Source organism: Streptomyces sp. NPDC050528, from assembly GCF_044457795.1.
Classification (GTDB): Bacteria; Actinomycetota; Actinomycetes; order Streptomycetales; family Streptomycetaceae; genus Streptomyces.
This window is the reverse complement of record NZ_JBITHH010000015.1, coordinates 172,611-228,727: the sequence shown is the minus strand read 5'-3', so window position 1 is coordinate 228,727 and position 56,117 is coordinate 172,611. Positions and strand designations below refer to the sequence as shown.

The following is a 56,117-nucleotide window of genomic DNA, read 5'->3' as shown; positions in this document are numbered from 1 at the left end:
GACGGGGGTGAGCGCGGCCCCGGCGGCCACCACGACCAGGACGGTCACGAAGCGCAGCACGGCGCGCGGTACGGCCGTGACGGACCCCTTCGACTCGATGCACGACCTGGGGGTGCAGGGCGCGCTGGGCAGCCAGACGCTCATCACGCCGGGACGAGCGAGAGGAAGTGCCGCAGATAGCGCGGGTTGACCCGGCGCATCGACAGCAGCACGTACAGGTCGGCGACCCCGAAGTCCGGGTCGTGGGCGGGCTCGCCGCAGACCCAGGCGCCGAGGCGGACGTATCCGCGCAGCAGCGGCGGGAGTTCGACGCGGTCGGCCGGGCGGGTCACGCCTTCCGCGCTCCAGGGCAGCAGCGGGCGGACCCGGAACTCCTCGGGGGCGAGGTGCTTGGCGCCGACCCGGTCCCAAGCGCCGGCGGCGAGGGCGCCGCCGTCGGCGAGCGGGATGGAGCAGCAGCCGGCGAGCCACTCGTGGCCGCGGTCGACCATGTAGCGGGCTATGCCGGCCCAGATGAGGCCGATGACGGCGCCGTCGCGGTGGTCGGGGTGGACGCAGGAGCGGCCGACCTCGACGAGGCCCGGGCGGATCGAGTCGAGAGGCGCGAGGTCGAACTCGCTCTCCGAATAGAGCCGTCCGGCGACGGCGGCACGCTCGGGCGGCAGCAGCCGGTAGGTGCCGACCACCTGCCCGGTGACCGTGTCGCGGACGAGGAGGTGGTCGCAGTAGGCGTCGAAGGCGTCGACGTCCAGGCCGGGCTGCGGGCTGGACAGGTGGGCGCCCATCTCCCCGGCGAAGACGTCGTGCCGCAGCCGCTGCGCGGCACGCACATCGTCCTCGTCGCGGGCGAGCGTGACGGTGTAGCGGGTCGGCGCGGCGGGCTGCGAGGGACGGTCGAGGGTGGAAACGCCGGTCATGGCTCTCCCTGATCACGGGCCGGGTTCGGCGGGGGGGGAACTGGCTGGCCGATTCCGTAAGTCCAGCCGCAACAGTTCTTCCTACGCCGGGCGTCCTGCGCGTGACCTGTGCCCGATGCCGGGATGTGAGCTTGCTGAACGGCGTCCGCATGCCCCGCTGCTTGGAGATACCCCGTTGCTTGGCGGGACCGGGGATGAGCACCACTCCCGGTCCCGCCCGTCCGCACCTTGTCGGCGAACGATCAGGGCAACCCCCAAGGGGCGCGGGGAACTGCGCGACCAGCCACAGCGCACCCGCACCCGTCGACGGCGCTACCTCCTCGTGACCTTGCGCGTCGCCCGCAGCCACTCCTTGTTCATGCCGGTGATGGACACCAGCGGGATGCCCTTCGGGCAGGCGGTGGCGCATTCGCCGGCCAGGGTGCAGCCACCGAAGCCCTCCTCGTCCATCTGCGCGACCATGTCGAGCACGCGGGTCTCGCGCTCGGGGGCGCCCTGCGGGAGGACGTTGAGGTGGTTGACCTTGGCGGAGGTGAAGAGCATCGCCGCGCCGTTCGGGCAGGCGGCCACGCACGCGCCGCAGCCGATGCACTCGGCGTGCTCGAAGGCGAAGTCGGCGTCCGGTTTGGGTACGGCGGTGGCGTGGGCCTCGGGGGCGGCGCCGGTCGGGGCCGTGATGTAACCGCCCGCCTGGATGATCCGGTCGAAGGCCGAGCGGTCGACGACGAGGTCCTTGACGACCGGGAAGGCCGAGGCGCGCCACGGTTCGATGTCGATCGTGTCGCCGTCCTCGAAGGACCGCATGTGGAGCTGGCAGGTGGTGGTGCGCTCCGGCCCGTGTGCGTCGCCGTTGATGACCAGGCTGCACGCGCCGCAGATGCCCTCGCGGCAGTCGTGGTCGAAGGCGACCGGGTCGTCGCCCTTGAGGATGAGTTCCTCGTTGAGGGTGTCGAGCATCTCCAGGAACGACATGTCCGTGGAGATTCCGTCCACTTGGTAGGTGGACATGGCGCCTTCGGCATCGGCGTTCTTCTGCCGCCAGACGCGCAGGGTGAGCTTCATGCGTAGCTCCGCTGAGTGGGGTGGACGTACTCGAAGACCAGGTCTTCCTTGTGCAGTACGGGAGATGAGCCGGTGCCGGTGAACTCCCAGGCGGCCGCGTAGCTGAACTCCTCGTCCCTGCGCTCCGCTTCGCCGTCCGGGGTCTGCGACTCCTCGCGGAAGTGGCCGCCGCAGGACTCGGCGCGGTTGAGTGCGTCGAGGCACATCAGCTCGGCGAGCTCCAGGTAGTCGACGATCCGGTTCGCCTTCTCCAGCGACTGGTTGAACTCCTCTCCGGTACCCGGGACTTTGATCCGCCGCCAGAACTCCTCGCGGATCTGCGGGATGCGTTCCAGCGCCTTGCGCAGTCCGCTGTCGGTGCGGGCCATGCCGCAGAACTCCCACATGAGTTCGCCGAGTTCGCGGTGGAAGGAGTCGGGGGTGCGGTCGCCGTCCACCGCGAGGAGGAGGTTGAGCCGGTCCTCGGTCTCCGCCAACACCTCCTGTACGGCGGGGTGTTGGACGCCGATCTCCTCGTGTCCGGGGTGCCGGGCGAGGTAGTCGTTGATGGTCGCCGGGAGGACGAAGTAGCCGTCGGCGAGGCCCTGCATCAGGGCGGAGGCACCGAGGCGGTTGGCGCCGTGGTCGGAGAAGTTGGCCTCGCCGATCGCGAACAGGCCCGGGATCGTGGTCTGGAGGTCGTAGTCGACCCAGAGTCCGCCCATCGTGTAGTGCACGGCCGGGTAGATCCGCATCGGGACCGTGTACGGGTCCTCGGCGGTGATCCGGGCGTACATGTCGAAGAGGTTGCCGTACTTCTCCTCGACGGCCTTCCGCCCCAACCGCCCGATGGCGTCGGCGAAGTCGAGGTAGACGCCCTGCCCGCCGGGGCCGACTCCCCTGCCCTCGTCGCACACGTTCTTCGCGGCGCGGGAGGCGATGTCGCGGGGCACGAGGTTGCCGAAGGCCGGGTAGATGCGCTCCAGGTAGTAGTCGCGCTCGTCCTCGGGGATCTGGTTCGCGGGACGTGTGTCGCCCTTGGCCTTCGGCACCCAGATCCGGCCGTCGTTGCGCAACGACTCGCTCATCAGCGTGAGTTTGGACTGATGGTCGCCGGTGCGCGGGATGCAGGTGGGGTGGATCTGCGTGAAGCACGGATTGGCGAACAGGGCTCCCCGCCGGTGAGCTCGCCAGACGGCGGTGGCATTGGAGTTCATGGCGTTCGTCGACAGGTAGAAGACGTTGCCGTAGCCACCGCTGGCTAGGACGACGGCGTCCGCGAAGTACGTGTCGATACGGCCGCTGCTGAGATCGCGCGCCACGATCCCCCGCGCCTTCCCGTCCACGACGATCAGGTCGAGCATCTCGGTGCGCGGGTGCATCTCGATGTTCCCGGCGGCGATCTGCCGGGACAGGGCCTGGTAGGCGCCGAGGAGGAGTTGCTGCCCTGTCTGGCCCCGGGCGTAGAAGGTCCGCGAGACCTGCACGCCGCCGAAGGAGCGGGTGTCGAGGAGTCCGCCGTACTCGCGCGCGAACGGGACGCCCTGCGCCACGCACTGGTCGATGATCTCCACCGAAATCTGGGCCAGGCGGTGGACGTTGGACTCGCGCGCCCTGAAGTCGCCGCCCTTGACGGTGTCGTAGAAGAGGCGGTGGACGGAATCGCCGTCGTTGCGGTAGTTCTTCGCGGCGTTGATGCCGCCCTGGGCGGCGATCGAGTGGGCGCGGCGCGGGGAGTCCTGGTAGCAGAACTGGACGACGTGGTAGCCCTGTTCGGCGAGGGTGGCGCCCGCGGAGCCGCCCGCGAGGCCGGTGCCGACGACGATCACCGTGTGTTTGCGTCGGTTGGCGGGGTTGACGAGTTTGGCCTCGAAACGGCGGGTGTCCCAGCGCTCGTTGATGGGGCCGGTGGGCGACTTGGTGTCGGTGACGGGTTCCCCGGTCGTGAAGTCGGTGTATTCAAGGGCCATTTCAGCTCACCACTCCGGTCATGACGCCCACGGGGACGGCGATGAAGCCGGCGGTGAGCAGCAGCGCGAGGACATTGGCGATCGTCTTCAGGGCACGGTCGCGGCTGCGGCTGCCCGCGCCGAGGGTTTGGGCCGCACTCCAGAAGCCGTGCCGGACGTGCAGGCCGAGGGCGAGCATCGCGACGATGTAGATGGTGTCGCCGTACCAGGTGGAGAAGGTGTCCACGACGTTCTGGTACGGGTGGCCCTCCTGGAAACCGCCGGAGTGCACGGTGCCGGTCGTCAGGTCGAGGATGTGCCAGACGATGAACAGGGCAAGGATGATCCCGCCCCAGCGCATGGTGCGCGTGGCGTAGCTCGCCCGGCGTTTCTTGTGCACGTACTTGCTGGGGCGCGCCTTGATGTCGCGGCGGCTGAGCTGGTACGCGGAGACGGCATGCGCGATCACGGCGACGACGAGGACGATCCGGATCAGCCAGAGCGTCCACTCGTAGTGCATGAAGGGTTCGCCGACGGTGCGCAGCCAGTGGGCGTAGTGGTTGAACTCGCCCGCGCCGAAGAAGATCTTCAGGTTGCCGATCATGTGGACGACCAGGTACAGCAGCATGATCAGGCCGCTGACGGCCATCACCGTCTTCTTGCCGACGGAGCTGTCCCACACCGTGCGCGCCATCGACGGCCGTCGGTCCGTCCGCGTTGCCAGAGCCATGAAAGGCACGCTAAGTGTCAAGGGGCCGATCGGTCCAAGACATGGCATGCCTGGTTTCCATAGCCTGCGGCTATCGTGGGTGCATGCAGTTCCAGCAGCTTCAGTATTTCGTGGCCGTCGCCGAGACCCGGCACTTCACCCGGGCCGCCGATCTCGTCCATGTCGCGCAGCCCTCGCTGTCCCAGCAGATCAAGGCGCTGGAGCGGGAGCTGGGCGCCGATCTGTTCCTGCGGGCCCGCGGCAACATCACGCTCACCGACGCGGGCGAGGCGCTGCTGCCGCTCGCCCGGCGCATCCTGGCGGACGCGGACACGGCCCGGCACGAGGTGCTCGAACTGGTCCAACTCCGCAGCGGCCGGATCAGGTTGGGCGCGACGCCGAGCCTGTGCACAGGCTTGCTCCCGGACGTCCTGCGCGCTTTCCACGACCGCTATCCGGGCATCCGGCTGCTGATCGAGGAGGGCGGTTCGCACGATCTCGTACGCGAACTCGCGCGCGGCGCCCTCGACTTGGCGTTGGTGGTCCTGCCGTTGCCCACGCCCTCACCGGCGTTGACGACGGTGGAGCTGCTGCGGGAGGACCTCGTGGTCGTGTCCTCACCGGAGGCACCGGCACCGGGCCGCGGCCGGACGGTGCGGATCTCCGATCTGGAGGGCGAGCGCCTGGTGATGTTCCGGCACGGCTACGACCTGCGCGAACTGACCGTCGCCGCGTGCCGCGCCGAGGGCTTCGAACCGGACTTCGCGGTGGAGGGCGGCGAGATGGACGCGGTCCTCGGTTTCGTCCGGGCGGGGCTCGGCGTGGCCGTCGTACCGCGCATGGTGGCGACGAAGTCCGGGCGGGGGCTGCGGGTGACTCCGCTCGCGCGGCCCGGGCTGCACCGGACGATCGCGCTCGCGCATCGGAGTGATGTGGCTCCGCCTCGGGCGGCGCGGGAGTTGCAGCGGATGTTGTTGGAGCGGTGACAACCGGGCGCCTCGGTACGGGAGTTCATCGCCCCTCGGCGCCCGGGTGGCTCACCAGGTCGGGATGAACCCGCCGTCGATGACCAGGTCGCTGCCGGTCAGGTTCGCCGCTCGGTCGCCGGCGAGGAAGAGGACCACGTCGGCGATCTCGGTGGGCTTGGAGAAGCGGCCGGTGACGGTGGCGGCGGAGGCCTGGGCGACGACCTGTTCGGGGGTGAGGCCCGCGGCGGCCGAGACTGTCGCGGCGACGCCGGTGCCGCCCAGCCACAGTTCCGTCTCGACCGGACCGGGGCTGACCGTGTTGACGCGGATGCCCTGCGAGCCGAATTCCTTGGACAGTGCCTTGGAGAAGGCGACCAGGGCGGCCTTGCCCGCGCTGTAGTCGATGACCAGCGGGTCGGGCAGGGTCGCGTTGACCGAGCCGATCGTGATCACGGAGCCTCGCCCTGCGGCCAGCATCAGGGGGAGGGCGGCCCGGGTGACGCGTACCGCCGTGAGGAGGTTGAGGTCGAGGGTGCGCGCCCAGTCCTCGTCGGTCACGGAGAGGAAGCCGCCGGTGCGCGGCGGTGCCGTACCGACGTTGTTCACGAGGATGTCGACGCGGCCGTCCGCCGCCTCGATCAGCCGCTCGGCCGCAGCCGGTTCCGCGAGGTCCACGGGTACCCAGGTGACCGGGAACTCCTTGACCAGCGCGTCCAGCCCCTCGGTGGTCGTGCGGGACCCGGCGACGACGCTCGCGCCCGCGCCGGCCAGCGCCTTCACGACCGCCAGCCCGATGCCCTTGCTGGCGCCCGTCACCACGGCGGTCCTGCCCTGCAGTTCGGTACTCATCGAGCCCAACTCCTTCGGTGAGACGCGGGAGGCTGTTCGGCCGCCATGAGGGCATCCTCTCCCGCCAACGCCCCTCGCACAGGTCCTACTCGATGTCCGGCGGCACCACAGTCCCCTGGTGGTAGAACAGCCGCCAGCCCGTCGCCTCGTCGCGCTTGCGCCACAGGGAGGTGCGCCGGGCCCGGCGGCCGTCGGAGTCGGTCTCGTACCTGAGCTGGACCAGGCCGGGGGCCAGGAGGGTGCCCGTGACGGCCGGCGGGTCGTGGCGGGGCTCCTCCGGCGCGACGGCGCCCGTGTTGTCGGGGAGCCAGGCCAGCATCTGCTCGTACGTGTAGCGGCGGCCCGAGACGCCGATCTCGACGAACTCGGGGTCCAGCAGCCGGACGGCCTCGCTGCGGGAGGCGCGGACGGCCGGGTCCAGCAGGGCCAGTTCGCCCGCGATCGCTTCGTTCACGTCGTCCGACGCATGTGCTTCTTCATTCACCCGCACATGATCGCCCGCGAACCCGGGCCTCCCGCAAGCGACTTACGCCCTCACCCCGTCGCGTCCACCAGCGCCAGCTCGTGCAGCCGCTCCGGCGGGCCGGGGCGGGCGTAGTACCAGCCCTGGGCCGTGTCGCAGCCGAGTATCCGGAGCTGTTCGGCCTGGGCGCCCGTCTCGACGCCCTCGACCGTCACCGCGAGGTTCAGGCTGTGGGCGAGGGAGACGATGCCCTCGACGATCTTCAGGTCGACGGGGTCGGCCGGGAACTGCTGCATGCTCTGGGTGAAGGAGCGGTCCAGCTTGAGGATGCTCACCGGCAGCCGGCGGAGGTTGGCGAGGTTCGAGTAGCCGGTGCCGAAGTCGTCCAGGGCGATGTCGACGCCCATCTCGGCGAGGCGCCGCAGCGGCTTCAGGAGGTCGTCGTCGGCGCCGATCAGGGCGGACTCCGTGACCTCCAGGCAGAGCGCGTCGGGTGCGACGCCGGTGCGCTCCAGGATGTCGACAGTGTCCTGGACCAGGCCGGGGTGGGTGAGCTGGCAGGGCGAGAGGTTGACGTTGATGCGCAGGGGGACGGCGTCGCCGTACGTCTCGCGCCAGGCGCGGGCCTGCCGTACGGACTGTTCCAGGACCCAGCGGCCCAACGGCACGATCAGGCCCGTGTGTTCGGCGAGCGGGATGAAGCGGTCGGGTCCCAGGACGCCGTGCTGCGGGTGCAGCCAGCGGACGAGGGCCTCGGCGCCGCGCACGCTGCCGTCGCCGAGGTGGACCAGCGGCTGGTACTCGATGAAGAACTCGTTGCGGTCCAGGGCGGCGGGCAGGGCCGTGGTGAGGCCGTGGCGAGTGATCGCTCGGGCATCGGCCTCCGGGTCCGCGAGTTCGAAGCGGTTGCCGCCCGCGGATTTGGCGCGGTACATCGTGATGTCGGCGCTGCGCAGCACCTCCGCCGGGCCGCGTTCACCGGCGGGGCCCTCGACGATGCCGATGGAGCCGCGCACGGTGAGGTCACGGCCGTCGATGCTGACGGGGGTGATCAGGGCATTCATGATGCGGCCGGCGAGTTCGTCGACCTCGCGCTCGGTGTCGGGTCCTGTGGTCAGCGCGACGAACTCGTCGCCGCCGAGCCGGGCGACCATCTCGCCGGGCGCGGTCGCGCACGACTGCAACCGGTCGGCGACCTCGACGAGCAGCCGGTCGCCGGCCGCGTGGCCGAGGCTGTCGTTGATGGTCTTGAAGCCGTCGAGGTCGAGGTAACACAGCCCGAACCGCTGGTTGTTGCCCGCGCCGAGCGCCTTCTCCAGGCGCTCGAAGAACAGAGTGCGGTTCGGGAGGCCGGTGAGGGCGTCGTGGGTCGCCTCGTAGCGCAGCCGCAGGTTGAGCAGCCGGCGCTCGGTGGTGTCCTCCATGAGGGCGAGCTGGTACTGCGGGTTGCCGTCGGCGTCGCGCAGGAGGGAGACGGTGAGGTTGGTCCACAGGACCGTTCCGTCAGGTCGGTAGAACGCCTTCTCGACGTGGTAGTGCTCGCGCTCGCCGCGGACGAGTTCGTCGTAGAGGGTCCAGGTCTGGGGAGCGTCGTCCGGGTGGGTCCACTCGCGGACGTTGCGGCCGCCCATGGTCTGGTCGTTGATGCCGAACATGCGCAGCAGCGCGCCGTTGACCTGGAGGATGTTGCCGTCGAGGTCGGCCATGCCGATTCCTATGGCCGCGCCCTCGAAGACCGCGCGGAAGCGGGCCTCGGTCGCGTGCAGGGCCTGGGCGACGACGCCCTGGGCCTGGAGGGCGGCCACCGAGATGGCCTCCTGCTCGGCCAGCGTGCGCTCGCGCAGTGCCTGGGCGAAGCCGGCGGCCATGGCGTGCTGGAGGCGGGCCGAGCGGATCCGCAGGTCCTCCTGGGAGCCGTCGCCGCCGCAGTAGAGCACCAGGTAGGCGTCGACGCACTCCAGGGTGTGGCTGAGGGCGTCGGGGTCCGTGCAGTGCGCGGAGACGAGGGCGGCGCCGACCGCCTTGCCCTCCTCGGCCTCGAAGGTCCTGGCGCGCAGCGCCTCGCTCAACCGCCGTGCCAGCGGCAGGAGCAGCTCCTCGAACTCGGGCCGGGTCAGCGACGTGGAGGTCGCCGGGAACACCGCCCGGCTCCAGATGGTCGCGAACCTGCGCAGTCTGCCTTCCGGCCCGTCCGGCTCCGCGATCACGCCGTGCGTCCTACGCCGGCGAAGCCCGAGTAGGAGAACGGATCCTCGTCCTCCGCCGTGTCCGGCCGCCAGTCCGGCATCGGCACCAGTCCCGGTTCCACCATGTCGTACCCCTCGAAGAACCGCGCGATCTCGTCGCGCGAGCGCATGATCAGCGGATTGCGAATGTCCTTGTACACGTCCACCGCGCCCTCCGCCCGCTCCGGTGGCAACGGGATTCCCTCGTACGAGGCATGGGTGAGGATCAGCAGGCTGCCGGGCGCGAGTGCCTCGCGCAGCTGTGCCACCGCTCCGTACGGGTCGTCCGCGTCTTCCACGAAGTGCAGTATGGCAACGAGAAGTAAGGCCACTGGCCGATTCACGTCGATCAGCCGCCGCACCTCGGCGCTCGCCAGGATCTCCTGGGGCTTGCGGAGGTCGGCCGCGACGACGTCCGCGGTGGCGTTGCCCGCGAGGACGGCCTGGCTGTGCGCGACCGCCACCGGGTCGTGGTCGACGTACATGACATGGGCGCCGGGGCTGGCCGCCTGGGCGACCTCGTGGACGTTTCCGAAGGTGGGAATTCCGGAGCCGATGTCGAGGAACTGGGTGATGCCCTCGGCGGCCGCGAAGCGTACGGCGCGGCGCATGAACGCCCGGTTCGCCTGCATGATCTTGGGAAGTCCCGGGAGGAACTCCATGGCCTTGCGGGCCGCTTCCCGGTCGACCTCGAAGTTGTGCGAACCGCCCAGGTAGTAGTCGTAGATACGCGAAACGCTCGGCACCGAGATGTCGATGCTTCGTGGTGCCCAGGCGGGACGCTCCATGTATCTCTCCAAGGCGGTAGGCGATCCGGTGTTCGAGCTGAGGCTACTGATCGCCCGCCAAAGGGTCGAGCGGAAACGGAAATTGACCATCCGTTCCCGTTGATTGCCCCTGGCACGTGCCGAATTGATGTGCGGGACATGCGGAGAAGCGCGGAGAATGCCGGAATTGGCGCGCGGAATACGCGAAAGGGGCCCGCCCCCTCCGTGCGGTGCGGAGGGGGCGGACCTGGGGTCGCGCGCGCTGTTGTGTGTTCGGCACTGCTGTCGCTTGCCCGCGTCCCTCCCTTCCGCGTTCCGTTGCCGAGTGGGCGGGGGGCGATCAACCCTGGGGAGGTTCTCGCTACTCCGCGGGCGCGCCGACCGGCTTGCCTTCAGGGGAGACGGCGTACCAAGTACCGCCCACGCCCTGACCGTTGGTCTGTCCGGCGGCCGTGTCACCGGAGAAGGTGTAGATGGGCCAGCAGTTGACGGTCATCTGCTTGACGCCGTCGGGGCGGGTGAAGCCCATGAGGCCCTTCTTCTGCACACCCTTGGTGTCGCTCGCCGAGACGATGCCGACGGCCGGCCACTTGTCCGCGCAGGCGCCGAGGCAGTTCGAGACCGACTTCGGCCATGCCTTGTCCTTGAGGAAGCGGTAGACCGTGTGGCCGTTCTTGTCGACGACGATGTCACCGAGCTTGGCGTCCTTGCGGACGGAGAGGCCGGGCAACGAGGCGAGGGTCGCCTTCTTGCCGTCGGGGGCGAGCGCGTACCACTTGCCGCCCACGCCCTGGCCGTTGACGTCACCGGCGTTGACGTCCTTGGCGTAGCGGTAGGCGGGCCAGCCGGCGATGGTCAGCTGCTTGGTGCCGTCGGTGCGGGTCACCTCGCCGAGCAGGGACTTGTCGATACCGGCACCGGCCGTGGCGTCGTCGGCGGGAACCGGCGGCCACGCGGTGGCGCAGTCGCCGTCGCAGTTGGACTTGGGAGGATTGGCCGTGTCGGCGTCGAAACGGTAGAGGGTGAGACCCGCACCGTCGCTCAACACCTTGCCGAGGTCGGGGTTGTTGGCAACGGTCAGCTGGCCCGCGGGCTCGGCGGCAGCGGCCTGCTGGCCGTCGGCCCCGTAGCCGTTGCCCGCACCGGTGCTGGCGCTCGCGGTGGCACCGACACTGCCGTAACCCCCGGCCGCCGCCGTGGCACCGACGTTCTGTGCCGCGGAGGAAGGCGTGGTCACATTTTCCGAACCGCACGCCGCCGTCAACGCCATGACGGACACGGCCGTCGCCGCGAGTGAGGCGCTCCGCCAGGAGGTCTTCATCGTCAACTCCCCATAATCACCTGGATGTTGCAGCGCCCGTCTGTGCCGCCGCACGGTCCTAGGTACGGGTGGGGACCACGGAAGTGTTCAACCGCCGCACAAATTTCTTTACGACCCCTGTGACCCGGCGGCTCCAACTCGTACACCCGTGCGCATCCGGCCATGTCCGACGGTCGGTTCGTCAAACCGTCGCACCGCGCCTTCCACTCCTTCGGGGCAATCCCTTCGCGCCACGGCGCGCCCCCGCCCGCGAGGCCTCATGATCTCCGTCGTGCATGGACCCGAACCGACCCGAACCGCCCTCACCGCAAGGGTGTTGACCCTGGTGACGCTGACGTGGCTGCTGGCGGGCGCACCGGCGGGCCTGGCAACGGCCGACGCGTGTGCGTACGCCTCGACGGGGCCGGACGGCACGGAGGCGGTGGCGGTGGCCGGCGGCGACTGGCCGACTCCCCCGGCCTGCCCGAAGCCGACCCCGAAACCGCCCTGCCCCTCGCCGACACCCACCCCGCCACCACCCCCGCCGAAGCCGACTCCGCCTCCCCCGCCGAAACCCACCCCGACCCCGACACCCAAGCCGACGCCGAAGCCCCGGCCCACCCCGAAGCCCACCCCGCCACCACCTGCCCCGGCACCCCGCCCGGCGCCCGCGGCTCCGGCGCCCCGGGTGATCCCGACCCCGACGCCCACCCCGACGCCGACACCGACACCGACTCCGAAGCCGTCGCCCAAGCCCACCCCGCATCCCTCGGCGGCCCCGGTGAGTTATCCCAAGTACCGCTCCCAGCCGAGTCAGCGGCCGGCCACCAACCGGACGCCGCCGGTCGTCTACGTCCTGCTCATCACCCTGCCCGCGGTGGTCGCCATCGTCGCGCTGCGTCCACGCTGATCCCCGGAGGAACCTCTTGTCGGAATGGCTTGTTCTCGTCCTCGCGATGGCGGCGGCCTGTGTCGTCGTCGTCATCATCACGTTCCTGCGCGAACGCTCGGCCTCCGAGGACGAGGACCCCAGCGAGACCCCGGACGTCATCGAGTACATGACGATGTGGATCGGCGTGGTGTACGCCATCGTCCTGGGCCTCGCGATCGCCGGTGTCTGGGAGGCCCGCAGTGCCGCCCAGGACCATGTGCAGGCGGAGGCACAGGCGCTGCACGAGATCTCGGAGCGGGTGCGGGTCTACCCGGCGGACGAACGTGACCGGGTCCGGGCCGATGTCGAGGCCTATGTCTCACAGGTCGTCAACGTCGAGTGGAAGACGATGGCCGACCACGAGAAGCTCACCCAGCGCGGCGCCGACCTCCTGGAGCGCATCCGCGCGGACGTCACGGACTACCAGCCGAAGACGGACTTCCAGGCGCAGGCCTACCAGCCACTCGTCGACCAGGTGGGCGCCCTGGACTCGGCACGCAGCGCCCGTTCGGACTCGACGGGGGCGACCATGCCCTCGGTGGTGTGGTTCGGGCTGCTCGCCGGGGCCGTGATCACCATCGGCATGGTCTTCGCGCTGCAGATCCGGCGTACGACACGGGAGCTGGTCCTCGCCGGGCTGTTCTCGGCGCTGATCGCCTTCCTGCTGTTCCTGATCTGGGACTTCGACGCGCCGTACAGCCGTGGCATCACGGCGTCGGCGCAGCCGTTCCTGAACCTCTTCCCGCACATCAAGGACTGACGGCCCCTCACCGGAGCCGGTCACCGGGGGACGTCCGCCACGCCGCGGGCGTCCCCCGGTCGCACGAACGGGGTCCCCTGTGCGGCCCACACCGTTGCCCCATTCGCGCGACTGCGATCGCGGGAGCGCACACATGTTCCTAGCGTTTCGGTCATCGAGGTGCATTTACGGCGCAAGCGGAAAAGGTCCGCTGCTGCTCCTCGGGGACCCGGAGGAACCACCATGCGCGCGATACGCGTCGCTTCGGCCGCACTGCTGGGCATCAGCGCCCTCGCCCTGTCCGCGCCGGTCGCCGTCGCGAAGGGCGACGGCAACCACAACATCACGCCGTTCGGCTTCAGCGTCCAGCCCCAGACGATCGCGGCGGGCGGCCAGGTGACTCTGCGGCTCGACCGGGACCAGGGCGGCTGCAAGGGCTCCGCCACGGTCTCCTCCGGGGTCTTCGACACCGTCCGGATCTCGCCGGGGCAGTCCTCGGCGTCGGCGATGGTCGACTGGGACGCTCGGCCTGGGGCGGTGTACCAGGTGACGTTCACGTGTGACGGCGTGAGCGGCTCCACGGGTCTGACCATCGCGTCGGGCCGCACGAACAACGACATCCAGCCGCTGCAGCCGGCCCAGCAGATTCCGCGCGGGGTGCACGCCGGTGAGGGCGGCAGCATCGCCGGGTTCGACCTCAAGGAGCTCGGCATCGGCGCCGCCCTCATCGCGGGCTCGGTGGGAGCGGCGTACCACTTCTCCCGCCGCCGTACCGGAGAGGACGGCGCCTGACCTCGGCATCACCCGCACAGGCCTTCGCCCCGGTACCCGCAAGGGTCCGGGGCGAAGGCCTGTCACGTGCGCCTGAACTCCGAAGGGGAGGAGGTCAGATCCCGCGCTCGGTGCGGCGGCGCATCCAGAACACCCCGCCGGCCACGACGGCCGCGGCGACCAGGCCGCCGCCGATCGCCATGTCGGTCGGGGTCGCCCCGGCGCTGCTGCTGCCGCCGAGCCCGCCGCGGACACCGCCGATGACGGTGTAGGCGTCGTCACGGGTGAGCGAGGAGCCGTTCGAGCAGCGGACGGTGATGCTGTACGAGCCCGGGGTGGCCGACCGGCTGATCCTGGCCGTACCGCTGGACGTCGTACCGGAGCCGCCGAGCAGGGACAGGTTGGCGGGGCGTTCGAACCCCGGTGAGGTCGCCATGGCGTTGCCGCCGCTGAAGCAGCCGTCGACCGTGACGGTGAGCTGGCCGCCGCGGGCGATCACGCTGGGCAGGGCGACGATGTTGCTGGGGCTGGCGCCCATGCCGTCCGCGACGGCCGCCGGGGCGGCGAGCCCCAGGACGGCCACCGCGGCACCGGCGGCAGCCAGGGCACGAGTTGTACGCATGTCATCCTCCGCGGAAGGCGCCCCGGGACCCGTCCCCGGTCGATCGGCGAGAAAACGCCTCCCAGACGCACCCTCAGATGCCTTGCACGCGCCCGCATTTCGAGAATGGTCCGTCCTGGTGAGCGGACACGCCGGAGGGAAAGCGCACAATCGGATATTGCCGCAGGTCACACACCGTCAGAAAATTCCTGCGACGGCCAACTCGTATGGCGCACATAAGGATGTCCGGGCCACCCGTTCGCGCTTTCCCCGTCGCCGGTTTCCGCTTCGGCACTTAGCGTTCTCGTATGCGCGATTGACGTGGCGACGGCCTCGTCGAGAGGGGATGGCGAATGTCTGCGTCCGAGCTGTCCGAGCTTGCCGAAGAGGAGGAGCGGCAGAAGAAGCGCGCCCCGTGGGGAGTGATAGCGCTTGTTCTGCTGACCGGTCTCGCGCTCATTCGGAATGGTTCGGGGGAGTTCGACGTGGGGCCACCGCAGCCGGCCACGGCGGCCGCCGCCGATGCCCGTACCGGCGTCGGCACCTTCGGCAAGGCCCCGGCCCCGCTGCCGTACTCCGTCGCCGACCGGGTGCGGATCCCCGCGATCCGGGTCGACGCCCCGGTCATGCCGGTGGGCCTGGACGCGGACGGCTGGGTCGGCGCTCCGCCGCCGGAGGACCCGAATCTGGCGGGCTGGTTCACCGGCGCCGTCTCCCCCGGCGAAAAGGGCACGGCGGTCGTCGTCGGCCATGTCGACAACAAAATGGGCCCCGCCGTGTTCTACGGACTCGGGGCCCTCAAGAAGGGAAATCGCGTCGAGGTCGAGCGCAAGGACGGAAAGACCGCCGTGTTCGAGATCTACGGCATCGAGGTCTTCGAGAAGAAGGACTTCCCCGGCGACCGCGTCTACGCCTCCAAGGGAACTCCGGAACTCCGCGTCATCACCTGCGGCGGCGGTTTCTCCAAGCAGAACGGCTACGACGGGAACGTCGTCGTCTTCGCCCGCCTGGTCGAGGTCCGCTGAGCGTTTCCCGACCGGGCGGGCGAAAAGTCCGTCAGGTGGTGGTCCGGCGGCGCGGCAGCGTCATGTGGTAGCCGGAGTCGAGGAGGTGCGGCAGGTATTCGCGCAGCGCCTTCACGCTCTGGGTCCGGTCGCCCCCGGCGTCGTGCGAGAGCACCACGACGCCGGGGGCGGCGCCGTCCTCGACCGCGTTGACGATGTGGGGGACGCCGGGGGTGTCCCAGTCGAGGGTGTCGACGGTCCACGCGAGGGGTTCCATGCCCAGCTCCGAGCCGAGTTGGAAGGCGGCCCGGTTCCAGGCGCCGTAGGGGGCTCTGAACCACTGCGGGCGTTCGCCGTAGGCGTCCTCGATGACGTCGCTGGTGCGTTCCATCTCCGAGCGGATCTGTCCCCGGGTCATCTTGGTGAGCAGCGGGTGGGACCAGGTGTGGTTGCCGACGACGTGGCCCTCGTCGGACATGCGGGCGAGCAGGTCGCGGTTCCAGTCGGCCATCTCGCCGCACACGAAGAACGTGGCGCGGACGTCGTACTCGGCGAGGGTGTCCAGGATGTGCGGGGTGTAGCGGGGGTCGGGTCCGTCGTCGAAGGTCAGGACCATGGTGTTGCCGCGTCCCGACATGCGCAGGAACGGTTCGTGCCGCACCGGGACGCGGGCGGGGGCGGCGTGGGGTGCGCCGTAGCCGGCCACGGGCTGGAGGCGGTAGGAGGAGGGTTTGCGCGCGAGGCGCGGCGGGGGTCCGGCGGCGGGGGCGGCGGTCCGGGCCGGGGCGTCGTCCGAGAGTCCGGAGTACAGCAGACCGGCGGTACCGGCCGCCCCCACGGCAGCGGCGCCGGCGAGCAGAGCCCGTCGGCGCGTGAGCAACTGATCCTTCGTCATGACTCATCAGTCGCCCGCGCGGGACCCGACGCCCCACGGCAACACCGGTGCGGCGGCAGGAAAACACCCGCCCGGCCCATCGATCGCGCGCTCAGCGGCGCCTGACAAGGGGGAACGGCAGCGTCTCACGGATCGTCAGGCCGGTGAGGAACATGACGAGTCGGTCGACGCCGATGCCGAGTCCGCCGGTGGGCGGCATCGCGTATTCGAGCGCGTCGAGGAAGTCCTCGTCCAGCTCCATCGCCTCGGGGTCTCCCCCGGCGGCGAGCAGCGACTGCGCGGTGAGGCGGCGGCGCTGCTCCACCGGGTCGGTCAGCTCGGAGTAGGCGGTGCCGAGTTCGGTGCCGAAGGCGACCAGGTCCCAGCGTTCGGCGAGCCGCGGGTCGGTACGGTGCTGGCGGGTGAGCGGGGAGACGTCGGTCGGGAAGTCCTTGTAGAAGGTGGGCAGCCGGGTCGGCTCCTCCACGAGCCGTTCGTACATCTCCAGTACGACATCCCCGCGCCCGTCGTCGGCGCCGTACGGCACACCGGCGCGGTCGCAGAGCCGGTGCAGTCGGGCGAGTTCGGTGCCGGCGTCGATCTCCTCGCCGAGCGCCTCGGAGATCGCGCCGTGGACGGTCTTCACCGGCCAGGTCCCGGAGATGTCGTACTCCTCGCCGTCCTTGCGGGCGACAGCGGACCCGAAGGCGGCGGTGGCCGCACCCTGAATCAGCTCCCGCACGAGGTCGAGCATCACGTCGTAGTCGGCGTACGCCTGGTAGGCCTCCAGCATCGTGAACTCGGGGTTGTGCTTGTAGGAGACGCCCTCGTTGCGGAAGGTGCGGCCCATCTCGAAGACCTTCTCCATACCGCCGACGCAGAGCCGTTTCAGGTACAGCTCGGGGGCGATGCGCAGATACAGGTCGAGGTCGTAGGCGTTGATGTGGGTGGTGAAGGGGCGGGCGTTGGCGCCGCCGTGGATCTGTTGCAGCATCGGGGTCTCGACCTCCAGGTACCCGCGCTCCAACAGGCCCTGGCGCAGGGCCTGTACGGCGGTGGAGCGGGCGCGGACGACGTCCCGGGCGGCGGGGCTCGCGACGAGGTCGAGGTAGCGCATGCGGACCTTGGCCTCGGGGTCGGTGAGGCCGCGGTGTTTGTCGGGCAGCGGGCGCAGGCACTTGCCGGTGAGCTGCCAGGAGGTGACGAAGACGGTGGGCTCGCCTTTGTCGCTGGTGCCCGCGCGGCCGGTGGCGGTGATGTGGTCGCCGATGTCGGTGTCCGTGACGAAGCGGTCGAGGCCGGGGCCCGACTCGGCCCGGGTGAGGGCGAGTTGGTGGTCGCCGGACCAGTCGCGCAGGGTGAGGAAGACGATGCCGCCGAGGTCGCGCACGAGCATCACCCGCCCGGCGACGGTGACTTGGTCCCCCGTACTGACCTCGGCGAGGGTGTGGGTGCGCTGCGGGACGCCGACCGGGTAGGGGTCGATTCCGGCGGCGCGGAGCCGGTCGAGCTTGTGGTGCCGGACGCGGACCTGTTCGGGCAGGCCGCTGTCCGCGCCGTCGGCCTTCTCTCCGTCGTCGGGATCGAGCGCCGACAGCGGCGGCAGACCTGCCGTGGTCGCGGGTCGCGGTCCGCTCTTCTGGTGCCCCTTTCCCCAGAGTTGGCGCAGCGACGGTACGGAGACGAAGCCCTCGGCGATGCCGGAGGCGAGGCTGATGCGGGCCAGTGAGGCGGTCTCGCCGTAGCAGATGAAGCGGGGGTACCACTCGGGGTGGTACTTGGCGTTGGAGCGGTAAAGGGCCTCCAACTGCCACCACTTGGAGAAGAAGAGCAGGAGGCGGCGCCAGAGGCGGAGGACCGGGCCCGCGCCGATGCGGGCGCCCTCCTCGAAGGCCGAGCGGAAGACGGCGAAGTTGAGGGAGATCCGGTGGACGCCCAACTTCGGGGCGGCGGCGCAGAGTTCGGCGACCATGAACTCCATGACGCCGTTGGGGGCGGTGCGGTCGCGGCGCATCAGGTCGAGCGAGACGCCGTCGCTGCCCCAGGGGACGAGGGAGAGCAGGGCGAGCAACTTGCCGTCCTCGTCGAGTGCTTCGACCAGGAGGCAGTCGCCGTCGGCCGGGTCGCCGAGGCGGTCCAGGGCCATGGAGAAGCCGCGTTCGGTCTCGGTGTCGCGCCAGGCGTCGGCGCGGTCGACGACCTCCTCCATCTCCGTGTCGGTGAGGGTGGCGTGGCGGCGGATGCGGCAGGTGGCACCGGCTCGGCGGACCCGGCCGACCGCCTGGCGGGTGACGCGCATGTCGCGGCCTGCGAGGTTGAAGTCGGCGACGTGCAGGATGGCCTCGTCGCCGAGTTGCAGGGCGCCAAGTCCCGCACGGGCGAAGGCTTTCGCCCCGTCCTCGGAGGCGCCCATCACGGCGGGGGCCCAGCCGTGGCGGCGGGCGAGGTCCAGCCAGGCGGCGATGGCGTGCGGCCATGCCTCGCGGTCGCCGACCGGGTCGCCGCTGGCGAGGCAGACGCCGGCCTCGACGCGGTAGGTGACGGCGGCCTTGCCGCTGGGCGAGAAGACGACGGCCTTGTCGCGCCGGGTGGCGAAGTAGCCGAGGGAGTCGTGGCCGCCGTAGGTCTTCAGGAGGGCGCGGATGCGGTCCTCCTCGTCGCCGTGCAGGGCCGCTTCGAGGCGTTGGGAGCGGAAGAGGACGGTGGCCGCGTTCAGGAGGGCGAGCGCGCCGAAGAGGCCGAGGAGGAAGAACAGGGCGTGGGGCGGGCGTCCGTCGAAGGAGCGCCCGGAGACCAGTCCGCCGCAGACCCGGTCGGCGGCCCAGCCCAGGTGCTGGCTCTCGGGGAGCGTGCCGGGGAACAGGGAGACGAGCCCCCAGCCCGCGAGGATCGCGACGGCGAGTCCGACGAGGAGGACGGCGAGGGCTCGTCGTACCGCCGCGCGGCGGGAGGCGGCGTAGAACTGCCGGCGGGCCACGATCAGCAGGACCAGCAGCAGGACGCACACGATGAGGGACGGGAGGGACTCGGCGTACAGGCCGAGGGCCACGCCCAGGGCGTCCGTGAGGACGAGCAGGCCGAGGTAGACGACGACCAGCCACCAGGCGATCTTCTTGCGGGCGGCGGTCGCGGCGGCGAGCAGGAAGAGGAAGACGGCGTAGGCGAGGTTGGCGCTGACGGGGACGATCAGCAGGTCGAGGAAGCGGACCACCGGGCGCAGGACGCGGCGCAGCGGGGCGATGAAGGCGAGCAGGACGCAGAGCAGGCCGAGGGCGCCGAAGAAGGTCGCGAAACCTTCGGGCACCCGGCTGAGGAACCCGTTGCCGGGCGGCCGTATCGGACCCTTGGTGTCCTTGGGTCTGGCAACCTCCACCGTGGCAGTCATGGTTCCGACTGTAGGAACAGGGCGGTCGGCGCGCCCGTCGAGCGCTCCCGGGCGGGTTCAGGACCTGCGGATTCCGATAACCTCACGGCCGTGACGGAACAGCACTCAACTCAGTTCGAGCGGGGCACGGACGGGCCCAAGGTGATCGTGGCGGGAGTCGACGGCTCCGACTCCTCCCTCCGGGCCGCGTCCTACGCCGCGGGCCTGGCCAGACGCCAGGGCGCGCTGCTCGCCCTCGTGTACGTGCAGCCGGTGCTGGCGGCGGGCGCGGCCATGGGGGCACCGGTCGCCGACACCACCGACGAGATCGCCGAGAACCTCGTCGCCCAGATCCGCCACGAGACCGAGCGTGTCCGGGGGATATTCGACATCCGCTGGGAATTCCACACGTTCCGCGGCGACCCCTACGGCGGCCTGGTCAAGGCGGCCGACGAACTCAAGGCAGACGCGGTCATCGTGGGCGCGTCGGAGCAGGCGGGACACCGGATCATCGGGTCGGTGGCGGTGCGGTTGGTGAAGGCGGGGCGGTGGCCGGTGACGGTCGTCCCGTAGACCCCTGGTCCCCTGGTCCCGTAGACCTACGTCTCCGGACGGTGTTCAGGTGGCTTCCGGCGTCCGACGATGTTCGGGTGACGGCTCACCCTTTCGATGTGGACGCTTTCCTCCGCCGCCCGCTCACGGCACGCCTCGCCACGAACGGGCCGACGGTGCGCCCCGTCTGGTTTCTGTGGGAGGACGGGGCTTTCTGGGTTCTGACGGGGCCGTGGGCCCGGCTGCTCGACCATGTCCGGGCCGATCCGGCGGTCGCCCTCGTGATCGACGAGTGCGACCTGAGGACGGGGCTGGTTCGGCAGGTGATCGCGCGGGGTCGGGCCGAGATCGTCCCCTTCGACGTCGAGCGCGGGCGGCGCAAGCTCGTGCGCTATCTGGGTACGGACGAAGCCCGGTGGGACGAGCGGTTCGTGCGCTATCTGTACGGCGATCCGGCGGATCACGGCACCGTGTGGTTGCGGTTGGAGCCGGAATCGTCCAAGGCCGCGGACCTGAGTTTCGTCACAGTGAGTGGAGAAAGTCCGTGAGGAGTTCGTTGAAGCGTTCCGGATTCTCCATGTTCGGGTAGTGGCCGACGCCCTCGATCGTCACGGAGCGGCCGTTCGGGACCGTGTCGACGAAGCGGTTCGCCATGGCGAGGCTGTCGGGCCAGTCGAGGGCGCCGTGGATGGCGAGGACCGGGACGTCCAGTTTCGGGACTCGGGGCCAGGGGTCGCCCAGGGGGACGTACCAGTCCTTCTCGCCCGGTGTGTGCTTGGCGATCGTGTGGGCGGTCAGTTCGCGCAGGCGCCGGATGACGGACGGGTCGACGTCGTCCACCGTGCGGTGCGGGCCCGCCACTCCCTGGGCGAACAAGTCCAGCCAGCCCGCGATGTCGCCGGTGTTCAGGAGCTGTGCGCTGCGGGGCTGACGCTCCAGCAGCCGTGCGTCCTTGTACTCGAACGCGCTGGTGCCGGCGCCGGAGACGACGACCGCGCGGGTCAGTTCGGGGTGTTCCAGCGCGGTGTCCGTCGCCACGGCCGCGCCCATGCACAGGCCGACCAGGACGGCGGGCCCGAGATCGAGGTGGCGCAGGAGATCCGCGAGGTCGTCGGCCCAGCGGAACGGCTTGCTCGCGTTGGCCGAGAAGCCGTGGCCCCGGATGTCGGGGGCGATGACGCGGAAGTCGGCGGCGAGGGACGGCAGTTGGTCGTCGAAGACGCGGTGGTCGGCGAAGCCGGAGTGGAGGAGGACCACGGGGTCGCCGGTGCCCACGTCGAGGTAGGCGAGGTCCCCGTCGGCAGATGCGAAGAAGCTCAGTTCCGAAGCAGCTGTCATGACAACCAAGGTGTCATCTTGGGGCTGGGTTTGGCAACCCAGGTGTCATGATGAGTCCGTGAACGACTCCACTCCCCCGGCTCCCGCACCCCTCTCCCCCGACGAACTCGGCCACCGCCTCACCGAGGTGTTCGACCTCGTCGGCCCGCTCTACCGGCGCGCGGCGCGCAAGGTGGAGCAGGCAGAACCGGTCGAGGGCGTGTCCGCGGGCGTACGCGCCGTCCTCAACCTGCTGCGCCTGCACGGGCCCATGACGGTCCCTCAGATGGGCCGCGACCAGGCGCTGAGCCGGCAGTTCGTGCAGCGCATGGTCAACGACGCGGCGGCACACGGCTGGGTCGAGAGCGTCCCGAACCCGGCACACCAGCGGTCCTCGCTGATCCGGCTGACCGACACCGGCCGCTCGACCATCACCGATGTGCTGGGCCGCGAGCACTACTTGATGCGCCAGGTCGGCGGCGAACTGACGGAGGCCGACGTACGCGCGTGCGCCCGGGTGCTCACGCAGATGCTGGAGACCTTCGCGCACGTCGACGTCGACTGACCCCCGGAGCTACTTCCCCATCGCCAGCCCGTCCTTCGCCGCGCCCCGGCTCAGCACCACCTCGCGGATGCGGTCGCGGTCGCCGGTCAGGTCGGCGCCCTGGCCGATCGCCTGGTTGACGTCGACGACCCGGCCCGCGTCGATGTCGAACAACTCCGGGACGAACTCCGCCTTCGTCACCTCCCAGCGCCCACCGGGCCGGGCGGGCGGCACGAAGGTGAAACGGCCGAGGGTGCTCAGGTTGCCGCCGGGGTCCTGGGTGCCCGCGTTGTCGTACATCTCGCCGGTGATCTGGTCGCCGAGCCCGTAGACCACCCAGGTGCCGTTGACCTTCTCGTACGGCTGCGGGGCGTGGGCGTCGGTGCCGAGGATCAGGTCGATGTCGGGGCGGCCGCCGGTGCGGGCGGCGGTGAGTTCCCTGGCCAGCGCGACCTGTTGGGGGTCCGGTGTCTGCTGGCCGGCCGTGCCCCAACGCAGGGAGACGACGACCACGTCGGCGCCGGCACGGCGGGCGGCCCGGGCGTCGGCGAGGACGCGGGCGGGGTCGAGGAGGTTGACGGCCCAGGGCTCGGCCGGCGGGAGCGGGACGCCGTTCGTGTCGGCGGTGTAGGCGAGGTGGGCGACCTTCGCCGGACCGGCGCGCAGCAGGGTGACCGTGCGCGCCTCGGCGTCGGTGCGCGCCGTCCCCGTGTGCCGTACGCCCGCGCGGTCGAGGGTGTCGAGGGTGCGCTGGATGCCGTCGGTACCGGCGTCGAGGCTGTGGTCGGACGCGGTGGAGCAGCTGTCGTAGCCGGTCGCGGCGAGGCCCTGGGCCGCCTCGGGCGGGGACATGAGGGGCGCGGCGGCGATCGAGTCGCCGTAGACGTTCTCGATGTGACACAGCGCCAGGTCGGCGTGGGAGACGAGGGGTTGGACCGCGGCGAGCATCGGGCGGAAGTCGTAGCCGGTGCCGCCGGCGTCGAAGCGGGCGCGGTCGACGACGGCGCTGTGCGGGAGGAGGTCGCCGGCGGCGACGAGGGTGAAGCCGCGGGCGGCCGGGGGCGCCGGGCGGCCGGTCGCCCCGGAGTCGTGGTGCTGGGCCTGGCAGGCGGCGGCCGCGGTGAGAACGGCGGCGACGGCGACGGCCACCTGTTGTCTGCGTGCGATCATCAATTCACCCCACTGTGGTCATATTTACCCACCAATAGGTATGAACTTCACCGTCCCCGCAAACGACTTCCGGCCTCTGATGACCCGTCCGGTGTGCGCGTGCGGCGGATCGCCGGGGAGCGTGGACCGTTCGTCGCACCGTTCGTCGACGCGATCGACCGTCCGCCGCAAGCCCCTCGTGCGCCCCCTGTCCCCGGGCGGCCCCCTGCGATGCCATACGGCCATGACGGCCGGACCCACGCTCAGAGACGGAACGACCGCCGAGCACGAGCTCGCCGCACTGCAGCGCGAGCACGGCAGGCCGCTCTTCGCGCTGCTGCTCCGGCTCTGCGACGGCGACCGCCAGCGCGCCGAGGACCTCGTCCAGGAGACCCTCGTACGGGCCTGGCAGCACCCCGAGGCGCTGCGCGCCGACGACTTCGAGTCCGTACGGCCGTGGCTGCTGACGGTGGGCCGGCGGCTCGCCATCGACGCGCGCCGGGCCCGGCAGGCGCGGCCGCCGGAGGTCGGGGACGCGGTGCTGGAGAACGCACGCGTGTGTGCCGATCACGCGGAACGGTCGGCGGCGACGCTCGATGTGCGGGAGGCTGTGAAGACACTCACTCCGGAGCACCGTGAAGTCCTGGTGCTGGTGTATTTCCAGGGGGCGAGTGTGGCGGAGGCCGCGGCCGCCCTCGGTATTCCGCCCGGTACGGTGAAGTCCCGTGCGTACTACGCACTGCGCGCCCTGCGCCGGGTGCTTCCGGGTTATGCGGCCGACCTGCGGTGAAACCAATCGCTTGGTCAAACCTCCGTAAAGCGCCTTGCTCAGAAGCCGGTTGAGTAATCGGCTGTCCTCATCCGTGTTCCGGACTGGGGGGCGCGGGGTTCCTCACGGAGCCCCGCGCCGGGCGACGCGCACGCACCGGAGGAAGGCAGGAAGGGATGCTGCACAGAGGTCAAGAGAGCACGGACGGCACCGGCGGCGGTGAACTCACCGTCCCCATGGCGTGGTTGTACGCCGAGTACATCGCCGACGAGTTGCTGCGGACCGGCGACCTGATGCCGCCGACGTCCTTCGAGTTCCGCGCGGGACGGGACGCGCTGGCGCTGACCATCTTCCTCTCCGACACGGACGGCGAGTTGTCCGGTATCCGAGTGGTGACCCAGTTGGAGACCTGGCTTTCGCTCACGGCGTACGACCAGCCGTGGCAGGACTGGGTCGCGGAACGTATGTCCAAGTTGACGGCCGAGGCCGCCGAATCCGGAGCGGACGCACCGGACTTGGCGCTGGCGGAGGCCGCTTGGCGCTGGCTGGAGGAGACCGAGCTGCTCGCGCCGGATCTGGACGCGGTGCCGGGGCCGGGAGGTGGTCCGGTGACCGGTGAGGACGACGGGCCGAAGGTCTGGACGCCCGCCTGGCAGCTGGGTCTGCCGCTCGGCCATCTCGCCATCCATCTTTTTTGAAATGCGACCAATCCGCGGGGCAGGCCGCTCCGAATCGTTACTCGGGATTCTGTGTGCCTTGAGTGATTCGACTGTCTGGTGCGTACCGATGGGAGCAAGGAGTAACCCCACCCGCACCTAACGGCACGAGGATTCGGCATGAGGTCCCTGGAAAGGCATCGCGACGTCGGCGCGTACGCGCTAGGCGTGCTGGACGAGGCGGACGCCTTCCGCTTCGAGGATCACCTCATGGAGTGCACCAGTTGCGCGGCTCATGTGACCGAATTCGGTCCCGCCTCACGGCAGTTGATGCTGTACCGGCGTGCGACGCCGCGCTCTGTGCACCCCATGGCACAACCCGGTCCACGTCTGCTGGACCGGTTGCTCGGCGAGGTGGCCTCGCGGCACCGGGCCGGACGGCGGCGGTTTCTGTACGCCGTGGCCGCCTCGGTGGTGTTCGCCGTGGGCGGGCCCGCGGTGGCGTCACTCGCCGCGCACGGCGACAGTTCCGTCCAACTCACGGCCACCGACGCCAAGTCGGGCGTGTGGGCGCAGGTCACGGCCGCGAACGAGAACTACGGCAGTGATGTGTCCCTGAAGATCAAGGACGGCGCGGGCCCCCGCTCCTGTCGTCTCGTGGTCGTCGGCCGCGACGGTTCCGAGCAGACCGTGACGAGCTGGATGGTGCCCGAGCACGACGCGACGATGATCACGATGCAGGGGGGCTCGGCGATGCACCCCACCGAGATCGACCACTACGACGTGCGGACGGCCGACGGACAGCAGTTGGTCCGGCTCACCTCGCACTGAAGTCCCGGCCCGCGAGGGCCAGTTGCCGCATGGCCCGTGCGGAGGGGGTCCCCGGGTCCGCGGTGACGAAGACGACCTGCTGGTCGTCGTGCGGGACGGTGAGCACGTCGCAGTTCACGTGGAGCCGGCCCACCTTCGGGTGGGTGAGGGTCTTGGTGCGATGACCCGGGGCGTGCACGGGGCCGGTCTCCCAAATCGCCCTGAACTCCTCGCTCCCGGCACGCAGTTCGGCCAGCAGACGGGCGAGCCCCGGATCGTGGGGATACCGGTCGGCGGAACGCCGCAGCCGGGACACCACGACGTGGCCGAACTCCTCGGCGCTGGAACTCTCCGGCGGCCGCCCCAGGAAGCGCCGCCGCGCCAGGTTCGGCCGCGCGTCGAAATCACCGCCGAAGACCGCACCCGCGAGCGGGTTCCAGGCGATGACGTCGTAGGTCGCGTCGGTGACGACGGCCGCCGTGTCCGGGATACGGCACAGCAGGTCCGCCACATGCGGGCGCACAGTCCGCACCGGCGCGGCGAGCGGCGTCACCTCTGTCCCCGCCAGCCGGAACAGATGGGTCCGCTCGGCCGGGGTCAGCCGGAACACTCCGGCGAGGGCGTCCAGGATGCGGGGCGACGGGCGCGGCCCGCGGCTCTGCTCCAGTCGGGCGTAGTAGTCGACGGACATGTGAGCCAGCTCGGCGACCTCTTCCCGCCGCAGCCCGAGGGTCCGCCGGGACGGCTCACGGGGCAGCCCCACATCGGCGGGCACCAGCAACTCCCGCCGCCCGCGCAGAAATCGGGCGAGCTCCTGTTTCCCGCTCACGGTGCCTCCGTCCGACGGCCTTCCCACCACTCTCCCGCCACCTCTGCCCGCTCTCCGGCTGCCAGGGATCGGCTGTCCCTGGTTCGGCGGCTCCGGCTGCGGAATCGTCGTCCCCATGAACGATTCCAACGATTCCACAGCACTCGTCACGGGTGCCAACAAGGGCATCGGCAAGGAAATTGCCCGCCTGCTGGTCGCCGAGGGATTCACGGTCTACGTCGGCTCGCGCGACGCGGTCCGGGGCGAACGGGCGGTGGCCGAACTGGGCGGCGGCGCAAGGCTGTTGACCCTCGACGTCACGAGCGCGGACAGCATCGCGGCGGCTGCACAACAGCTGAACACCCTGGACGTCCTGGTCAACAACGCGGGCATCATGGCCGGCGGCAGCCCGCCACCGGAAGCGACCCTCGACGACTTCCGCCGCACGTACGAGACGAACGTCTTCGGCGTCCTGGCCGTCACCAACGCCTTCCTCCCGGCCCTGCGCCGCTCCCCGCACCCCCGCATCGTCAACATCTCCAGCGGCACCGGCTCCCTGACCTGGGGCGCCGACCCGGACCGGGAGTTCGCCGCCCACGCCGGCGCGGGCGCCGCGTACCGCTCGTCGAAGTCGGCCCTCAACGCCCTGACCCTCTTCTACGCCCAGTCCCTCGCGGCGGAGGGCTTCAAGGTGAACGCGCTGGCCCCCGGCCTCCGCTCGACCGACCTGAACGAACGTGCTGCGGCGAGCGACGGCGACCCGGCGGAGGCGGCGCGCGGGGCCGTCGACCTGGCGCTGCTGCCGGACGACGGGTTTACGGGGCGGTTCCTGTCGTGGGACGGGACCGCGGTGCCCTGGTAGCTACTTGAGCAGTTTCGACATCCGCCGGTCCGCCAGCGGCTTGCCGCCCGTCTGGCAGGTCGGGCAGTACTGCAACGACGAGTCGCTGAAGGAGACCTCGCGGATGGTGTCGCCGCAGACCGGGCAGGGTTGGCCGGTGCGGCCGTGGACGCGTAGGCCGCTCTTCTTTTCCGCCTTCAGGCGGCCTGCCGCTACGCCTCGGGAGCGTTCGATCGCTTCCGTCAGGGTGGTGCGCAGGGCCGTGTAGAGCGTGTGCGTTTCGGCCGGGGTCAGGGACGACGCCAGTTTGAAGGGGGACATCTTCGCCGCGTGCAGGATCTCGTCGCTGTAGGCGTTGCCCACCCCGGCGATCAGGGTCTGGTCGCGCAGGGCGCCCTTGAGCTGGCGGCGTTCGTCCTTGAGGAGGGCGGCGAAGGCCGATTCGTCGAAGGCATCGGCGAGTGGGTCGGGGCCCAGGCGGGCGACGCCCGGGACCTCCTGCGGGTCGGCGACGACGTACACCGCGAGGCGCTTCTGCGTGCCCGCCTCCGTGAGGTCGAAGCCCTCACCCGTCTCCAGGGCGACGCGGAGTGCGAGGGGGCCCTTGCCGGGGCGGGGCGGGCCGTCCGGGAGGCGGTCCTTCCAGTGCAGCCAGCCCGCGCGGGCGAGGTGGGTCACAAAGTGCGGGCCGCCGTCCGTCTCGACGTCCAGGAACTTGCCGTGGCGATGCACGGCCACCACCTCGTGCCCCTCCAGCGCGCTGAGCGGAGGGTCGTACGTCTTCAGGACGCTGATGGCGACGGGCAGCACCCGTACGATCTCGTGGCCGACGAGGTGTTCGGTCAGGAAGTCCTTCAGCGCTTCGACCTCGGGGAGTTCCGGCATACGTCCAGGGTGCCATCGGAGGCCCGTGAGGTCAGCTCCAGTCGGCTCAGCTGCGGTCCGGGACCAGGAACTCGCACCACACGCACTTGCCGCTGCCGCGCGCTTCCACGCCCCACACGTCCGTGAGCAGGTCGACGAGGAGCAGGCCGCGCCCGGAGACCCCGTCGTCACCCGCCTCACGTCGGCGCGGGAGGGCGCTGGAGGAGTCCTCGACCTCGACACGGAGTCGGCGTTCCGTGCCGTTGAGGACTCTGAGGGTGACGATCGCGGAGCCCTCGGTGTGCATGAGCGCGTTGGTGATCAGCTCGTCGGCGACCAGCTCCACCTCGTCGGAACGCTCACCCGCACCCCACGCACGGACCGCCGCCCGGATCATGTGCCGCGCCTCGGTCAGGGCCTCGGAGTCGCCGGGAGCCACATGCTGCTGGAGCCGCCCGCCGGACTGCGGGGCGTCCAGCCCGCGCCGGCGCAGCAGGAGCAGCGCCACGTCGTCCTCGCCGCCGCGCTCCTCGGCCACGTCGATGAGCAGATCGGCGAGATCGCGCACGTCGTCGGGGCCGGAGGCGATGAGCGCGGCGAGGGTCTGCATGCCGTCGTCGAGGTCGGCCCCGGGCTGTTCGACGAGGCCGTCGGTGCACAGCACCAGGGTCTCGCCGGGGTCGATCTCGATGGTGGAGACGGGGTATTCGAGCCGCCCGAACTCGGCGGACAGACCGAGCGGCAGCCCGCCCACGACGGTCATCCGGCGGGACGTCCCGTCCAACTGCCGCACCAGCGGGTCGATATGACCGGCCCGGACCACCTGCGCCACTCCGGTCGACAGATCGACCTCGGCGTAGAGGCAGGTGGCGAAGCGCTCGGTGTCGAGTTCGTGCAGGAAGACGGACGCGCGCGCCATCACCGTCGCCGGGGTGTGCCCCTCGGCGGCGTACGCCTTGAGGACGATGCGCAGTTGCCCCATGACGGCGGCCGCGTGCGTGTCGTGCCCCTGAACGTCACCGATCACCGCGCCGACCCGCCCGCCCGGCAGCGGGATCAGGTCGTACCAGTCACCGCCGATGTCCCGCCCGAGCTTCGCGGACCGGTAGCGGACGGCGACATCGGCGCCCGGCACACTCGGGATCGCGCGCGGCAACATCGCCTGCTGAAGACCCTGCGCGAGGTCCTTCTCCTGCTCGTAGAACATGGCGCGCTGGAGGCTCTGCGCGATGCTGCTGCCCAGCGCGACGAGCACATTGCGCTCCTCCGCCGAGAACCCGCGGCGGTCGCTGTACAACAGGCCCATCGTGCCGATCGGCCGGCCCTGGGCGATCAGCGGCAGATAGGCGCCCGCGGTGATGTTCAGTTCGGCGATGTGCTGCCACAGCAGCGGGTACCGCTCGGCGAACTCCTCGGGCGACTCGATGAACGCCGGGCTGAGCGTCCGTACGACGTCCGACATCGGGTACGGCTCGTCGATCCGGAGGACCTCCTTGCCGGGTACGACGCTGGCCTCGGCGACCAGCCGGATCCGGCCGGCCTCCACCAGCCCCATGACCAGACTGGTCGCACCGAGGTGGACGAGACCGTGGGTGTCCTTGAGGACGTCGATGACGTCCTGGACGGTACGGGCGTGCGCGAGCGCGGCGGTGGTGAGCTGCACGATGTTCGTCTGCCGACGCAGCGCCGCGTCCTGGGCCGCCTGCTCACGGCGGGCCGCGCTCTCGGCGAGCTCCTGCGTGGCGTCCCGGATGATCCCGATGATCCGGCGCGGGCGGCCCGTCTCGTCGCGCCGGATGTAGCCCTGGGTGTGGGTCCAGCGCAGGCTCCCGTCGCGCAGCCGCATCCGGAAGTAGGCGCCGTAGTTCTCGCTGCCGTCCTTCATCGCCTGGGAGACGAGACCGTCGAGCCGGTAGCCCTCCGGTGGCGGTACCCGGATCGCCAGCGACTCGGGGCGTCCGTCGTATTCGTCGGGGCGCAGGTCGAAGACCTCGTGGGCCTGGGCGTCCATGTGGAACAGGCCGTTGTCCAGGTCCCAGTCGAAGCTGCCCATGCGGTTGAGCGCCAGGATCGGGTCCGGGTGGGCGGGCCAGTCGTCCGGGAGTGACAGGGCGCTCGCTCCCCGATCAACCATGCGGCCCACCTTGCCAGGATTTGCCCGATTATTCGACCCGTCCGAACGCCGCGACCGCTCCGGTCGCGGTCAGCCGTCGAAGACGTTCGTAGGGCTGTCGAAGATGCTGCTGGTGGTGTCGTCGGGGATCAGCCCGCCGCCGTCGGGCAGGTCAGGGGTCTCCGGGACGGTCGGCGGCCCGATCTCGTCCGGGGAGTTCCGGCCCTGGGACGGCTCCGGTACGACCATGCCGGCACTCGGGGTGGTGCCGCGCGGCGACGGGGCGAGCGAGGCGCCGGGCGGGGTGGCCGTCACGGTGACCGCGGGACAGTGCGTGGGGCCGGGGGACGGGGCCTCGCCGGGTACGCCCGGGGTGACCGTGACGGTCGGGGTGACACAGTCCGTGGCCGAGCCCTCCGGGGTGGGACTGCCACCGGGCGACACACTCTCGCCGCTCGGCGAGGGGCTCGTACTGCCGCTCGGGCTCGGGGAAGCGCTCGCACTGTCGCTCGGGCTCGGCGAGGGACCGGTACTGGTGCCGGGCGAGACGCCGGACCCGCTGTCGTGCGGTCGCGGAGACGGCCAGGTGTGCGACGGCGTGGGCGTCGGCGTCACATGCGGCGGCCGGGGTACGACGTGGTCGTGATGCGGCCCGCGATGACCGAGGGGCCGTTCGATCCACGTGTTGTCGACGATGTTGATGATCGTGATGTTGGTGATCACCTGCGGCGCCGGCGTCACCACGACCACCTCGGCGGGCCGGAACCCGGACCAGGGCCGACCACTGCTACCGACGGAGCCCTGACTCGCCGCCCCCGCCTTGAGCGGGTTGCCGCAGGCACAGCGCACCCGGGGCACGCCCCGGTTGTCCACGAGGACGGCGGTACCGCTCTGGAGGACCGACTGGAACCCGGTCACCCGCGCGTCCCGGAACCCGTGGTTGGTGACCTGGGTGTCGGCGCGCAGCACGACCGAGGTGAGCCCGCGCAGATAGCCGGGGATCCCGCCCGGGGAGATGCCCTCGGCCTGCGCGAAGGCGCGGGCCTTGGTCCGGTCGGCGGTGAGATACGAGATCTGCCGCTCGACGTCACAGCTGCCGGTCCGCGCGGTCCCGCCGTACAGGCCGGGCGTGGCGCCGGAGAGGGTACGCACACGGCCCGAGGACGGGGAGGTGGTTCCCGAGGGAGGCGACGTGGTGTGCGGAGGTGTCGGCTGCGCCGTTCGGGTGACCCGCGGTGGGGCGCTCGGCGCGGTGGCCGTGGAATCCGTGAAGGGGTCTGGGCCCTGTGCCGCGACGGGCTGCAGGAAGACCTCGCCGCTCGACTTCGTGCCCTTGCCGCCGTCGCCGCCGCAGCCGGCGACGAGGAGCGCCGCCGAGAGCGCGCAGGCCGTGGCGATGGTTCCGGTGGATGTGCGCACCAGGTTCTCCCGCCTCAAGCCGGGTGATTCGCCACTATTGTCTGCTTCACTCACTTGGGTTACGCAACCGGAGACATGGAACACGCAGAGTGAAGGCCCGAGCGGGCCCGACGCCGGAGGGAGGAGCACACCGCCGTGGGATGGTTCACCGCACCCGACTACTGGCTGAGCCGACTGGTCTTCCAGCGCGCCCTGGCCGGCATCTACCTGGTCGCGTTCCTCACGGCGGCCCGCCAGTTCCGCACGCTGATCGGCGCACGCGGCATGCTGCCCGTCCCCCGCTTCCTCACCCGCATGCCGTTCCGCCAGGCCCCGAGCATCTTCCAACTCCACTACACGGACCGCTTCTTCGCGACCTGCGCCTGGACGGGCTGCGCGGTGTCGGCGGCCCTCGCCGCCGGACTCGACTCCCAACTCCCGCTCTGGGGCGGCATGTTGCTGTGGCTGCTGCCCTGGGTCCTCTACCTGTCCATCGTCAACGTGGGCCAGACCTGGTACGCGTTCGGCTGGGAGTCACTGCTCCTGGAGGTCGGCTTCCTGGCCGTCTTCCTCGGCAACGACAAGGTGGCCCCGCCGGTCGTGGTGCTGTTCCTGCTCCGCTGGATCCTGTTCCGGGTGGAGTTCGGCGCGGGCCTGATCAAGCTCCGGGGCGACGCCTGCTGGCGGAAGTTGACCTGCCTGGACTTCCACCACGAGACACAACCGATGCCGGGCCCACTGAGCTGGTTCTTCCACCACCTCCCGCGCCCACTGCACCGCATCGAGGTGGCCGCCAACCACGTCACCCAACTCCTCGTCCCCGTCCTCCTGTTCACCCCTCAGCCGATCGCGACGGCCGCCGCGTCCCTGATGATCGCCACCCAGCTGTGGCTGGTCCTGTCCGGCAACTTCTCCTGGCTGAACTGGATCACCATCGTGCTGGCCGCATCCGCGCTCCACCTCCCCCACACACCGCCGTCCCTACCCGGCCCGCCCGTCTGGTACGAGGTCGTGGTCCTCGCGGTCGCCGCCCTCCTGCTGTGGCGCAGCCACCGCCCGGTCCGCAACATGATCTCCCGCCGCCAGATCATGAACCGCTCCTTCGACCCGCTCCATCTGGTCAATTCCTACGGCGCGTTCGGCACGGTCAGCCGCATCCGCTACGAGGTGGTGGTCGAGGGCACGGCCGACGCCGTACCCCACGAGGACTCCGGCTGGCGGGAGTACGAGTTCAGGGGCAAGCCGGGTGATCCACGGCGCTGGCCACGCCAGTTCGCGCCGTACCATCTGCGGCTGGACTGGATGATGTGGTTCGCGGCCCTCTCCCCCGGCTACGCCGACCCGTGGTTCGGCGCCCTGGTGGAACGCCTCCTGGAGAACGACCGGGACACGCTACGGCTGTTGCGCCGCTCCCCGTTCCCGCCCGACGCACCGCCGCGCTACGTCCGGGCCCGTCTCTTCCGCTACCGCTACACGAGTTGGCGGGAGTTGAGGGAGACGGGCGCGTGCTGGGAGCGGACGTTCGTGCGGGAGTATCTGCCGCCGACGCGGTTGGCGGCGGACACTCAGAGGCCGTAGACGCGGGTGGCTGTGCCCTCGAAGACCTCGGCGCGTTCGGAGACACTCAGATCGTCGGTCAACTCACCGGTCGCATCGCGGACTTGGCCGTACGTCGCGGCCAGCGTGCACACCGGCCAGTCCGAGCCGAACATCAACCGGGCCGGCCCGAAGGCTTCGAGTGCGGTGTCCGCGTAGGGATGGAGGTCCTCCGCGCTCCAGGTCTTCCAGTCGGCCTCCGTGACCAGGCCGGACAGTTTGCAGTACGCGTTGGGGAGGGCGGCGAGGGAGCGGAGAGAGGTCGCCCAGGGTTCCTGTTGTCCCGAGGCGATGGGCGGCTTGCCCAAGTGGTCCAGGACGAAGGTGAGTTGGGGCAGGGAGGCGGCCACCTCCACGGCGGCCGGGAACTGGTGGGGCAGGACCAGCAGGTCGTAGACGAGTCCCGCGTCGGCGACGGCGGTGAGGCCTCGGCGTACGTCCGGGCGCAGCAGCCAGTTCGGGTCGGGCTCGCCCTGTACCTGGTGGCGGATGCCCTTCAGGTAGTGGCCGCCGGGGAGTTCGCGGAGGCGGGCGAGTTCGTCGGTGATGTCCGGGCGGGTGAGGTCGGTCCAGCCGACGACTCCGGCGATCAGGTCGTGCGCGTCGGCGAGGGCGAGGAACTCCGGGGTCTCCTCGGCGACGGTGATCGTCTGGACGAGGACGGTCCGGTCGACACCGGCAGCGCGGGCCTCGGGTGCGAGGTCGGTGACGGTGAAGTCGCGGCGCAGCGGCTGGAGTTCGGGGCCGGTGATCCAGTCCTGGTCGCGGACCGAGAGGTCCCAGACATGGTGGTGCGCGTCGACCGTCATGGCAGCTCCCATACGACGGGCAGGCCCGCGTCGGCGCCCTGGCCGGAGTAGTCGTGCACCACGGTGAGGAACTGGGCCATGCGGGCCTGCCAGGCCACGTTCACCGGGAGCTGGTCCAACTCGGCCAGGAGGCGGGCGTAGTCGTCGCATTCCAGGATGTGGAAGAGGTCGGTGCCGCTGCGCCAGATCGTCCAGGAGGTGGCACCGGCGGCACGGATCGCGGCGGTGAGTTCCTTGGGGACCTCGCGGTGGGCGTCCTCGTACGCCGCGATGCGGTCGGCCCGGACCTTGGTGTGCAGGGCCACTCTCATGACGGCTCCTCGGTGGGGATCGGGGCGTCGGCGGACAGCAGCCCCGTGTCCCGCAGTTCCTGCCAGAACCCGGCGGGCACGGCGACGGCGAACTGCTCGGCGCAGTCCCGCACTTCGGCCTCCGACCGGGCGCCGACCAGGACGCTCGCCACGGCCGGGTGGGCCGCGCAGAAGGCCAGGGCGGCGGCGCGCAGCGTGATGCCGTGACGCTCGGCGACGGCCTTCATGCGTAGGGCGCGGTCCAGCAACTCCCCAGGTGCCTGCGCGTAGTTGTACGTCGCGTCCGGCTTCGGGTCCGCCAGGAGACCGGAGTTGAAGGCACCGCCGATGACCACCGACTTGCCGCGAGCGACGGCGGACGGGAGCAGTTCGGCGAGGGCGCTCTGGTCGAGCAGCGTGTAGCGGCCCGCGCACAGCACCACGTCGACGTCCGTGTCCTGGACGAACCGGGTGAGCATCTCGGCCTGGTTCATGCCCGCGCCGATCGCCCCGACGACGCCCTCCGCACGGAGCTTCTCCAGGGCCGGATAGCCCTCCCGGAAGGCCTGTTCGGCGTGGCCGTCGGGGTCGTGGAGGTAGACGACGTCGACGCGGTCGAGGCCGAGCCGTTCGAGGCTGGCATCCAGGGTTCGGCGGATCCCGTCGGAACTGAAGTCCCACACTCGGCGCTGCGTGGCGGGCACGGCGAAGCCGTTGGCGAGGTCGTCGCCGGTCACCGTTTCCACGGGTTCCAGGCGTCGGCCGACCTTCGTGGAGATCGCGAACTCCGCGCGCGGGCGGTCGCGCAGCGCGGCTCCGAGACGGCGCTCGGAGAGGCCGATGCCGTAGTGGGGCGCGGTGTCGAAGTACCGAATCCCTTGCTCCCAGGCCGTGTTGACGGCCCGGTGCGCCTGTTCGTCGTCGACCTCGGTGAACAGGTTGCCGAGCGGGGCGCTACCGAGGCCGAGCCCGGCGACCTCGACCCCGCTCTCCCCGAGCGCGCTCACTGGCCCACCGGCCGCAGCCGCAGCCCCTGCATGCCGCCGTCCACGGCGAGCGACGTGCCGGTGGTGGCGCCGGACAGCGGGCTCGCCAAGTAGGCGACGGCGCCCGCGACTTCGGCCGCCGAGACGAGTCGGCCGGAGGGCTGGCGGGCGGCCAGGGCGGCCCGTTCGGCGGCCGGGTCGGGGGCCGAGTCGAGGAGACGGCCGACCCAAGGGGTGTCCGCCGTACCGGGGTTGACGCAGTTGACGCGGACTCCCTCGCGGAGATGGTCCGCGGCCATGGCGAGGGTGAGGGAGTACACGGCGCCCTTGGTGGCGCTGTACAGGGCGCGTTGGGGCAGTCCCGCCGTGGCCGCGATGGAACAGGTGTTGACGATCGCCGCGTTGGAGGACTCGCGCAGATGCGGGAGGGCGGCGCGGGCGACGCGGACCATGCCGAGGACGTTCACGTCGAAGACGCGGTGCCATTCCTCGTCGTCGTTGTCCTCGACGGTGCCCTGGGCGCCGATGCCCGCGTTGTTGACCACCACGTCGAGTCCGCCGAGGTCGGCGACGGCGGCGGCCACGGCCTGTCGTACGGAGGCGTCGTCGGTGACGTCGGCCTTGTAGCCGAGCAGCGGCTTCTCGACGGAGGAGGGGTCGAGGTCGAGCACGGCCACCAACGCACCGCGTTCGGCGAGGAGTTCGGCGGTGGCCCGGCCGATGCCGGAGGCGCCGCCGGTGACCAGGGCCTTGAGCCCCTGGAAGTCGGTCATGCCGCGTGTCCCTTCTGCCGGTCGAGGTCGGCGGCCCAGAAGGTGCCGCCGGGGAAGGTGTAGCGCGCGATGGACTCGGGTCGCATGGTGGCCGAGAAGCCGGGCGCGGTGGGTGCCATGTAGTGACCCTCCCTGATCACCACCGGATCGAGGAAGTGGTCGTGCAGATGATCGACGTACTCGATGACGCGGTCGTCGGTCGTCCCGGCGACGGCGAGGTAGTCGAACATCGAGAGATGCTGGACGAGTTCGCACAGTCCGACGCCGCCCGCGTGCGGGCAGACGGGGACGCCGAACTTGGCGGCGAGCAGCAGGATCGCGAGGTTCTCGTTGACGCCGCCGACGCGGGCCGCGTCTATCTGGAGGATGTCGAGGGCGCCGGCCTGGAGCAACTGCTTGAAGACGATGCGGTTCTGGACGTGTTCGCCGGTGGCGACCTTCACCGGGGCCACGGCCGCGCGGATGGTGGCATGGCCCAACACGTCGTCGGGGCTGGTGGGTTCCTCGATCCAGTACGGGTCGAACTCGGCGAGGGCCTTGGTCCAGCGGATCGCCTCGGCCACGTCCCAGCGTTGGTTGGCGTCGATCGCCATCCGGATGTCGGGCCCGACCACCGAACGGGCCACCCGGCAACGGCGGATGTCGTCGTCGAGGTCGGCGCCGACCTTCAACTTGATCTGCCGGAACCCGTCGGCGACGGCCTGCGCCGCGAGCCGCGTGAGCTTCTCGTCGTCGTAGCCGAGCCACCCGGCGGAGGTGGTGTAGGCGGGGAAGCCCCGCTCCAACAGGATGGCCCTACGGCCTTCCGCGCCCGCCCTGCCTCGGCGCAGGATGTCGAGAGCCTCGTCCGGGGTGAGCGCGTCCGTGATGTACCTGAAGTCGATCTGGCTGACGAGCCATTCGGGGTCGGCGTCGGCGAGGAGCCGCCACAGCGGTTTGCCGGCGCGCTTGGCGGTGAGGTCCCAGGCCGCGTTGATCACGGCGCCGATCGCCATGTGCATCACGCCCTTCTCGGGCCCCAGCCACCGGAGTTGGCTGTCACCGATCAGCTCGCGGTTCAACGTCCCGGGATCGGCGCAGAGTTGGTCCACGGACCGGCCGATCACATGGTGCCGCAGCGCGTCGATCGCGGCGACCTGGACATCGTTGCCCCGCCCGATGGTGAAGGAGAACCCGTGCCCCTCGTGCCCGTCGGCCGCGTCGGTGCGCAGCACGACGTACGCGGCCGAGTAGTCGGGGTCCGGGTTCATCGCGTCGGAGCCGTCGAGCTCGCGCGAGGTGGGGAAGCGGATGTCGTAGGTGTCGACCGCGGTGATGCGGGCGGGGGTCGGGGACACGGAGGGCCTTTCGGTCGGGTACAGGGATCCGGTGCCGTGCGGGTGCCGGAGGGGGACCTAGTCCTGGGCTCGGCCGGTCGTCACGCGGGCGATCATGAGGGCGACCAGGATGATCCCGCCGTAGATGGCCTGGATCCAGAAGGACGGGACCTGGGCGAGGGTGAGGAGGTTCTGGACAACTCCCAGGAGGAGTACGCCCGTTAGGGCGCCGAACATGGTGCCCTTGCCGCCGTCGAGGCTGATGCCGCCGATGACGGCCGCCGCCATGACGGTGAAGATCATGTTGTTGCCCTGGTTGGCGCTGATCGCGCCGACGTAGCCGGTCTGCATGATGCCGCCCACCGAGGCGAGGACGCCGGCGATGACCGAGACCCCGAGGAGCATCCGGTCGACGCGGATGCCGGCCGCGCGGGCCGCCTCCTGGTTGCCGCCGATCGCGTAGAGGGCGCGGCCGACGCGGTGGTACTTGAGCACGAACCCGGCGATCGCGAAGCAGACCGCGGCCAGCCACACCGACATCGGGACGTTCAGGAAGGTGCTGGTGGCCAGGGTGAAGAAGGAGTCGGGCATGCCGAACAGCGTCTTGCCCTTCGTGGCGCCGACCAGCAGCCCGCGCAGCACGATCAGCATGGCGAGGGTGACGATGAAGGCGTTGAGCTTGAACTTCACCACGAGGATGCCGTTGAAGGCGCCGATGATCCCGCCCACGACGAGGATCGCGACGAGGGCGAGCGGCGCCGACCACTCCGTGCCCCAGCCGGACTCGGCGGTCGGCAGGACCAGCAGGGCGCCGATGGCGGGCGCGATGCCGACCACCGACTCCAGCGAGAGGTCGATCTTGCCGGTGATCAGGATCAGCGACTCGGCGAGGACGACCATCGCGAGGGCGGCGGAGGCGCCCAGGATGGAGATCAGGTTCCGTTCGGTGAGGAACGAGTCGTTGACGATCGCGCCGAGTATCAGTAGCACCAACAGGGCTGGTACAAGGGCGAGTTCACGGGCCCGGCGGAGCAGGACCGTCCGGGCCGAGCGCGCCCCGGCGGCGCGGGGGGCGGCGAGCGCCGGGGCCGCCTTGGTGTCAGCCATGGTCCACTCCTTCGATGGAGGCGATCAGCTCGTGGTCGCGCCAGCCCGCCGGGTGCTCGGCGACGACACGGCCGTGGAAGAGGACGAGGACGCGGTCGCAGCGCCGCAGGTCGTCGAGTTCGTCGGAGACGACGAGCACGGCGGTGCCGTCGTCGCGGGCGCTGTCCATGCGGGCGAGCAGTGACTCCTTGGACTTCACGTCGACGCCCGCGGTGGGGTTGATGAGGACCAGCAGCCTCGGGTCGGAGGCGAGCGCGCGGGCCATGACGACCTTCTGCGCGTTGCCGCCCGACAGGTCTGAGACGGGCTGTTCGGGACCCTCGGTGTGGATGTCGAGCCGGTCGATCAGCTCGGTGGCGAACGCGCGCTTGCGCTCGGTGCCGACGAACCCGAAACGGCCGAGCCGGTCCAGGACCGTCATGGTCGCGTTGTCCCCGATGGACATGCCGAAGACCAGCCCTTGTCCGTGCCGGTCGCGGGGAACGCATCCGACACCGGCCTTCAGCGAAGCCTGCACATCCCCGAACGGCAGCTTCTCACCGTCAAGTTGAGCGGTACCGCCGGTCGGCGTGTACAGCCCGGTGAACGACTCGGCCAGCTCTATCTTGCCGCTCCCGCTCGATCCGGCGAGTCCGACGACCTCGCCGCGACGGACGGTCAGGTCGACGTTCTCGTACGACTCGGAGGTGAGCCCGCGTGCGTCGAGGAGGACGGGGGCCTCGGTGTCCAACTCCCTGAGCTGGACGTCGAGTTCGTCGATGGACTCCCCCGCCATGGCCTCCACCAGCGCCCGGCGCGGGAGGTCGGCGACCGGTGCGGTCGTGATCCAGCGGGCGTCGCGGAGCACGGTGACGGTCTGGCACACCTCGTACACCTCCTGGAGGTGGTGCGAGATGAACAGGAAGGTGACACCCGACTCCTGGAGCGCCCGCATCCGCGTGAAGAGGCGCTCTATCTCCCGGTTGTCGAGCTGTGCGGTCGGCTCGTCGAGGACGATGAACCGGGCGCCGAAGCTCAACGCCCGGGCGATCTCCACCATTTGGCGGTCCTCGACCTTGAGGTCGGCGGTGCGCGCCTCGGGGTCGACGTGCACGTCCCAGGTGTCGAGGAGTTCGGCGGCCTCGGTGCGCAGCCGGCGCCAGCTGATGATGCCGCCCCGGGACTGCGGCTGACGGTTGATGAAGAGGTTCTCGGCGACCGTCAACTCGGGTACGACGGTGGGCTTTTGGTAGACGCACGCGACTTTGCCGCGCCAGGCGTCGCGGTCGGTGAGCGGGGGCGCGGGCTCGCCGTCGAAGCGGACCGTGCCCTCGTCGGGGGCCTGGAGTCCGGTGAGGACGGTGACGAGGGTGGACTTGCCGGCGCCGTTGCGGCCGACGAGGGCGTGGGACTCGCCCGGCAGGACGGTGAGCCGGCCGTCGGCGAGGGCGACGGTCGGGCCGTACCGCTTGACGATTCCCGTCGCCTCCACCAGCGGAGTGGTCAGTGGGCTGCTCATTTGACCGTGTTGCCCCAGAGCTTGGGGTCGTCGACGTTGTCCTTGGTGACCAGGGGTGCGGGGAGCTGGTCCTCAAGGATGCCGCTGGGCAGCTTGACGATCGTGGAGTCGTGGTCGGTGGGGCCGGGCTTGAAGGTCTTCCCCGCCATCGCGGCCTTGATGTAGTACATGCCGTACTTGGCGTAGGCGTCGGCCGGTTGGGAGACGGTGGCGTCGATCTCGCCCTTGCGGATCGCGTCGAACTCCTGCGGGATGCCGTCGTTCGAGACGATCGTGATGTGTCCGGCCTGGCCCGCCTTCTTCAACAGGCCCTTGGACTTGAGGGTTTGGAGGGTGGGCGCGAGGTAGACGCCGCCCGCCTGCATGTAGATGCCCTTGATGTCGGGGTTGGCGTTGAGGAGGGTGTCGAGCTTGGAGGCCGCCGTGTCGGACTCCCACTTGGCGGGGATCTCCAGCACCTTGAGCTTCGGGTACTTCTTCTTCACGCAGGCCCTGAACGCCTCTGACCGGTCACGGCCGTTGACGGACGCCAGGTCGCCCATGATCTGCACGACCTTGCCGCTGGTGATGTGCGCCCCGAGGTACTCGCAGGCCTTCTCGCCGTACGCGACGTTGTCGGCGCGCACGACCATCGCGACCTTGCCCTTGTCGGGCGCCACGTCGACCGCGACGACCGGCACGCCCTTGCGCTCGGCCTGGTCGAGGCCGGCTTCGATGGCGGCGCTGTCCAGCGGGGCGACGACCAGGCCCTTGACGCCCTGGTTCAACTCGTTGTTGATGTCGGTGATCTGCTGCGAGGGGTCGCTGTTGGAGTTGACCGTCTTCAGTGCCTGGACACCTTCGGACTTCGCCATCTTCGGCACGTAGTCGTTGTACGACTGCCAGAACGGCGAGGTCAGCAGGGGCAGGATCACCCCGACCTTGCCCGTGCCGCCCCCGCCGGAGCTGGACGCGCCGGTGTCCTTGGTGCTGCCGCATGCCGTGAGCGCGAGGGTGCCGCACGCGGCCGCAGCCGTCGCACGCACCGCCCACGAGGAGAAACGCCTGCCTTGTCGTCCGTTGCGCACTGTGCTGCCGGCCATCTGTCGGGCTCCTCATCGAGCGGGTTCGAGCAGTTGCCGGAATATTTATCAGACCACTTCGGGGCTACAACACCCTCAGGAGCCAAATTTTCGCGCTTTCGGGCCGTAGTGGTCCGACCACATCCGTGACTAGACTGCGCGGACCGGCGACAGGAGGAGTGGCGTGGACGAGACCCTGCCGAGTGAGACGGACCCGGGGGCCGCCGCGCCGAAGGGCACGGTGACCCAGCGCGCCATCGAATCGATCAAGGCCCTGATCGGCGAGGGCCGTCTCGAACCGGGCCAGCGGCTGCCCACCGAGCGCGACCTCGCGGCCCAACTGGGCATCTCCCGCAGCTCGATGAGGGAGGCGATCCGCGCGCTCACGGTGCTGGGCGTGCTGGAGGCGCGGCACGGTTCGGGCATCTACGTCACGCAGCTGGAGGCCGGCGACCTGCTGGAGACGTTCGGTGTCGTCGCCGATCTCTCGCGGGGCCCGGGTCTGGTGGAACTCCTGGAAGTCCGCCGCATCCTGGAGTCAACGGCGACGGCACTGGCCGCGGCCCGTATCACCCCGGACCAGCTGGCCGAGGTCGAGAAACACCTCACGGCGATGAACGCCACCGACGACCCCGAGGAGATCCTCGCCCACGATCTCGCCTTCCACCGCGAGATCGCGGCCGCCGCCGGCAACGACACCATGGCCGCGATCCTGGAGGGCCTGTCGTCGCGCACGTTCCGCGCCCGAGTCTGGCGCGGCTACCAGGAGGAGGGCGCCTTCGCCCGCACCCGCCGCGAACACGCCGCGATCCACCGGGCGTTGGTCGCCCACGACCCGGAAGCGGCCCGCGCGGCGGCGGCGTCACACGTGGGCGAGGTGGAGGAGTGGCTGCGGGCCCAACTCGGTTCGTGAGAGCGGGGGTTGAGCGGCCTGGGGCGAGCGGCGGAGGGCATGCGCACGGTCCTGGCTTTCAGACGCATGCGGCGGACAGCTGAAGGCATCCCCGCGATCCCGGCAATCAGGCCTCAGCAGGCGGGCAGCGGGCAGCGGGCAGCGGGCAGCGGGCAGCGGGCAGCGGGCAGCGGGCAGCGGGCAGCGGGCAGCGGGCAGCGGGCAGCGGGCAGCGCAGATTACCCGCCCGGTCCCTGCTTTCAGGGGCCCGCGGCGACAGCAACGGGCACTCTCACGCCGTCCCGGCATTCAGCCGCCTGCGGCGGACAGCTCAGACCGCCCGCCCTGTCCCATCGCCCCGGCGTTCACGCGCCTCCGGTGGGCAGCGGTGGTTCGCCCCGCTGGCCCTGGACCTCCGCCCAGCCGCGCAGTTCGCTGGTGCCGACCTCGTCGATCGCCCGGTGCAGGGCGGCCCGGGCGTCCGCGTCGCGTTCGGCCTGTGGGAGGAGGAGGTAGTGGTCGATCGCGCGCCGCAAGCCCTCCCGCGCCTGGGCGGCCAGGACCCAGCGTGAGCCGGGGCTGAAGAGTTGGCGCATGCCGGTGAAGAAGACGGCGCTGCCCGCGATCAGGGCGGTGAGCCAGGCGGGCGCGTGCAGTCCCGCCGCCACGACCGTCGCGGACGTGGCGGCGAGAGCGCCGAGTTCCGTCGTGTAGTGCAGCCACCTGGCCCGGTCGCACGCCCCGGCGTAGAACTCCAACTCCTGCCGGGCAAGCCCCAGAAGAGGATCGGGTTGGGAGGCCCAGGCCTGGCCGACGGCCGTTCTTCGTCTCATCGCCACATCATCGGGCGATCACGGCCGTCGGCGAAAGCCGTCCCGGGTCAGGATCGTCGGAACCGCAGCGTCACGAGCTCGAACGGGCGGAGCCGCAAGCTGAGTTGATCGCCCTCACGGGTCACCTCCTCGGCATCGGCCGACGGCCGCTCCAGCAGGTCTACGGCCTCCACCGCGTCGAACGCGAAGCCCACCGTCAGTGTCGCCCTGGCCCGTCCCCCGTGCGCCTCGTGGAAGCGGACCACGACGTCACCGCTCCCGTCGTCCGCCAGCTTCACCGCCGTGACGACGACCGCGTCCTGGTCGACACTCATCAGCGGGGCGACCTCCTGCGCGCCCTCAACTCGCCGCTCCGGCAGGTTGATTCGCCACCCTTCGCGCACCGCGTCGCCGATGCCCGCCCCCGGCACCAGTGCGTGCCGGAAGCGGTGGACGCCCTGGTCGGTCTCGGGGTCCGGGAAGCGCGGGGCGCGGAGGAGGGAGACGCGGACCGTGGTCGTCGTACCGGAGTCGCCGTCGCTGCGGACGGTACGGGTCACATCGTGGCCGTACGTCGAGTCGTTGACGACGGCGACGCCCCAGCCGGGTTCCTCCATGTGCACGAAGCGGTGGTTGCAGGCCTCGAACTTGGCCGCCTCCCATGAGGTGTTGGTGTGCGTGGGCCGGTGGAAGTGCCCGAACTGGGTCTCGGACGCGTACCGTTCGGCGTGCACGTCCAGCGGGAACGCGAGCTTCAGGAACTTCTCGGTCTCGTGCCAGTCGACCTCGGTGTCGATGAGCAACCGCCGCTCCCCGGGGGCGAGGGACAGGAGTTGGGTGACCTTGGACGCGCCGAAGGACCGTACGATCCGCACGGTGTTGTTCCCCTCGGCCACGACCTCCTCCGCGTCCGTGAGGTCCGTGACCGTGTTGCGGTAGAACTCGTCGACGTCCCAGGCGTCCCACATGTTCGGGAAATCCGGGTGGAGTTGGAGCAGGTTGGCGGCCCGTCCGGGGGCGATCGTCTCGCGGTCGGCCTCGATGTCGTAGGCGGAGACGACGAGTCCCCGGGCGTCGATCTCGACGCGGAGGAGGCCGTTCTCCAGTGCGTGTCCGCCGCCGACCCGGGTCGCGAGTGCCGTCTCGCCCTGCACGGCCGGGGTCCGGGCGCCGCCCGCGAGGACGCCTTCGCGGGTGTGGGGCGCCGAGTTGAAGAGGAGGGGGGTCGTACCCTCCCCCGCCAGCGCACGCTGGGCCGCGTCGATGATGGCGTTCAGTTCCGAGGCGATCCGCTCGTACGTCCGGCGGGCCTCACGGTGCACCCAGGCGATGGACGAGCCGGGCAGGATGTCGTGGAACTGGTGCAGCAGGACCGTCTTCCAGATCCGGTCCAAGTCCTCGTACGGGTAGGAGAATCCGACCCGCACCGCAGCCGTCGCCGCCCACAACTCCGCCTCGCGCAGAAGGTGTTCGCTGCGGCGGTTGCCCTGCTTGGTCTTGGCCTGGCTGGTGAGGGTGGCGCGGTGGAGTTCGAGGTACAACTCGCCGACCCAGACCGGGGGTTCGGGGTATTCGGCCTCCGCCTTCTCGAAGAACTCCTTCGGCGTCTCCCAGGCCACGGTCGCCGAGCCTTCGAGGTCCTGCAGGCGGGCCGCCTTGGCGACCATCTCGCGCGTCGTGCCGCCGCCTCCGTCGCCCCAGCCGGTGGGCGCGAGGGAGTGCCGGGCGACGCCCTTGTCCTTGAAGTTGCGTGCCGCGTGGGCGATCTCGCGGCCCTGCATGGAGCAGTTGTAGGTGTCGACGGGCGGGAAGTGGGTGAAGATCCGGGTGCCGTCGATGCCCTCCCAACGAAAGGTGTGGTGCGGGAACTTGTTGGTCTGGGACCAGGAGATCTTCTGGGTCAGCAGCCACTTGGAACCGGCGGCCTTGATGATCTGCGGGAGTCCGGCGGCGAAGCCGAAGGTGTCGGGCAGCCAGGCCTCCTCGTTCTCGATGCCGAACTCGTCGAGGAAGAACCGCTTCCCGTGCACGAACTGACGAGCCATCGCCTCCGAGCCCGGCATGTTGGTGTCCGACTCGACCCACATGCCACCGGCCGGCACGAACCGCCCGTCCGCGACCGCCTTCTTGACCCGCGCCCACACCTCGGGCCGGTGTTCCTTCACCCAAGCCCACTGCTGGGCCTGGGACATGGCGAAGACGAAGTCGGGCTCGTCGTCAAGGAGGGCCGTCATGTTGGAGGTTGTGCGCGCCACCTTGCGGACCGTCTCGCGCAACGGCCACAGCCACGCCGAGTCGATGTGCGCGTGACCGACGGCACTGATGCGGTGCGCGGACGGGACAGCGGGCGTCGACAGCACGGCCGCCAGCTGTGAACGGGCTTGCTCCGCCGTGGCGTTGACGTCCTGGAGGTCGACGGCGTCCAGCGTCTTCTCTATCGCCCGCAGGAGGTCCCAGCGGCGCGCCGAGTCCACCGGCAGCTCGGCCATCAGCTCGCCGACGACCTCCAGATCGAGGACGAGGTTCCATACGTTCTCGTCGAGGACCGCGAGATCCATGCGGGTGAGCGTGTACTGGGGCTCGCTCCCCGCGGTCTCCTTGTCGCCCAACTGCGTCGGCACGAACGGGTGGTAGTCCATGACCACCGGGTTGGACGCGGCCTCGATGTGCAGCCGCACCTCCTCGCCGCCGGCGACGGGCGCGCCGATCCTGACCCACTGGTTACGCGGGTTGAGGCCCTTCACGGGGGTGCCGTCGGGCCGGTAGACGAGGCCCTCGCACTGGAAGCCGGGCATGTTCTCGTCGAAGCCGAGGTCGAGCAGCGCCTCGACGGTCTTCCCTGCCCACTCCTGCGGGACGGTCCCGGTGACGCGGAACCAGCTGGTGCCCCAGGGAGCACCCCACCGGGCACCCACCGCGATCGGTTCGGGTGTGCCCGCGAGCCCCTCGGCCACGGGCACCGGCTCGTCGGGCGCGTGCCAGACGGCCACCTCCAGCGGCACGGACTCGGGATACACGGCGGGACGGATGCGCTCTTCGAGGACGCGCTTGAGGCGGGCTTCGACCAGGCTGCGGTCGTCATGCATGTGGGGTGCTCCGTAGCTCGGTTGCGGGTTGGGTTACGGGTAGTACGGGTGGGTGTTACCAGGTGTACGTGACGGTCACGGGGGCCGACGCTGTGTAGAGCTCCCCTGTCGCGCGCAGTTCGAACCTCGCCTCCGACTCCCCCTGTTCGGCCTGCAGCCCGCCGACAAAAAAGGCGCACTGGCAGGTACCGCCGAGGAACCGCCGGGTGCCGTCGGGGAGGAGCCGGTGGAGGGTGTACTGGCGCACGGCACCGGGCACGGCCTCCCAGGCGAAGCGCAGGTCGCCCCCGGTGGCGTCGGTAATGCGGAGGTTGGTGGGCGCGTCCGGCGGCTGGGTGTCGTTGACATCGCGAACAGCGATACCGCCGAGCCGCCAGTACACAGTGCTCCCGCTCGTGTCGGCCGCGGTGAGCCGTACCCCGATCGCGTGCAGCGTCCCGGAGAGACCTGTGAGCGGCACGGTCACCGTCTGCCAGCCGTTGACGTCCGTCACAGCCCGCACGCCGTTAACCGAGTTCACAGGCAGATAGGTGTACGGCGGTGTCGACCCAGCCGCGCTCGGCTCGGCGGTGGCGACGGCCAGCTCGACGTTCACACCGCCGCCGCCGTCACCGTCACCGTCACCGTCCGTGCGGAACGTCAGGTCGACCACCGTGTCATCACCGATCGGCAGCTGTGAACCGTACACATCCACGGTCGCCGGTTGATCGAGCACACCCGAGACCAGCACGCTGCTGCCGCCCCGCCACGCGTCCGCGAAGTCGAAGGTCACCGTGGGCCGGGTTCCCGCCGTCCACACCACCCACCGCCGGGACGGCAGCCGGTCCTGGAGCCCGAGGTGGTTCCACGGCGCGTCCGAGGTGACCACCCCGTCCTCGTACCAGCGCAGCCCGTGCCCGGTGTTGAAGACACTCGCGAACGGCAGCGCGCCGCCCACCGTCGACCGGTCCGCGACCGACACCGCCGGCGCCCGCCAGGGGTCCGTACCGTCCGGCTTCGACGGGTCGAGCGAGCGCCCGGTCCAGAACCGGTCGTCGGCGGCGTGGAAGTCGCCCGGAGTGCGGCTCGCGGGCAGGTGGTTGCGGGTCCACTCCGGCCGGTAGAACCCGATTGACGTGATGTGCGCCTTGGTCGTCGGCACCATCGCGTCCCAACTCACCGACGTACTGGACCCGTTGGACTCGACATCGACACCGGCCCACAACTCGTAGCGGCTGCGCCCGAGTCCGTCCGCCTTCGTCCCGGACGCGGCCAGCGTGCTCGCGCTCCATCGGAAGTCGATGAACATGTCGTTCGCGGCCTGGAAGAACGCCTGGTTCGAGGTGTTCAGCGCGCCCTGCCAGCTGACCGTCCCGTTCACGGTCATCGCGTCGTACCAGGTGACCCGCTGCCCCTGCGCGGCGGCGAGGGACGTCAACTCCCCTACGAAACCCTGCATGTCGGTGCCGAGGGCGGTGTTCCCGCCGCTGGTCTCGGCGTTGACGAACCACCCGTCGAAGCCGTAAGCGGCGGCCACGGCGACGAGTTGGGCGGCCAGCGGATAGTGCCCGGCGGAGTCCTTCTGCACCAGGTCGCGGGTCCACTGGAGCTGGCCGCCGTAGGCGACGGGCGGCAGGAAGACGTTGCCGAGGACGGGCACGCCGTGGCGGTGGGCGGCGTCGACGATGGGCGCGTTGGGGGCGAGGATGATGCCCTCGCCGGACGAGCCGCCCCAGAAGACGAGTTCGTCGAGGTAGGACCAGTGGGTGAGTGCGTAGTAGTCGGCGGTGGCCGCGCCCTGGGAGGGGTTGCTGGACGTCGGTCCGAAGGAGACCAGGGACTGGACGCGGGCCTGACCGGAGCGGGCGGTGCTGTTCGCGGGGGTCGGGGTGAAGCGCGCGGCCAGCGGGACGACGGCGGCGTTGAAGGCGAGGTCCGAATCCGCGTCGGCGGTCCAGGTCTTCAGGCTGTTCCAGGTGATGCCGGTACCCGGGGTACCGGAGGGCAGCGAGTCCGGGTACCAGTAACTGGCGTACGGCTGACCGGTGTTGGTCGCGGCCTGTCGGGCGGCGAAGGCAGGCGCGGGTAGTTGGGGCAGCAGGGTGGCCGCCGCGCCGGCGATGAGGACGCTGCGTCTGGTGGGGCGTCCGGCGTTCACGAGCGGGTGCCTCCTTGGGGGGTGGGGAGTACCTGGTCGGGAGTGACGACTTCGGTGATGCCGCGCGCGGCGAGGTGTTCCTTGTCGTCCGCGCGCACGTCGAGGACGGTCGCCGGTCGGGCTCCGTCGGCGACGAGCCGGAAGTAGGCGTCGAAGACCTGCCCACCGGGACCACAGCCCGACCGGACCGACGGATCGGCGGGTACGACGAGGGCCGTGGTGCGGGTGGCGGGCGTGTACGCGGGCTCGCGGGCCGCCTCGGCAAGGACGAGGGCGATGTCCTTGGCCTGCCGGTCGTTGGTCAACAGGCCCAGCCCGTACTCGAGTTCGGGAAAGTCGGCGAGGTCGCGGGACACGTCGTGCGAGCACCACCAGGTGATGCCCCAGAGGCCAGGACAGTCAAGGGCGTTGGCGATGGTCGCGGAGGCGAAGTCGGCCGCGTGCTCGGCGGGGACAAGCGGCTGGGGTGCGCCGACCTCCTGGAGCCAGACGGGCCGGTGCGGCTCCTCGGCCCAGGCTTTGCTCAGCTCGATCAGGTACGCGGCGTGGTGCTCGGAAGGTACCGAACTCCGGCCGTGGCGTTGGGCGGTGCCGTTGAAGACCCAGGAGTGCACGGCCGTCATCGCACCGCGCCGAGCGGCCTGGGCCGGGGTGAACGGCATGTCGTCCTGGTACCAGGTGGCGTCGTACTCGGCGTGCAGATGCGGCTTGCCGGGCGCACCCTCCGCGCAAGCGGCGAGCATCCGCTCCAGCCAGGCGTCGATCTGGTCCTCGGTCGCCCGGTCGGGGTCCGGATGCGGGCCCGCCGAGAACTGGTTGACCTCGTTGCCGAGCGTCATGCCGATGAAGTGGGGGCGGTCGGCGAGGGCGGCGGCGAGCGTACGCAGATAGGCGGCCTGGCCGTCGAGGACGTCCGGGTCGGTGAAGAGATTGCGCCGGTGCCAGGTACGGGTCCAGGCCGGCAGGTAGTCGAAGCTGCTCAAGTGCCCTTGCAGACCGTCGACGTTGACGTCGAGCCCGCGTTCACCGGCCGCGTCGACCAGCTCAACCAGCTGCTCCACGGCCTTCGTTCGGATCAGGGTCCGGTTGGGCTGGAAGTACGGCCAGAGCGGGAAGACGCGGATGTGGTCGAGGCCCAGCTCGGCGATCGAGTCGAGGTCGGCGCGTACGGAGTCGAGGTCGAAGTCGAGCCAGTGGTGGAACCACCCTTGGCTGGGCGTGTAGTTGACGCCGAAGCGCACGGCAGAAGACATCGGGATCCTGGTTCTGTGGTGCGTACGGGAGGAGTCAGTGCGTACGGGAGGAGTCCGGCCGGCGGTCAGCCCTTGACGGCGCCTTCGCCCACGCCCCGGAAGAAGTACCGCTGGAGGCAGGCGAAGAGGGCGATCAGCGGTGCCACGGCGATGACCGTGCCGGCGGCCACCAGGCGTTCGTCGTTGGCGAAGGTGCCGTGCAGATAGTTGAGGCCGATGGTGAGCGTGAACTTGGACGGGTCGCTGAGCACGATGAGCGGCCACAGGAAGTCGTCCCAGGCGCCCATGAACGCGAAGATCGCGACGACGGCGATGGTGCCCTTCACGGACGGCAGCGCGATCCGCAGGAACCGCTGCCACACGTTGGCGCCGTCGACGAAGGCCGCTTCCTCTATCTCGTAGGGCAGGTTGAGGAAGGCGTTGCGCATCAGCAGGACGTTCATCGCGCCGATGCAGCCCGGGACGACCACGCCGATCAGGGTGTTGTTGAGGCCCAGCTCCCGCATGGTGGTGAACTGGGCGATGATGATGCCCTCCACCGGCACGAGCATCGCGAGGATGAAGACGAGGGTGGCGACGCGGCGGCCCCGGTAGCGCAGGCGGGCCAGGGCGTAGCCCGCGAGGGCCGAACCGACGCAGTTCGTCACGACGTTGGCGGTGGCGACCTTCAGCGAGTTGAAGGCGTAGTCCCAGACGGGGATGGTGTCGGCGACCCGCTTGTAGTTGTGCAGGGTGGGGTGTTCGGGCAGGAAGGTCGGGGGCGAGCTGTAGATGTCCTCGGTCGGGCCCTTGAGCGAGGTGGACAGCTGCCACACGAAGGGGCCGACGGTGATGGCGAGGACGATCAGCAACAGGGTGTAGCGCAGGGCGAGTTCCCAGACGCGGATGCGGCGGCTGTGCTCGTCGGTGATGCGGGGTTCGCGAACTGCCGTCTCCTGGACGGGTCTTGTGCGCTCGATGACGCTCAAGCGTCCTCCTTCCGGTCGGCCCGCAGCACGAGCAGCATCAGGGCGACGGTGACGACGAAGACGACGACCGAGAGCGCGGAGGCGTAGCCGACGCGGCCGGTCAGTCCGGTGCCGGTGCGCTGGACGAGCATCACGAGGGTGGTGTCCTCGCCGGCCGGTCCGCCGCTCGGGCCCGCCATCAGGTAGACCTCGGAGAACACCTTGAAGGCGGCGACCGAGGACAGCGCGCCCACCAGCACCATGGTGGAGCGGACGGCGGGCACGGTCACCGTGAAGAAGCGGCGCACCGCCCCCGCGCCGTCGACCGAGGCGGCCTCGTGCAGTTCGCGCGGCACGCTGGCGAGCGCGGCCAGATAAATGATCATGTAGTAGCCGAGGCCCTTCCAGACCGTGACGGCCATGGCGCTCAGCAGAAGCAGCCACTGGTCGCTGAGGAAGCCGACCTTGCCGACGCCGATCGTCTCCAACAGTGAGTTGACCAGGCCTCGTTCGTCGAGCAGCCACACCCAGATCAGTCCGACCACGACGATCGACGCGACGACCGGCGTGTAGAACGCGGACCGGAAGAAGGTGATACCGGGGATGTTCTTCTGCACCAACAGGGCCAGCAGCAAAGGGAGTACGACGAGTGCGGGCACCACCCCGACGATGTAGAGGGTGCTGTTGCGCAGGCCGGTCCAGAACATGTCGTCGTGCCACAGCTCGCGGAAGTTGGCGAAGCCGACGAAGTGGCCCGGGATCAGGGTGCGCCGGTCCGTGAAGGAGTTGATCACGGTGGAGGCGAAGGGGTAGAGCACGAAGGCGCCGACGACGAGCAGCCCGGGGGCGGCGAACAGCCAGGGGCTGGTGGGCAGTTGGCGCCGCACGCGGGACACGTCGGCCATGGGGACCCTCAGCCTTCCTGCTGGAGCAGTGTGTCGCACGCCTTGACAGCGTTGTCGAGAGCCGTTTTGGGGCTCTCCTTTCCTTGCAGCGCCTTGGCGACCTCGTTGCGCAGCGCGGTCTTCATCTGCTCGCTGAACAGCACCGGCGTGTAATTGACCGCGTTCTTCAGGGACTTGGCGGCCGCGATCCGCACCCGCGTCTCGTCGGTGCCGTCCTCCTTGGTGAAGTACGGGTCGTCGAGGGAACCGGCGGTGCTCGGGAAGATGGCGACCTTCTTCGCGAACGACATCTGCTGCTGGGCGTCGGTGACGTAGTGCGCGAAGGCCACGGAGGCCGGGGTGTGTTTGGTCTTGGAGTTGACCATCACGCCCATCACGTACATGTTGACGTGCCCGGTGCTGGTGATCTGGTCGGTGATGCCGATGTTCTTGTACAGGGTCGGCGCCTGCTTCTTGAAGTTGTCGAGGTCCAGGGCGCTGCCCGGGTTCATGGCGACGGCCCCGGTGAGGAACTTCTTGCCGGACGACTCAGGGGTGGCGGTCAGCGCCTGCGAGTCCAGGGCCTTCGCGTCGTACAACTCCTTGTACTTGGTGAGGAGTTGGATGCCCTTGGCGTCGTTGAAGGCGAAGGCGGTGCCCTCCTTGTTCATGAGCTCGACGCCGTAGCGGCCGAAGTCCTCGACGGTGGGGACGTTGGCGAGCGTGGCGACCTTGCCGTTCGTCTTCTTCGCCAACTGGAGTGCCTGGGCGAACAGTTCGTCGTACGTCTTCGGCGGCTGGTCGGCGTTGAGTCCGGCCTGCTTGAAGAGGGACTTGTTGTAGAAGAGCGGTCCGGTGTTGAGGTACCAGGGGAAGGCGTAGGTGCCGGTCATGCCCGGTATCTCGTGGCTGGCCCAAGCGCCCGGCAGGTACTCGCTCTTGTACTTCGCGGCCGACTTGTCGAGGTCGAGCGCGAGGCCCGCCTTGGCGAGCGGGGCGACGAGGTCCGGGGAGACGTTGACGACGTCGGGCAGGGTGCCGCCGGCGGCGTCCGCGCTGATCTTGTCGGCGTAGCCCTCGGCGGGCTGGTCGATCCACTTCACGTGGGTGCCGGGGTACTGCTTCTCGAAGCCGGAGATCACGCCCTCGAAGTACGACTTGAAGTTGGCGCGGAGGTTCCAGGTCTGGAAGGTGATGTCGCCCTCGACCTTGCCAGAGGCGTCGGTCGAACCGCCGTCGTCTCCCCCGGAACCGCAGGCGCTCAGCGGCATGAGGACGACGGCGGCGGCAGCGGCGGCGAAGGCTCTGCGGGAGATGCGCACGGCGAGTGGCTCCTTTGCCCGTGGGGTTGGCGAATCGTGCCGGGGCAGACCTTGCACGCTGCGCGCGGGGCCCGTCAATGGATTCCGCTCAGCTAAATTCATTAGTTGGCCCGATCCGACCAACTGCACTGGTCAGAGAGGTGCGTTCGCATTCTTGCGGTGGATCACTAATGCGCTTTAGGGTGTGCTGACTCAAGCGCATTAGTGCGCGGCACCTGCGGAATGGAGAGCGGGCTTGTCAGGCAAGCGGTCGCCCGCGCGTCGGCCGACGATGAAGGACATCGCGCAGCGCGCCGGCGTGTCCGAGAGCGCGGTCTCCTTCGCGCTCAACGGGCGGCCCGGCGTCTCCGAGATCACCCGCGACCGGGTGCGCCGGGTCGCCGAACAGCTGGGCTGGCGGCCCAGTACGGCGGCGCGGGCGCTGTCCGGGGAGGGTGCGGCGACGGTCGGTTTCGTCCTCGCCCGGCCCGCGCACACGCTCGGCGTCGACTCCTTCTTCCTCCAACTCGTGTCGGGCATCCAGGAGATACTCGCCGAGCGTCACCTCGGTCTGCTCTTCCAGATGGCCGAGGACGTCGACGACGAGTGCGCGGTGTACCGGCGCTGGTGGGCCGAACACCGCGTGGACGGCGTCCTGGTGGCCGACCCGCGCACCGCCGACCCCCGGCCCGACCTCCTCGACGAACTCGGCCTGCCCGCCGTGGTGATCGGCGGCGCACCCGACGAACGGCACCCCGGTCTGTCGACGGTCTGGGCCGACGACGCGGGCGCGATGACCTCTGTGGTCGACGAGTTGTACGCGCGCGGCCACCGGCGGATCGTGCACATCGCCGGTCTGCCGGGCCTAGCGCACACCGAGCGCCGTATCCGCGCCCTGCGCGCCGAGGCCGCCCGCCGCGAACTGACCGAGGTGCACTCGGTGACCACCGACTACTCGGACGCGGCCGGCGCCGCCGTCACCCGCCGGGTGCTCGAAGTCCCCGCTCCCCCAACAGCGTTGATCTACGACAACGACGTGATGGCCGTCGCCGGGGTGGCCGCCGCTACCGAACTCGGCTTCTCCGTACCGGCGGACGTGTCGGTGGTCGCCTGGGAGGACTCCGCGCTGTGCCGCATGGTCCGGCCGTGGCTGTCCGCGCTGTCCCGCGACAGCGTGGAGTTCGGCCGTACGGCGGCCCGGGAGTTGACCGCTCTGCTGGACGGCGGACCGGCGCGCACGGTGCGGGTGCCGGTGCCGCGGCTCATCGAACGGGACAGCACGGGACCGGCACGGGCATGAAAGGGGGCGTGTCCCCCGTTTCGAGGCCGAATCGCCGGACACCGCCGGGTACTTCGTGTGAGGCTTTGCCCATGACCTCCGAAGACCCGCTGGCCGACCGGCTCCAGCTCGACCGGCCGCACTCCGCCCGTGTGTGGAACTTCCTCCTGGGCGGCAAGGACAACTACGCCGCCGACCGCGAGGCCGGCGAAATGATCGTCCAGATGTTCCCGGACATCGCCCTGCTCGCCCGCCTCCAACGCCGGTTCCTGGTAAGGGCGGTGCGCTATCTCGCCGAGGACGCGGGCATCCGCCAGTTCCTCGACATCGGGACCGGTCTGCCCACCGTCGACAACACGCACGAGGTCGCGCAGCGCATCGCGCCCGAGAGCCGCATCGTGTACGTCGACAACGACCCCCTGGTGCTGGTGCACGCGCAGGCGCTGCTCACCAGCGCTCCGGAGGGCGCCTGCGCGTACGTCGACGCCGATGTGCGCGACCCCGAGAGGATTCTCGAAGCCGCCGCCCAGACCCTGGACTTCGGCAAGCCGATCGCGCTGACGATGCTGGGCATCCTGGGGCAGATCCCGGACTCGGACGAGCCCGAGGCCGTCGTGGCCCGCTTCCTCGACGCGCTGCCCCCGGGCAGCTATCTCGCGCTGACGGACGGCACCGACACCAACGCGGCGCTCAACCAGGCGATTTCGGTGTACAACGCCAACTCCGCCAGTTCCTACCACCTGCGCAGCCCCGAGCGGATAGCGGCGTTCTTCGACGGCCTCGACGCCGTCGAACCCGGCATCGTCCCCATTTCGCGGTGGCACCCGGAGCCCGTCGACGTGGGCCGTGACACATCCGTCGAGAACACGATCTGCGGCATCGGCCGCAAGGCCTGAGCGCCAACACCGAAGAGGGGCACCGGAGTTGCCGGTGCCCCTCGTCTTGCGTCTCTCTGCGGCGCGGATGTCCCGTCAGATCCTGAACAACGCCCAGACCGTCTTCCCGCCGCCCGCCCGCAGGCTCCAGCCCCACGACTCACTCAGCGCGGAGACCACCTGCAGCCCGCGCCCGGACTCCGCGAACTCGTCGGGGTGTCCCTCCACGGGTATGCGATCGCTGTCGTCGGTGACCGCGCACACCGCGTACGGCAGCCGGTCCCACACCGCGAGCCACAGTGAAGGCTGCGGCTCCACAAGGGAGTTGGACGCCCGGCCGTAGCGCAGCGCGTTGCTCACCAGCTCCGACACGGTGACCGTCACGTCGTCGACGAGTTCGTCCCCGGCCCGGTCGGCGAGTGCCGCGCGCGTGAACTCCCGTGCCACATGGGCCGATCGGGGCAGCGGCGGCACGACGAGGACGGAACACAGAGCGGGGTTGCGCCCGTCCCCGACGGCGGGGACCAGGGTGACGGTCTGCCCCGGATCGGGACGGCCCACCTCGTCGACGGCCCGGCACAGCCACTCCCAAGTCCCCTCGATCCGCAGGGAGTCGACCGGTCGTACGTCTTGCTCTGCGGACATCGCGACCCCTGAGACCCCTGGGAAGAGAACACCTGCGCGGTTACACCTGTCCGGAGCATCGTCCTCCGCCTGCCCCTGCCAACGCAAGTGCATCGGCAATTACCGCTGCAATTGCAGACGATCTTGCGAGCGGTTCGCGCGGGGGCTATCGTCCTGCACACCAGCAAGGGATGCAATTGAAGCTGCAATTGCATTCGATCTTCCGGGGGAGCGATGAGGCCTCACACAGAGCACGCGAACGGCATGTCGGCGACCCTGCTGAGCGGCGCACAGTGGCGCAAGAGCCACCACAGCAACCCGGAGGGCAACTGCGTCGAGTTGGCCGCGCTCTCCGACGGCCAGGTCGCCGTGCGCAACTCGCGCCATCCCGAAGGTCCGGCGCTCGTCTACACCAGCGCCGAGATCTCCGCGTTCGTCCGCGGTGTGAAGGACGGCGACTTCGACGGCCTACTCCCCGGCCGCTGAGGTCAGGCAGACCTGCGGATTGGCCGGAAGGCGCCGGACACAGGCCGGCACCTTCCGGCTCCTTCACTCCCCGCAGTTATCCGGAACCTCGGTGCTACGATCCTGTCTTGAGTCCCGAAAACTTGCGGACGGTATCGGCGCGACCGCCGAGGGGATGAACATGACTGCAGCTCAACCGGAATACGCTCCCTCGGGTTCGGACGTGCTGAGCCTTCAGCGCGGTGGTCCGACCGTCCAGCGCATCATGCTGGGCACCCGCCTGCGCCGCCTGCGCGAGTCCCTCAACATCACCCGGGACACGGCCGCTTCGGCGATACGCGCCTCGGACGCCAAGCTCTGCCGCATGGAGTTGGGCCGCGTCGGCTTCAAAGAGCGTGACGTAGCCGACCTGTTGACCCTCTACGGCCTCCAAGAGCCGGACGCACGCCAGGAGTTCCTGGACTCGGCCCGCCGCGCCAACGAACCCGGCTGGTGGCGCGCGTACGGCGACGCGTTCCCGACCTGGTTCGAGCAGCACCTGGGTCTGGAGGAGGCCACCTCCCTCATCCGTACGTACGAAGTCCAGTTCATCCCGGGCCTGTTGCAGACCGCCGCGTACGCCGAGGCCGTCATCCGGCTCGGCCGCCCCGTCGACACCCCGGACGCGATCCAGCGCCGCGTCGAACTCCGCATGACCCGGCAGGAGTTGCTCACCAGGCCCGGTGCGCCGAGGCTGTGGGTCGTGGTGGACGAGGCAGCGCTGCGCCGTCCGCTCGGCGGAGTGGACGTGATGCGCGAGCAGCTGCGGCACCTCATCGAGGCGGCCGCCCTGC

At 70.3% G+C, this 56,117-nt stretch carries 53 protein-coding genes (2 of these 53 cut by a window edge); 18 read left to right on the top strand and 35 right to left on the bottom strand.

All coding sequences use genetic code 11. The features are described from left to right. From ACIBK4_RS41475 to ACIBK4_RS41455, 5 genes are all read right to left on the bottom strand, one after another. Positions 1-144: the 5' end (the start) of a lysophospholipid acyltransferase family protein gene (locus tag ACIBK4_RS41475; protein ID WP_399003755.1), read on the bottom strand. 792 nt of this gene lie to the left of the window's left edge; the window shows 144 of its 936 coding nt (coding positions 1-144); its start codon is at positions 142-144; its stop codon lies off the left edge, out of view. After that, positions 144-917 carry a GNAT family N-acetyltransferase gene (locus tag ACIBK4_RS41470; protein WP_399003753.1) on the bottom strand — a complete coding sequence of 258 codons (774 nt, stop codon included), beginning with the start codon at positions 915-917 and terminating at the stop codon, positions 144-146. The genes ACIBK4_RS41475 and ACIBK4_RS41470 overlap by 1 nt, the downstream gene beginning before the upstream one ends. 312 nt (positions 918-1,229) lie before the next feature. Next, on the bottom strand, positions 1,230-1,979 hold the full coding sequence (locus tag ACIBK4_RS41465) for a succinate dehydrogenase/fumarate reductase iron-sulfur subunit (protein ID WP_399003751.1): 750 nt from the start codon (positions 1,977-1,979) through the stop codon (positions 1,230-1,232). After that, on the bottom strand, positions 1,976-3,928 hold the full coding sequence (locus ACIBK4_RS41460) for a fumarate reductase/succinate dehydrogenase flavoprotein subunit (protein WP_399003749.1): 1,953 nt from the start codon (positions 3,926-3,928) through the stop codon (positions 1,976-1,978). Before ACIBK4_RS41460 ends, ACIBK4_RS41465 begins: the two co-directional genes overlap by 4 nt. 1 nt (position 3,929) lies before the next feature. Next, positions 3,930-4,601 (bottom strand): succinate dehydrogenase, encoded by a 672-nt coding sequence (locus ACIBK4_RS41455; RefSeq protein ID WP_399003825.1) that lies wholly within the window; start codon positions 4,599-4,601, stop codon positions 3,930-3,932. Positions 4,602-4,720: 119 nt separating this feature from the next. On the opposite strand from ACIBK4_RS41455, the gene ACIBK4_RS41450 reads away from it, so the two are divergent. Next, positions 4,721-5,602 (top strand): LysR family transcriptional regulator, encoded by an 882-nt coding sequence (locus ACIBK4_RS41450; RefSeq protein WP_043672571.1) that lies wholly within the window; start codon positions 4,721-4,723, stop codon positions 5,600-5,602. Between the two features lie 51 nt (positions 5,603-5,653). Here ACIBK4_RS41450 and ACIBK4_RS41445 read toward each other — a convergent pair whose 3' ends face one another. From ACIBK4_RS41445 to ACIBK4_RS41425, 5 genes are all read right to left on the bottom strand, one after another. Then, positions 5,654-6,433: an SDR family NAD(P)-dependent oxidoreductase gene (locus ACIBK4_RS41445; protein ID WP_399003747.1), complete on the bottom strand. Its 780-nt coding sequence runs from the start codon at positions 6,431-6,433 to the stop codon at positions 5,654-5,656. Between the two features lie 85 nt (positions 6,434-6,518). Further along, positions 6,519-6,923, bottom strand: coding sequence for a DUF4440 domain-containing protein (locus ACIBK4_RS41440; RefSeq protein ID WP_399003745.1), 405 nt, complete (start codon positions 6,921-6,923; stop codon positions 6,519-6,521). 44 nt (positions 6,924-6,967) lie between these two features. Next, entirely contained in the window at positions 6,968-9,103 is a 2,136-nt protein-coding gene (locus ACIBK4_RS41435; RefSeq protein ID WP_399003743.1) for a putative bifunctional diguanylate cyclase/phosphodiesterase, read from the bottom strand. Further along, positions 9,100-9,909 (bottom strand): SAM-dependent methyltransferase, encoded by an 810-nt coding sequence (locus ACIBK4_RS41430; RefSeq protein ID WP_399003741.1) that lies wholly within the window; start codon positions 9,907-9,909, stop codon positions 9,100-9,102. Before ACIBK4_RS41430 ends, ACIBK4_RS41435 begins: the two co-directional genes overlap by 4 nt. A 340-nt stretch (positions 9,910-10,249) precedes the next feature. Further along, the gene (locus ACIBK4_RS41425; protein ID WP_399003739.1) at positions 10,250-11,209 is read right to left on the bottom strand and encodes an SCO0930 family lipoprotein; all 960 of its coding nucleotides are present in this window, start codon (positions 11,207-11,209) and stop codon (positions 10,250-10,252) included. A 271-nt stretch (positions 11,210-11,480) separates the two neighbouring features. On the opposite strand from ACIBK4_RS41425, the gene ACIBK4_RS41420 reads away from it, so the two are divergent. From ACIBK4_RS41420 to ACIBK4_RS41410, 3 genes are all read left to right on the top strand, one after another. Then, a complete protein-coding gene (locus ACIBK4_RS41420) occupies positions 11,481-12,098 on the top strand; it encodes a hypothetical protein (RefSeq protein ID WP_399003737.1) in 618 nt (205 codons plus the stop codon). Positions 12,099-12,114: 16 nt separating this feature from the next. Beyond that, positions 12,115-12,879, top strand: coding sequence for a DUF4239 domain-containing protein (locus ACIBK4_RS41415; protein ID WP_399003735.1), 765 nt, complete (start codon positions 12,115-12,117; stop codon positions 12,877-12,879). 222 nt (positions 12,880-13,101) lie between these two features. Continuing rightward, a complete protein-coding gene (locus tag ACIBK4_RS41410; RefSeq protein WP_399003733.1) occupies positions 13,102-13,650 on the top strand; it encodes a hypothetical protein in 549 nt (182 codons plus the stop codon). A gap of 94 nt (positions 13,651-13,744) precedes the next feature. On the opposite strand, the gene ACIBK4_RS41405 is transcribed toward ACIBK4_RS41410, so the two are convergent. Further along, positions 13,745-14,251: a hypothetical protein gene (locus ACIBK4_RS41405; protein WP_399003731.1), complete on the bottom strand. Its 507-nt coding sequence runs from the start codon at positions 14,249-14,251 to the stop codon at positions 13,745-13,747. 332 nt (positions 14,252-14,583) lie between these two features. Between ACIBK4_RS41405 and ACIBK4_RS41400 the strand changes: the two genes are divergently transcribed. Continuing rightward, positions 14,584-15,255: a class F sortase gene (locus ACIBK4_RS41400; protein WP_366433370.1), complete on the top strand. Its 672-nt coding sequence runs from the start codon at positions 14,584-14,586 to the stop codon at positions 15,253-15,255. Between the two features lie 31 nt (positions 15,256-15,286). On the opposite strand, the gene ACIBK4_RS41395 is transcribed toward ACIBK4_RS41400, so the two are convergent. After that, positions 15,287-16,129: a polysaccharide deacetylase family protein gene (locus ACIBK4_RS41395; protein ID WP_399003728.1), complete on the bottom strand. Its 843-nt coding sequence runs from the start codon at positions 16,127-16,129 to the stop codon at positions 15,287-15,289. Between the two features lie 91 nt (positions 16,130-16,220). Further along, entirely contained in the window at positions 16,221-19,493 is a 3,273-nt protein-coding gene (gene lysX, locus ACIBK4_RS41390) for a bifunctional lysylphosphatidylglycerol synthetase/lysine--tRNA ligase LysX (protein ID WP_399003726.1), read from the bottom strand. A gap of 90 nt (positions 19,494-19,583) precedes the next feature. On the opposite strand from lysX, the gene ACIBK4_RS41385 reads away from it, so the two are divergent. Both ACIBK4_RS41385 and ACIBK4_RS41380 read left to right on the top strand, forming a co-directional pair. Continuing rightward, positions 19,584-20,045: a universal stress protein gene (locus tag ACIBK4_RS41385; RefSeq protein WP_366433373.1), complete on the top strand. Its 462-nt coding sequence runs from the start codon at positions 19,584-19,586 to the stop codon at positions 20,043-20,045. Between the two features lie 98 nt (positions 20,046-20,143). Next, positions 20,144-20,572, top strand: coding sequence for a pyridoxamine 5'-phosphate oxidase family protein (locus ACIBK4_RS41380; RefSeq protein WP_399003724.1), 429 nt, complete (start codon positions 20,144-20,146; stop codon positions 20,570-20,572). Here the strand turns inward: ACIBK4_RS41380 and ACIBK4_RS41375 are convergent. After that, positions 20,547-21,362 (bottom strand): alpha/beta fold hydrolase, encoded by an 816-nt coding sequence (locus ACIBK4_RS41375; protein ID WP_399003722.1) that lies wholly within the window; start codon positions 21,360-21,362, stop codon positions 20,547-20,549. The genes ACIBK4_RS41380 and ACIBK4_RS41375 overlap by 26 nt on opposite strands. A 58-nt stretch (positions 21,363-21,420) precedes the next feature. Here ACIBK4_RS41375 and ACIBK4_RS41370 point away from each other — a divergent pair, with 58 nt between their 5' ends. Next, positions 21,421-21,906, top strand: coding sequence for a MarR family winged helix-turn-helix transcriptional regulator (locus ACIBK4_RS41370; protein WP_399003720.1), 486 nt, complete (start codon positions 21,421-21,423; stop codon positions 21,904-21,906). A gap of 9 nt (positions 21,907-21,915) precedes the next feature. Here ACIBK4_RS41370 and ACIBK4_RS41365 read toward each other — a convergent pair whose 3' ends face one another. Then, on the bottom strand, positions 21,916-23,055 hold the full coding sequence (locus ACIBK4_RS41365; protein WP_399003718.1) for a CapA family protein: 1,140 nt from the start codon (positions 23,053-23,055) through the stop codon (positions 21,916-21,918). Between the two features lie 223 nt (positions 23,056-23,278). Here ACIBK4_RS41365 and ACIBK4_RS41360 point away from each other — a divergent pair, with 223 nt between their 5' ends. The 3 genes from ACIBK4_RS41360 (at position 23,279) to ACIBK4_RS41350 (ending at position 25,290) form a co-directional block, all read left to right on the top strand. Beyond that, positions 23,279-23,824, top strand: a complete 546-nt coding sequence (locus tag ACIBK4_RS41360; protein ID WP_399003716.1) for a sigma-70 family RNA polymerase sigma factor — start codon at positions 23,279-23,281, stop codon at positions 23,822-23,824. Between the two features lie 155 nt (positions 23,825-23,979). Further along, on the top strand, positions 23,980-24,501 hold the full coding sequence (locus ACIBK4_RS41355; RefSeq protein ID WP_318020452.1) for a hypothetical protein: 522 nt from the start codon (positions 23,980-23,982) through the stop codon (positions 24,499-24,501). A 138-nt stretch (positions 24,502-24,639) separates the two neighbouring features. Continuing rightward, the gene (locus ACIBK4_RS41350) at positions 24,640-25,290 is read left to right on the top strand and encodes a zf-HC2 domain-containing protein (RefSeq protein WP_399003714.1); all 651 of its coding nucleotides are present in this window, start codon (positions 24,640-24,642) and stop codon (positions 25,288-25,290) included. Here the strand turns inward: ACIBK4_RS41350 and ACIBK4_RS41345 are convergent. After that, positions 25,277-26,098 carry a helix-turn-helix transcriptional regulator gene (locus ACIBK4_RS41345; protein WP_399003712.1) on the bottom strand — a complete coding sequence of 274 codons (822 nt, stop codon included), beginning with the start codon at positions 26,096-26,098 and terminating at the stop codon, positions 25,277-25,279. The genes ACIBK4_RS41350 and ACIBK4_RS41345 overlap by 14 nt on opposite strands. A gap of 115 nt (positions 26,099-26,213) precedes the next feature. Here ACIBK4_RS41345 and ACIBK4_RS41340 point away from each other — a divergent pair, with 115 nt between their 5' ends. Beyond that, positions 26,214-26,939, top strand: a complete 726-nt coding sequence (locus tag ACIBK4_RS41340) for an SDR family oxidoreductase (protein WP_399003710.1) — start codon at positions 26,214-26,216, stop codon at positions 26,937-26,939. On the opposite strand, the gene ACIBK4_RS41335 is transcribed toward ACIBK4_RS41340, so the two are convergent. The 3 genes from ACIBK4_RS41335 to ACIBK4_RS41325 form a co-directional block, all read right to left on the bottom strand. Then, positions 26,940-27,803: an Fpg/Nei family DNA glycosylase gene (locus ACIBK4_RS41335; protein ID WP_399003708.1), complete on the bottom strand. Its 864-nt coding sequence runs from the start codon at positions 27,801-27,803 to the stop codon at positions 26,940-26,942. A 46-nt stretch (positions 27,804-27,849) separates the two neighbouring features. Continuing rightward, on the bottom strand, positions 27,850-29,916 hold the full coding sequence (locus ACIBK4_RS41330) for a SpoIIE family protein phosphatase (protein WP_399003706.1): 2,067 nt from the start codon (positions 29,914-29,916) through the stop codon (positions 27,850-27,852). 69 nt (positions 29,917-29,985) lie between these two features. Continuing rightward, entirely contained in the window at positions 29,986-31,314 is a 1,329-nt protein-coding gene (locus ACIBK4_RS41325; RefSeq protein ID WP_399003704.1) for a DUF6777 domain-containing protein, read from the bottom strand. Between the two features lie 135 nt (positions 31,315-31,449). On the opposite strand from ACIBK4_RS41325, the gene ACIBK4_RS41320 reads away from it, so the two are divergent. Then, complete coding sequence (locus tag ACIBK4_RS41320) at positions 31,450-32,871, top strand: lipase maturation factor family protein (protein ID WP_399003702.1); 1,422 nt, start codon at positions 31,450-31,452, stop codon at positions 32,869-32,871. Here the strand turns inward: ACIBK4_RS41320 and ACIBK4_RS41315 are convergent. The 8 genes from ACIBK4_RS41315 to ACIBK4_RS41280 are packed head-to-tail and all read right to left on the bottom strand — an operon-like array spanning position 32,859 to position 40,750. Then, positions 32,859-33,698, bottom strand: coding sequence for an amidohydrolase family protein (locus tag ACIBK4_RS41315; RefSeq protein WP_399003700.1), 840 nt, complete (start codon positions 33,696-33,698; stop codon positions 32,859-32,861). The two genes, ACIBK4_RS41320 and ACIBK4_RS41315, sit on opposite strands and share 13 nt — an antisense overlap. Continuing rightward, entirely contained in the window at positions 33,695-34,009 is a 315-nt protein-coding gene (locus ACIBK4_RS41310) for an L-rhamnose mutarotase (protein WP_399003698.1), read from the bottom strand. Before ACIBK4_RS41310 ends, ACIBK4_RS41315 begins: the two co-directional genes overlap by 4 nt. Next, on the bottom strand, positions 34,006-34,995 hold the full coding sequence (locus ACIBK4_RS41305; RefSeq protein WP_399003696.1) for an aldo/keto reductase: 990 nt from the start codon (positions 34,993-34,995) through the stop codon (positions 34,006-34,008). Before ACIBK4_RS41305 ends, ACIBK4_RS41310 begins: the two co-directional genes overlap by 4 nt. After that, entirely contained in the window at positions 34,992-35,747 is a 756-nt protein-coding gene (locus ACIBK4_RS41300) for an SDR family NAD(P)-dependent oxidoreductase (protein ID WP_399003694.1), read from the bottom strand. Before ACIBK4_RS41300 ends, ACIBK4_RS41305 begins: the two co-directional genes overlap by 4 nt. Then, complete coding sequence (locus tag ACIBK4_RS41295) at positions 35,744-37,084, bottom strand: L-fuconate dehydratase (protein WP_399003692.1); 1,341 nt, start codon at positions 37,082-37,084, stop codon at positions 35,744-35,746. The genes ACIBK4_RS41300 and ACIBK4_RS41295 overlap by 4 nt, the downstream gene beginning before the upstream one ends. 57 nt (positions 37,085-37,141) lie before the next feature. Continuing rightward, on the bottom strand, positions 37,142-38,170 hold the full coding sequence (locus ACIBK4_RS41290; protein ID WP_399003691.1) for an ABC transporter permease: 1,029 nt from the start codon (positions 38,168-38,170) through the stop codon (positions 37,142-37,144). Beyond that, positions 38,163-39,668 carry a sugar ABC transporter ATP-binding protein gene (locus ACIBK4_RS41285; RefSeq protein WP_399003689.1) on the bottom strand — a complete coding sequence of 502 codons (1,506 nt, stop codon included), beginning with the start codon at positions 39,666-39,668 and terminating at the stop codon, positions 38,163-38,165. The genes ACIBK4_RS41290 and ACIBK4_RS41285 overlap by 8 nt, the downstream gene beginning before the upstream one ends. Further along, positions 39,665-40,750 (bottom strand): sugar ABC transporter substrate-binding protein, encoded by a 1,086-nt coding sequence (locus tag ACIBK4_RS41280; protein ID WP_399003687.1) that lies wholly within the window; start codon positions 40,748-40,750, stop codon positions 39,665-39,667. Before ACIBK4_RS41280 ends, ACIBK4_RS41285 begins: the two co-directional genes overlap by 4 nt. Positions 40,751-40,913: 163 nt before the next feature. Here ACIBK4_RS41280 and ACIBK4_RS41275 point away from each other — a divergent pair, with 163 nt between their 5' ends. Then, positions 40,914-41,642, top strand: a complete 729-nt coding sequence (locus ACIBK4_RS41275; RefSeq protein WP_399003685.1) for a FadR/GntR family transcriptional regulator — start codon at positions 40,914-40,916, stop codon at positions 41,640-41,642. A gap of 344 nt (positions 41,643-41,986) precedes the next feature. Here the strand turns inward: ACIBK4_RS41275 and ACIBK4_RS41270 are convergent, their stop codons facing one another. The 7 genes from ACIBK4_RS41270 to ACIBK4_RS41240 all read right to left on the bottom strand — a co-directional run bounded on the left by ACIBK4_RS41270 (position 41,987) and on the right by ACIBK4_RS41240 (position 52,062). Next, a complete protein-coding gene (locus tag ACIBK4_RS41270; RefSeq protein ID WP_399003683.1) occupies positions 41,987-42,454 on the bottom strand; it encodes a DUF4231 domain-containing protein in 468 nt (155 codons plus the stop codon). A 47-nt stretch (positions 42,455-42,501) separates the two neighbouring features. Then, positions 42,502-45,519 carry an alpha-mannosidase gene (locus tag ACIBK4_RS41265; protein ID WP_399003681.1) on the bottom strand — a complete coding sequence of 1,006 codons (3,018 nt, stop codon included), beginning with the start codon at positions 45,517-45,519 and terminating at the stop codon, positions 42,502-42,504. A gap of 55 nt (positions 45,520-45,574) precedes the next feature. Beyond that, complete coding sequence (locus tag ACIBK4_RS41260) at positions 45,575-47,656, bottom strand: endo-beta-N-acetylglucosaminidase (RefSeq protein ID WP_399003679.1); 2,082 nt, start codon at positions 47,654-47,656, stop codon at positions 45,575-45,577. Then, entirely contained in the window at positions 47,653-48,909 is a 1,257-nt protein-coding gene (locus ACIBK4_RS41255) for a glycosyl hydrolase (protein WP_399003677.1), read from the bottom strand. The genes ACIBK4_RS41260 and ACIBK4_RS41255 overlap by 4 nt, the downstream gene beginning before the upstream one ends. A gap of 65 nt (positions 48,910-48,974) precedes the next feature. Beyond that, a complete protein-coding gene (locus ACIBK4_RS41250) occupies positions 48,975-49,877 on the bottom strand; it encodes a carbohydrate ABC transporter permease (RefSeq protein ID WP_399003675.1) in 903 nt (300 codons plus the stop codon). After that, positions 49,874-50,761 carry a carbohydrate ABC transporter permease gene (locus tag ACIBK4_RS41245; RefSeq protein WP_399003673.1) on the bottom strand — a complete coding sequence of 296 codons (888 nt, stop codon included), beginning with the start codon at positions 50,759-50,761 and terminating at the stop codon, positions 49,874-49,876. Before ACIBK4_RS41245 ends, ACIBK4_RS41250 begins: the two co-directional genes overlap by 4 nt. An 8-nt stretch (positions 50,762-50,769) precedes the next feature. Continuing rightward, positions 50,770-52,062, bottom strand: a complete 1,293-nt coding sequence (locus ACIBK4_RS41240) for an ABC transporter substrate-binding protein (protein WP_399003671.1) — start codon at positions 52,060-52,062, stop codon at positions 50,770-50,772. A 271-nt stretch (positions 52,063-52,333) separates the two neighbouring features. Here ACIBK4_RS41240 and ACIBK4_RS41235 point away from each other — a divergent pair, with 271 nt between their 5' ends. Together ACIBK4_RS41235 and ACIBK4_RS41230 are read left to right on the top strand one after the other, a co-directional pair. After that, positions 52,334-53,341 (top strand): LacI family DNA-binding transcriptional regulator, encoded by a 1,008-nt coding sequence (locus ACIBK4_RS41235; RefSeq protein ID WP_399003823.1) that lies wholly within the window; start codon positions 52,334-52,336, stop codon positions 53,339-53,341. 71 nt (positions 53,342-53,412) lie between these two features. Beyond that, positions 53,413-54,216: an SAM-dependent methyltransferase gene (locus ACIBK4_RS41230; protein ID WP_399003669.1), complete on the top strand. Its 804-nt coding sequence runs from the start codon at positions 53,413-53,415 to the stop codon at positions 54,214-54,216. A gap of 75 nt (positions 54,217-54,291) precedes the next feature. Here ACIBK4_RS41230 and ACIBK4_RS41225 read toward each other — a convergent pair whose 3' ends face one another. Beyond that, positions 54,292-54,840, bottom strand: coding sequence for an ATP-binding protein (locus tag ACIBK4_RS41225; protein ID WP_399003667.1), 549 nt, complete (start codon positions 54,838-54,840; stop codon positions 54,292-54,294). Between the two features lie 213 nt (positions 54,841-55,053). Between ACIBK4_RS41225 and ACIBK4_RS41220 the strand changes: the two genes are divergently transcribed. Together ACIBK4_RS41220 and ACIBK4_RS41215 are read left to right on the top strand one after the other, a co-directional pair. Then, a complete protein-coding gene (locus ACIBK4_RS41220) occupies positions 55,054-55,305 on the top strand; it encodes a DUF397 domain-containing protein (RefSeq protein ID WP_399003665.1) in 252 nt (83 codons plus the stop codon). A 160-nt stretch (positions 55,306-55,465) separates the two neighbouring features. After that, positions 55,466-56,117: the 5' portion of a helix-turn-helix domain-containing protein gene (locus ACIBK4_RS41215; RefSeq protein ID WP_399003663.1), read on the top strand. 254 nt of this gene lie beyond the right edge of the window; the window shows 652 of its 906 coding nt (coding positions 1-652); the start codon lies at positions 55,466-55,468; its stop codon lies beyond the right edge, outside the window.

Coding starts and splice junctions, on each gene's coding strand:
- ACIBK4_RS41360 (WP_399003716.1), top strand. CDS start 23,279: ATGACGGCCGGACCCACGCTCAGAGACGGAACGACCGCCGAGCACGAG.
- ACIBK4_RS41315 (WP_399003700.1), bottom strand. CDS start 33,698: ATGACGGTCGACGCGCACCACCATGTCTGGGACCTCTCGGTCCGCGAC.
- ACIBK4_RS41255 (WP_399003677.1), bottom strand. CDS start 48,909: ATGTCTTCTGCCGTGCGCTTCGGCGTCAACTACACGCCCAGCCAAGGG.
- ACIBK4_RS41270 (WP_399003683.1), bottom strand. CDS start 42,454: ATGAGACGAAGAACGGCCGTCGGCCAGGCCTGGGCCTCCCAACCCGAT.
- ACIBK4_RS41245 (WP_399003673.1), bottom strand. CDS start 50,761: ATGGCCGACGTGTCCCGCGTGCGGCGCCAACTGCCCACCAGCCCCTGG.
- ACIBK4_RS41280 (WP_399003687.1), bottom strand. CDS start 40,750: ATGGCCGGCAGCACAGTGCGCAACGGACGACAAGGCAGGCGTTTCTCC.
- ACIBK4_RS41465 (WP_399003751.1), bottom strand. CDS start 1,979: ATGAAGCTCACCCTGCGCGTCTGGCGGCAGAAGAACGCCGATGCCGAA.
- ACIBK4_RS41425 (WP_399003739.1), bottom strand. CDS start 11,209: ATGAAGACCTCCTGGCGGAGCGCCTCACTCGCGGCGACGGCCGTGTCC.
- ACIBK4_RS41350 (WP_399003714.1), top strand. CDS start 24,640: ATGAGGTCCCTGGAAAGGCATCGCGACGTCGGCGCGTACGCGCTAGGC.
- ACIBK4_RS41375 (WP_399003722.1), bottom strand. CDS start 21,362: ATGACAGCTGCTTCGGAACTGAGCTTCTTCGCATCTGCCGACGGGGAC.
- ACIBK4_RS41340 (WP_399003710.1), top strand. CDS start 26,214: ATGAACGATTCCAACGATTCCACAGCACTCGTCACGGGTGCCAACAAG.
- ACIBK4_RS41410 (WP_399003733.1), top strand. CDS start 13,102: ATGCGCGCGATACGCGTCGCTTCGGCCGCACTGCTGGGCATCAGCGCC.
- ACIBK4_RS41285 (WP_399003689.1), bottom strand. CDS start 39,668: ATGAGCAGCCCACTGACCACTCCGCTGGTGGAGGCGACGGGAATCGTC.
- ACIBK4_RS41225 (WP_399003667.1), bottom strand. CDS start 54,840: ATGTCCGCAGAGCAAGACGTACGACCGGTCGACTCCCTGCGGATCGAG.
- ACIBK4_RS41455 (WP_399003825.1), bottom strand. CDS start 4,601: ATGGCGCGCACGGTGTGGGACAGCTCCGTCGGCAAGAAGACGGTGATG.
- ACIBK4_RS41235 (WP_399003823.1), top strand. CDS start 52,334: ATGAAGGACATCGCGCAGCGCGCCGGCGTGTCCGAGAGCGCGGTCTCC.
- ACIBK4_RS41450 (WP_043672571.1), top strand. CDS start 4,721: ATGCAGTTCCAGCAGCTTCAGTATTTCGTGGCCGTCGCCGAGACCCGG.
- ACIBK4_RS41400 (WP_366433370.1), top strand. CDS start 14,584: ATGTCTGCGTCCGAGCTGTCCGAGCTTGCCGAAGAGGAGGAGCGGCAG.
- ACIBK4_RS41460 (WP_399003749.1), bottom strand. CDS start 3,928: ATGGCCCTTGAATACACCGACTTCACGACCGGGGAACCCGTCACCGAC.
- ACIBK4_RS41330 (WP_399003706.1), bottom strand. CDS start 29,916: ATGGTTGATCGGGGAGCGAGCGCCCTGTCACTCCCGGACGACTGGCCC.
- ACIBK4_RS41230 (WP_399003669.1), top strand. CDS start 53,413: ATGACCTCCGAAGACCCGCTGGCCGACCGGCTCCAGCTCGACCGGCCG.
- ACIBK4_RS41300 (WP_399003694.1), bottom strand. CDS start 35,747: ATGACCGACTTCCAGGGGCTCAAGGCCCTGGTCACCGGCGGCGCCTCC.
- ACIBK4_RS41445 (WP_399003747.1), bottom strand. CDS start 6,433: ATGAGTACCGAACTGCAGGGCAGGACCGCCGTGGTGACGGGCGCCAGC.
- ACIBK4_RS41310 (WP_399003698.1), bottom strand. CDS start 34,009: ATGAGAGTGGCCCTGCACACCAAGGTCCGGGCCGACCGCATCGCGGCG.
- ACIBK4_RS41365 (WP_399003718.1), bottom strand. CDS start 23,055: ATGATCGCACGCAGACAACAGGTGGCCGTCGCCGTCGCCGCCGTTCTC.
- ACIBK4_RS41265 (WP_399003681.1), bottom strand. CDS start 45,519: ATGCATGACGACCGCAGCCTGGTCGAAGCCCGCCTCAAGCGCGTCCTC.
- ACIBK4_RS41470 (WP_399003753.1), bottom strand. CDS start 917: ATGACCGGCGTTTCCACCCTCGACCGTCCCTCGCAGCCCGCCGCGCCG.
- ACIBK4_RS41430 (WP_399003741.1), bottom strand. CDS start 9,909: ATGGAGCGTCCCGCCTGGGCACCACGAAGCATCGACATCTCGGTGCCG.
- ACIBK4_RS41355 (WP_318020452.1), top strand. CDS start 23,980: ATGCTGCACAGAGGTCAAGAGAGCACGGACGGCACCGGCGGCGGTGAA.
- ACIBK4_RS41335 (WP_399003708.1), bottom strand. CDS start 27,803: ATGCCGGAACTCCCCGAGGTCGAAGCGCTGAAGGACTTCCTGACCGAA.
- ACIBK4_RS41290 (WP_399003691.1), bottom strand. CDS start 38,170: ATGGCTGACACCAAGGCGGCCCCGGCGCTCGCCGCCCCCCGCGCCGCC.
- ACIBK4_RS41220 (WP_399003665.1), top strand. CDS start 55,054: ATGAGGCCTCACACAGAGCACGCGAACGGCATGTCGGCGACCCTGCTG.
- ACIBK4_RS41395 (WP_399003728.1), bottom strand. CDS start 16,129: ATGACGAAGGATCAGTTGCTCACGCGCCGACGGGCTCTGCTCGCCGGC.
- lysX (WP_399003726.1), bottom strand. CDS start 19,493: ATGACTGCCACGGTGGAGGTTGCCAGACCCAAGGACACCAAGGGTCCG.
- ACIBK4_RS41405 (WP_399003731.1), bottom strand. CDS start 14,251: ATGCGTACAACTCGTGCCCTGGCTGCCGCCGGTGCCGCGGTGGCCGTC.